This is a genomic window from Kribbella pratensis, assembly GCF_004365355.1.
Lineage (GTDB): Bacteria > Actinomycetota > Actinomycetes > Propionibacteriales > Kribbellaceae > Kribbella.
Genome location: NZ_SODP01000001.1, coordinates 1,780,524 through 1,836,514, shown reverse-complemented (window position 1 = coordinate 1,836,514; position 55,991 = coordinate 1,780,524). Strand labels below are relative to the sequence as shown.

Annotated in this window: 54 protein-coding genes (2 of these 54 cut by a window edge); 33 read left to right on the top strand and 21 right to left on the bottom strand. The window is 69.1% G+C overall.

Annotated features, from left to right (window positions below; translation table 11 throughout):
- Together EV653_RS08640 and EV653_RS08635 are read right to left on the bottom strand one after the other, a co-directional pair.
- On the bottom strand, nucleotides 1-832 hold the 5' portion of the coding sequence (locus tag EV653_RS08640; protein ID WP_134099844.1) for a Ppx/GppA phosphatase family protein. Its footprint begins 185 nt before the window's first position; the window shows 832 of its 1,017 coding nt (coding positions 1-832); the start codon lies at nucleotides 830-832; its stop codon lies off the left edge, out of view.
- Between the two features lie 47 nt (nucleotides 833-879).
- Nucleotides 880-1,221, bottom strand: a complete 342-nt coding sequence (locus EV653_RS08635; protein WP_134099841.1) for a TraR/DksA family transcriptional regulator — start codon at nucleotides 1,219-1,221, stop codon at nucleotides 880-882.
- 157 nt (nucleotides 1,222-1,378) lie between these two features.
- Between EV653_RS08635 and EV653_RS08630 the strand changes: the two genes are divergently transcribed.
- Both EV653_RS08630 and EV653_RS08625 read left to right on the top strand, forming a co-directional pair.
- Nucleotides 1,379-2,257 carry an SDR family oxidoreductase gene (locus EV653_RS08630; RefSeq protein ID WP_134099838.1) on the top strand — a complete coding sequence of 293 codons (879 nt, stop codon included), beginning with the start codon at nucleotides 1,379-1,381 and terminating at the stop codon, nucleotides 2,255-2,257.
- Between the two features lie 51 nt (nucleotides 2,258-2,308).
- Nucleotides 2,309-2,662: a hypothetical protein gene (locus tag EV653_RS08625; RefSeq protein WP_134099835.1), complete on the top strand. Its 354-nt coding sequence runs from the start codon at nucleotides 2,309-2,311 to the stop codon at nucleotides 2,660-2,662.
- A gap of 57 nt (nucleotides 2,663-2,719) precedes the next feature.
- Here the strand turns inward: EV653_RS08625 and EV653_RS08620 are convergent, their stop codons facing one another.
- Nucleotides 2,720-4,507, bottom strand: coding sequence for a thiamine pyrophosphate-requiring protein (locus EV653_RS08620; RefSeq protein WP_134099832.1), 1,788 nt, complete (start codon nucleotides 4,505-4,507; stop codon nucleotides 2,720-2,722).
- A 127-nt stretch (nucleotides 4,508-4,634) separates the two neighbouring features.
- Here EV653_RS08620 and EV653_RS08615 point away from each other — a divergent pair, with 127 nt between their 5' ends.
- From EV653_RS08615 to EV653_RS08595, 4 genes are all read left to right on the top strand, one after another.
- The gene (locus tag EV653_RS08615) at nucleotides 4,635-5,627 is read left to right on the top strand and encodes an SDR family oxidoreductase (protein WP_202871511.1); all 993 of its coding nucleotides are present in this window, start codon (nucleotides 4,635-4,637) and stop codon (nucleotides 5,625-5,627) included.
- 87 nt (nucleotides 5,628-5,714) lie between these two features.
- Nucleotides 5,715-6,692: a TIGR03557 family F420-dependent LLM class oxidoreductase gene (locus EV653_RS08610; protein ID WP_134099829.1), complete on the top strand. Its 978-nt coding sequence runs from the start codon at nucleotides 5,715-5,717 to the stop codon at nucleotides 6,690-6,692.
- Nucleotides 6,685-7,140: an SRPBCC family protein gene (locus EV653_RS08605; RefSeq protein WP_134099826.1), complete on the top strand. Its 456-nt coding sequence runs from the start codon at nucleotides 6,685-6,687 to the stop codon at nucleotides 7,138-7,140. The genes EV653_RS08610 and EV653_RS08605 overlap by 8 nt, the downstream gene beginning before the upstream one ends.
- A gap of 193 nt (nucleotides 7,141-7,333) precedes the next feature.
- The gene (locus EV653_RS08595) at nucleotides 7,334-9,502 is read left to right on the top strand and encodes a DEAD/DEAH box helicase (protein ID WP_238159632.1); all 2,169 of its coding nucleotides are present in this window, start codon (nucleotides 7,334-7,336) and stop codon (nucleotides 9,500-9,502) included.
- 1 nt (nucleotide 9,503) lies between these two features.
- Here EV653_RS08595 and EV653_RS08590 read toward each other — a convergent pair whose 3' ends face one another.
- Together EV653_RS08590 and EV653_RS08585 are read right to left on the bottom strand one after the other, a co-directional pair.
- Complete coding sequence (locus EV653_RS08590; RefSeq protein ID WP_134099823.1) at nucleotides 9,504-10,118, bottom strand: DUF1684 domain-containing protein; 615 nt, start codon at nucleotides 10,116-10,118, stop codon at nucleotides 9,504-9,506.
- A gap of 11 nt (nucleotides 10,119-10,129) precedes the next feature.
- Nucleotides 10,130-10,810, bottom strand: coding sequence for a transglycosylase SLT domain-containing protein (locus tag EV653_RS08585; RefSeq protein WP_202871510.1), 681 nt, complete (start codon nucleotides 10,808-10,810; stop codon nucleotides 10,130-10,132).
- A gap of 170 nt (nucleotides 10,811-10,980) precedes the next feature.
- Here EV653_RS08585 and EV653_RS08580 point away from each other — a divergent pair, with 170 nt between their 5' ends.
- Nucleotides 10,981-11,670: a GAF and ANTAR domain-containing protein gene (locus tag EV653_RS08580; protein WP_134099820.1), complete on the top strand. Its 690-nt coding sequence runs from the start codon at nucleotides 10,981-10,983 to the stop codon at nucleotides 11,668-11,670.
- Nucleotides 11,671-11,678: 8 nt separating this feature from the next.
- Here EV653_RS08580 and EV653_RS08575 read toward each other — a convergent pair whose 3' ends face one another.
- Complete coding sequence (locus EV653_RS08575) at nucleotides 11,679-12,614, bottom strand: AraC family transcriptional regulator (RefSeq protein WP_134099817.1); 936 nt, start codon at nucleotides 12,612-12,614, stop codon at nucleotides 11,679-11,681.
- A gap of 96 nt (nucleotides 12,615-12,710) precedes the next feature.
- Complete coding sequence (locus EV653_RS08570) at nucleotides 12,711-14,120, bottom strand: alkaline phosphatase (RefSeq protein WP_134099814.1); 1,410 nt, start codon at nucleotides 14,118-14,120, stop codon at nucleotides 12,711-12,713.
- A gap of 156 nt (nucleotides 14,121-14,276) precedes the next feature.
- On the opposite strand from EV653_RS08570, the gene EV653_RS08565 reads away from it, so the two are divergent.
- A complete protein-coding gene (locus EV653_RS08565; RefSeq protein ID WP_134099811.1) occupies nucleotides 14,277-14,924 on the top strand; it encodes a VOC family protein in 648 nt (215 codons plus the stop codon).
- On the opposite strand, the gene EV653_RS08560 is transcribed toward EV653_RS08565, so the two are convergent.
- The gene (locus EV653_RS08560) at nucleotides 14,921-15,499 is read right to left on the bottom strand and encodes an HD domain-containing protein (RefSeq protein WP_134099808.1); all 579 of its coding nucleotides are present in this window, start codon (nucleotides 15,497-15,499) and stop codon (nucleotides 14,921-14,923) included. The two genes, EV653_RS08565 and EV653_RS08560, sit on opposite strands and share 4 nt — an antisense overlap.
- A gap of 50 nt (nucleotides 15,500-15,549) precedes the next feature.
- Here EV653_RS08560 and EV653_RS08555 point away from each other — a divergent pair, with 50 nt between their 5' ends.
- The 6 genes from EV653_RS08555 to EV653_RS08530 all read left to right on the top strand — a co-directional run bounded on the left by EV653_RS08555 (nucleotide 15,550) and on the right by EV653_RS08530 (nucleotide 20,895).
- The gene (locus EV653_RS08555) at nucleotides 15,550-16,281 is read left to right on the top strand and encodes a class I SAM-dependent methyltransferase (RefSeq protein WP_134099805.1); all 732 of its coding nucleotides are present in this window, start codon (nucleotides 15,550-15,552) and stop codon (nucleotides 16,279-16,281) included.
- Nucleotides 16,282-16,361: 80 nt separating this feature from the next.
- Nucleotides 16,362-16,937, top strand: a complete 576-nt coding sequence (locus EV653_RS08550) for a dihydrofolate reductase family protein (RefSeq protein ID WP_134099802.1) — start codon at nucleotides 16,362-16,364, stop codon at nucleotides 16,935-16,937.
- 33 nt (nucleotides 16,938-16,970) lie between these two features.
- Nucleotides 16,971-18,080, top strand: coding sequence for a DUF6042 family protein (locus EV653_RS08545; protein ID WP_134099799.1), 1,110 nt, complete (start codon nucleotides 16,971-16,973; stop codon nucleotides 18,078-18,080).
- Complete coding sequence (locus EV653_RS41615; RefSeq protein ID WP_134099796.1) at nucleotides 18,070-18,723, top strand: DNA-3-methyladenine glycosylase family protein; 654 nt, start codon at nucleotides 18,070-18,072, stop codon at nucleotides 18,721-18,723. Before EV653_RS08545 ends, EV653_RS41615 begins: the two co-directional genes overlap by 11 nt.
- Before the next feature lie 7 nt (nucleotides 18,724-18,730).
- Entirely contained in the window at nucleotides 18,731-20,329 is a 1,599-nt protein-coding gene (locus EV653_RS08535) for a RecQ family ATP-dependent DNA helicase (RefSeq protein ID WP_202871509.1), read from the top strand.
- Nucleotides 20,326-20,895: a GNAT family N-acetyltransferase gene (locus EV653_RS08530; protein WP_134099791.1), complete on the top strand. Its 570-nt coding sequence runs from the start codon at nucleotides 20,326-20,328 to the stop codon at nucleotides 20,893-20,895. Before EV653_RS08535 ends, EV653_RS08530 begins: the two co-directional genes overlap by 4 nt.
- On the opposite strand, the gene EV653_RS08525 is transcribed toward EV653_RS08530, so the two are convergent.
- From EV653_RS08525 to EV653_RS08515, 3 genes are read right to left on the bottom strand one after another with little or no spacing between them, the layout of a single operon-like run.
- Nucleotides 20,885-22,468, bottom strand: a complete 1,584-nt coding sequence (locus EV653_RS08525) for an alpha-L-arabinofuranosidase C-terminal domain-containing protein (protein WP_238159631.1) — start codon at nucleotides 22,466-22,468, stop codon at nucleotides 20,885-20,887. The two genes, EV653_RS08530 and EV653_RS08525, sit on opposite strands and share 11 nt — an antisense overlap.
- Nucleotides 22,465-23,940 (bottom strand): sulfatase-like hydrolase/transferase, encoded by a 1,476-nt coding sequence (locus tag EV653_RS08520; RefSeq protein WP_238159630.1) that lies wholly within the window; start codon nucleotides 23,938-23,940, stop codon nucleotides 22,465-22,467. The genes EV653_RS08525 and EV653_RS08520 overlap by 4 nt, the downstream gene beginning before the upstream one ends.
- Complete coding sequence (locus EV653_RS08515; protein ID WP_134099788.1) at nucleotides 23,916-25,094, bottom strand: ROK family protein; 1,179 nt, start codon at nucleotides 25,092-25,094, stop codon at nucleotides 23,916-23,918. Before EV653_RS08515 ends, EV653_RS08520 begins: the two co-directional genes overlap by 25 nt.
- A 65-nt stretch (nucleotides 25,095-25,159) precedes the next feature.
- Between EV653_RS08515 and EV653_RS08510 the strand changes: the two genes are divergently transcribed.
- The gene (locus EV653_RS08510) at nucleotides 25,160-26,551 is read left to right on the top strand and encodes a sulfatase family protein (RefSeq protein ID WP_134099785.1); all 1,392 of its coding nucleotides are present in this window, start codon (nucleotides 25,160-25,162) and stop codon (nucleotides 26,549-26,551) included.
- 180 nt (nucleotides 26,552-26,731) lie between these two features.
- Nucleotides 26,732-27,469, top strand: coding sequence for a dienelactone hydrolase family protein (locus EV653_RS08505; RefSeq protein ID WP_134099782.1), 738 nt, complete (start codon nucleotides 26,732-26,734; stop codon nucleotides 27,467-27,469).
- Here EV653_RS08505 and EV653_RS08500 read toward each other — a convergent pair.
- Nucleotides 27,466-29,181 carry a cation:proton antiporter gene (locus EV653_RS08500; RefSeq protein WP_134099779.1) on the bottom strand — a complete coding sequence of 572 codons (1,716 nt, stop codon included), beginning with the start codon at nucleotides 29,179-29,181 and terminating at the stop codon, nucleotides 27,466-27,468. The genes EV653_RS08505 and EV653_RS08500 overlap by 4 nt on opposite strands.
- A gap of 126 nt (nucleotides 29,182-29,307) precedes the next feature.
- Between EV653_RS08500 and EV653_RS08495 the strand changes: the two genes are divergently transcribed.
- The 3 genes from EV653_RS08495 to EV653_RS08485 all read left to right on the top strand — a co-directional run bounded on the left by EV653_RS08495 (nucleotide 29,308) and on the right by EV653_RS08485 (nucleotide 31,186).
- Nucleotides 29,308-29,934: a VOC family protein gene (locus tag EV653_RS08495; protein WP_134099776.1), complete on the top strand. Its 627-nt coding sequence runs from the start codon at nucleotides 29,308-29,310 to the stop codon at nucleotides 29,932-29,934.
- A gap of 65 nt (nucleotides 29,935-29,999) precedes the next feature.
- A complete protein-coding gene (locus EV653_RS08490) occupies nucleotides 30,000-30,734 on the top strand; it encodes a helix-turn-helix transcriptional regulator (protein ID WP_134099774.1) in 735 nt (244 codons plus the stop codon).
- Nucleotides 30,735-30,796: 62 nt separating this feature from the next.
- Complete coding sequence (locus EV653_RS08485; protein ID WP_134099771.1) at nucleotides 30,797-31,186, top strand: VOC family protein; 390 nt, start codon at nucleotides 30,797-30,799, stop codon at nucleotides 31,184-31,186.
- Nucleotides 31,187-31,265: 79 nt separating this feature from the next.
- Here the strand turns inward: EV653_RS08485 and EV653_RS08480 are convergent, their stop codons facing one another.
- The gene (locus EV653_RS08480; protein ID WP_134099767.1) at nucleotides 31,266-32,015 is read right to left on the bottom strand and encodes an SDR family NAD(P)-dependent oxidoreductase; all 750 of its coding nucleotides are present in this window, start codon (nucleotides 32,013-32,015) and stop codon (nucleotides 31,266-31,268) included.
- A 91-nt stretch (nucleotides 32,016-32,106) separates the two neighbouring features.
- Between EV653_RS08480 and EV653_RS08475 the strand changes: the two genes are divergently transcribed.
- The 3 genes from EV653_RS08475 to EV653_RS08465 are packed head-to-tail and all read left to right on the top strand — an operon-like array spanning nucleotide 32,107 to nucleotide 35,984.
- Nucleotides 32,107-32,712, top strand: a complete 606-nt coding sequence (locus EV653_RS08475) for a TetR/AcrR family transcriptional regulator (protein ID WP_134099764.1) — start codon at nucleotides 32,107-32,109, stop codon at nucleotides 32,710-32,712.
- Nucleotides 32,713-32,724: 12 nt separating this feature from the next.
- Nucleotides 32,725-34,800 carry a phosphate acetyltransferase gene (gene pta, locus EV653_RS08470; protein WP_134099761.1) on the top strand — a complete coding sequence of 692 codons (2,076 nt, stop codon included), beginning with the start codon at nucleotides 32,725-32,727 and terminating at the stop codon, nucleotides 34,798-34,800.
- A complete protein-coding gene (locus EV653_RS08465; RefSeq protein ID WP_134099758.1) occupies nucleotides 34,797-35,984 on the top strand; it encodes an acetate/propionate family kinase in 1,188 nt (395 codons plus the stop codon). The genes pta and EV653_RS08465 overlap by 4 nt, the downstream gene beginning before the upstream one ends.
- Here the strand turns inward: EV653_RS08465 and EV653_RS08460 are convergent.
- The 4 genes from EV653_RS08460 to EV653_RS08445 form a co-directional block, all read right to left on the bottom strand.
- Complete coding sequence (locus tag EV653_RS08460; RefSeq protein WP_166679318.1) at nucleotides 35,981-36,799, bottom strand: ACT domain-containing protein; 819 nt, start codon at nucleotides 36,797-36,799, stop codon at nucleotides 35,981-35,983. The two genes, EV653_RS08465 and EV653_RS08460, sit on opposite strands and share 4 nt — an antisense overlap.
- Nucleotides 36,800-36,855: 56 nt before the next feature.
- Nucleotides 36,856-37,722 (bottom strand): P1 family peptidase, encoded by an 867-nt coding sequence (locus EV653_RS08455; RefSeq protein WP_134099755.1) that lies wholly within the window; start codon nucleotides 37,720-37,722, stop codon nucleotides 36,856-36,858.
- Nucleotides 37,723-37,747: 25 nt separating this feature from the next.
- Nucleotides 37,748-38,944, bottom strand: a complete 1,197-nt coding sequence (gene lhgO / locus EV653_RS08450) for an L-2-hydroxyglutarate oxidase (RefSeq protein ID WP_238159629.1) — start codon at nucleotides 38,942-38,944, stop codon at nucleotides 37,748-37,750.
- Nucleotides 38,945-39,186: 242 nt separating this feature from the next.
- Nucleotides 39,187-40,233, bottom strand: coding sequence for a substrate-binding domain-containing protein (locus EV653_RS08445; RefSeq protein WP_134099749.1), 1,047 nt, complete (start codon nucleotides 40,231-40,233; stop codon nucleotides 39,187-39,189).
- Between the two features lie 110 nt (nucleotides 40,234-40,343).
- Here EV653_RS08445 and EV653_RS08440 point away from each other — a divergent pair, with 110 nt between their 5' ends.
- From EV653_RS08440 to EV653_RS08420, 5 genes are all read left to right on the top strand, one after another.
- Nucleotides 40,344-40,739 carry a MarR family winged helix-turn-helix transcriptional regulator gene (locus EV653_RS08440; RefSeq protein WP_134099746.1) on the top strand — a complete coding sequence of 132 codons (396 nt, stop codon included), beginning with the start codon at nucleotides 40,344-40,346 and terminating at the stop codon, nucleotides 40,737-40,739.
- A 101-nt stretch (nucleotides 40,740-40,840) separates the two neighbouring features.
- Nucleotides 40,841-42,490: a purine-cytosine permease family protein gene (locus tag EV653_RS08435; protein WP_134099743.1), complete on the top strand. Its 1,650-nt coding sequence runs from the start codon at nucleotides 40,841-40,843 to the stop codon at nucleotides 42,488-42,490.
- 179 nt (nucleotides 42,491-42,669) lie between these two features.
- Nucleotides 42,670-42,972: an urease subunit gamma gene (locus EV653_RS08430; protein ID WP_134099741.1), complete on the top strand. Its 303-nt coding sequence runs from the start codon at nucleotides 42,670-42,672 to the stop codon at nucleotides 42,970-42,972.
- 11 nt (nucleotides 42,973-42,983) lie between these two features.
- Nucleotides 42,984-43,412, top strand: a complete 429-nt coding sequence (gene ureB / locus EV653_RS08425) for an urease subunit beta (protein WP_134099738.1) — start codon at nucleotides 42,984-42,986, stop codon at nucleotides 43,410-43,412.
- Nucleotides 43,405-45,108: an urease subunit alpha gene (locus EV653_RS08420; RefSeq protein WP_134099735.1), complete on the top strand. Its 1,704-nt coding sequence runs from the start codon at nucleotides 43,405-43,407 to the stop codon at nucleotides 45,106-45,108. Before ureB ends, EV653_RS08420 begins: the two co-directional genes overlap by 8 nt.
- On the opposite strand, the gene EV653_RS41030 is transcribed toward EV653_RS08420, so the two are convergent.
- A complete protein-coding gene (locus EV653_RS41030) occupies nucleotides 45,087-45,314 on the bottom strand; it encodes a hypothetical protein (protein ID WP_166679240.1) in 228 nt (75 codons plus the stop codon). The genes EV653_RS08420 and EV653_RS41030 overlap by 22 nt on opposite strands.
- Here EV653_RS41030 and EV653_RS08410 point away from each other — a divergent pair.
- The 4 genes from EV653_RS08410 (at nucleotide 45,303) to EV653_RS08395 (ending at nucleotide 50,373) form a co-directional block, all read left to right on the top strand.
- A complete protein-coding gene (locus tag EV653_RS08410; RefSeq protein ID WP_238159804.1) occupies nucleotides 45,303-46,160 on the top strand; it encodes an urease accessory protein UreF in 858 nt (285 codons plus the stop codon). The two genes, EV653_RS41030 and EV653_RS08410, sit on opposite strands and share 12 nt — an antisense overlap.
- On the top strand, nucleotides 46,153-46,860 hold the full coding sequence (gene ureG / locus EV653_RS08405) for an urease accessory protein UreG (RefSeq protein WP_134099732.1): 708 nt from the start codon (nucleotides 46,153-46,155) through the stop codon (nucleotides 46,858-46,860). Before EV653_RS08410 ends, ureG begins: the two co-directional genes overlap by 8 nt.
- A complete protein-coding gene (locus EV653_RS08400; RefSeq protein ID WP_134099729.1) occupies nucleotides 46,844-47,515 on the top strand; it encodes an urease accessory protein UreD in 672 nt (223 codons plus the stop codon). The genes ureG and EV653_RS08400 overlap by 17 nt, the downstream gene beginning before the upstream one ends.
- Before the next feature lie 98 nt (nucleotides 47,516-47,613).
- A complete protein-coding gene (locus tag EV653_RS08395; protein ID WP_134099727.1) occupies nucleotides 47,614-50,373 on the top strand; it encodes a helix-turn-helix transcriptional regulator in 2,760 nt (919 codons plus the stop codon).
- Here EV653_RS08395 and EV653_RS08390 read toward each other — a convergent pair.
- Both EV653_RS08390 and EV653_RS08385 read right to left on the bottom strand, forming a co-directional pair.
- Entirely contained in the window at nucleotides 50,370-51,107 is a 738-nt protein-coding gene (locus tag EV653_RS08390) for an SDR family oxidoreductase (protein ID WP_134099724.1), read from the bottom strand. The genes EV653_RS08395 and EV653_RS08390 overlap by 4 nt on opposite strands.
- Nucleotides 51,108-51,126: 19 nt before the next feature.
- Nucleotides 51,127-52,596, bottom strand: coding sequence for an MFS transporter (locus tag EV653_RS08385; RefSeq protein WP_166679317.1), 1,470 nt, complete (start codon nucleotides 52,594-52,596; stop codon nucleotides 51,127-51,129).
- Between the two features lie 155 nt (nucleotides 52,597-52,751).
- On the opposite strand from EV653_RS08385, the gene EV653_RS08380 reads away from it, so the two are divergent.
- Nucleotides 52,752-54,086: a dihydrolipoyl dehydrogenase family protein gene (locus tag EV653_RS08380; protein ID WP_134099718.1), complete on the top strand. Its 1,335-nt coding sequence runs from the start codon at nucleotides 52,752-52,754 to the stop codon at nucleotides 54,084-54,086.
- Between the two features lie 11 nt (nucleotides 54,087-54,097).
- Here EV653_RS08380 and EV653_RS08375 read toward each other — a convergent pair whose 3' ends face one another.
- Nucleotides 54,098-54,610 carry a DUF5134 domain-containing protein gene (locus EV653_RS08375; RefSeq protein WP_134099715.1) on the bottom strand — a complete coding sequence of 171 codons (513 nt, stop codon included), beginning with the start codon at nucleotides 54,608-54,610 and terminating at the stop codon, nucleotides 54,098-54,100.
- 113 nt (nucleotides 54,611-54,723) lie between these two features.
- Here EV653_RS08375 and EV653_RS08370 point away from each other — a divergent pair, with 113 nt between their 5' ends.
- Nucleotides 54,724-55,991, top strand: partial view of a cytochrome c oxidase assembly protein gene (locus EV653_RS08370; RefSeq protein WP_134099712.1) — the 5' portion only. 766 nt of this gene lie beyond the right edge of the window; only the first 1,268 of its 2,034 coding nucleotides appear in the window; the start codon lies at nucleotides 54,724-54,726; its stop codon lies beyond the right edge, outside the window.

Sequence of the window (55,991 nt, the reverse complement as noted above, 5' to 3'; positions counted from 1 at the left end):
CATGCGCGACGATCGCGCCGGCGAGGATCTGCCGGGCCCGAGCCTCGGAGATCCCGCGGAACCGGGCACGCTCGGCACTCGGCACCGCCGCCAGCCGCGGGATCCAGCTCGCCACGTCCGAGCGGCGAAGATGGCGCCGTTCGAACGGGCCGGTCCGTTGCGGCGGGGCGCCTGCCAGGCGGGCCAGTTGCTTGAAGGTCTTCGAGCTGGCGATCACGCGTTTCGGATCGCCTTCCCACCTGAGTCGGTCGGACACCTCGCGCAAGGTCGACCTGGTGTGGTGACGCAATTCCCGCAACTGGCGCTTGCTCGGCGGATCGTCAGGCAGAAACGCCCTGGTGAGCCGCCCGGCGCCGAGTGGGAGCGACACGGCCAGATCGGGTTGGGCGTCGCGGCCGAGGGCGATCTCCATTGATCCGCCACCGATGTCGAGGACGAGAAGCCGTCCCGCCGACCAGCCGTACCAGCGCCGTACGGCCAGATACGTGAGCCGGGCCTCGTCTTCCCCGGTGAGGAATCGCGGCTGGATGCCTGCCTCGTCGCGCAACCGCTGGGCGATCTCGCTACCGTTCGCTGCGTCCCGTACGGCGGACGTCGCGAAGGCGAACAGCCGGTCGACCTGCAACGTGCGCGCTGCCGCCACCGCCTCGCGGACGGCGGCGATCACCCGATCGGCCCCCTCCGCCGAGATCGAGCCGTCCGGCTCGATGGCTTCACCCAGTAGCGTCGCTTGCTTCACCGCGTGCGTTGGCAGCGGCGGAGCACCGGGCGACGCCTCGACCACCTGCAGCTGGGCCGAGTTCGACCCGACATCCAGAACACCGATTCTCACGATGTTGCTGTGCCCCGCAAGAAACCCGGGGAGGTAAGGGCTGAACCTCACCGCTCGACCCGGGAGCGCTCGCAGGGCAGGCACAGCCTGGTCGTAGGGATTGCTGTCAACCGGTGAGCGGGGATCTGGCCTCCGCAGATCTCACAGGTGCCGAATGTGCCACGGGTGAGGCGGAACTGTGCGGCGTCGATTTCCGCCAACGCACGGCGCGCACCGGCCCTCAACGCGGCGCGGACCTCATCGTGGGCCTTCGAGCAGGGCCCGTCCGCGTCGTACGACAGGCTGATGAGTTGCTCGAGCCTGAATTCCCGCTCTTGTTCGAGTTCGCGACGGAACCACGCCAGGTCCAGAGAGCGCTCCCCCAGCGGCGCCTGATCCGAAACGACCATTACCCGATCTCCTTGTCGTGCAGGGCGCACCGTCAGGTACCCGGGTCAGGGGTCGAGTAATACCTTGACCGCGCCGGGCGGCGACGCGCGTGCCGGCGGCGGACGGCGGGTACCGCGAGGACGACGTGATGACGACCGTGTCGACGAAAGGCAGAAGATGAGCAGCGATCCGACGACGAGGTACGCCCGGCCGGACGAGCAGGAGCCGCAGCAGCAAGAGCACCCTGGACACAGCGGCTCGATGAGCCCTGAGCCGGACTACGGCGAGAAGACGTACCGGGGCAGCGAGAAACTGGCCGGCAAGCGCGCGTTGATCACCGGTGGCGACTCCGGGATCGGGCGCGCCGTCGCGCTGGCGTTCGCGCGCGAGGGCGCGGACGTGATGATTTCTCACCTCGAGGCCGAGGAGCAGGACGCGCGGGAGACCTGCCGCCTCGTCCGGGAATCGGGCAGTACGGCGGCCGCGCTGGCAGGCGACATCCAGGACGAGCAGCACTGCCGTCGCCTCGTCGAGCAGTGTGTGCAGGAGCTCGGCGGACTCGACATCCTGGTCAACAACGCGGCGTACCAGATGTCGCAGGACGGGATCGCGAAAATCTCCACCGAGCAGTTCGACCGGGTGATGAAGACCAATGTCTACGCGATGTTCTGGCTCTGCAAAGCTGCCCTGCCGCATCTGAGCGAGGGGTCGGCGATCGTCAACACGACGTCGATCCAGGCGTACGAACCGTCGCCGAACCTCCTCGACTACGCCACCAGCAAGGCCGCGATCCTCAACTTCACCAAGGGGCTTGCGCAGGAGCTGGCGCCGAAGGGCATCCGGGTCAACTCCGTCGCACCCGGCCCCATCTGGACGCCGCTCATCCCGGCGACCATGCCCGCGGAGAAGGTCGGCGAGTTCGGCGCCGACACACCGCTGGGCCGCGCCGGTCAGCCGGCCGAGCTGGCGCCGCTGTACGTGTTCCTCGCCTCGGACGACTCGACGTACGTCACCGGCGAACGCATCGGCGCCACCGGTGGACGCCCGCTCCCCTGAGCGGTCGGCCCGCGGGTGGTTCGGCTCGCGGCCGGCGGGAACCGGAGCGGTATGACGGTGAAGCTGAACAAGAAGGCATTCGAGCACGCGAAGGACCTGGTCGGGAAAGGCCAGACGGTCAAGGACGAGCGGGACGACTGGAGCGAGCACGCCCCGACCGCGGCCGAGCAGAACGAGTACCTGGACAAGCACGGCTGGAGCGACTACAGCCTGTGGTTCCTGGGCGTGGACGACGAGATGGGCGAGGAGACGAAGGGCCACTACGAGTTCCCGTACGGCGACTTCCGCCGCGTCCACCGCTGCGGCGTGATCAGCGCCGAGTCACGCGCCGCGCAGTACAAGCACCCCGAGATCCAGGACGCCCTCGAAAAGATCCACGAACTCATCGACGGCGACCACGCCTGAGTAGATCGAGTCGGTCCGGCCGACGCCCGGACCGACTCGATCGTCAGGACCTGATCGTCAGGACTTGCCGGGCAGGAACTCCTGGACCTTCGACTTCACGCCTTCCTTGACCATGCTGACCCGGTCGCTGTCGCCGCGCACGATCGACTCCAGCGCCTTCTCCAGCTGGTCCCAGGTCGCATGCGGAGGGATCGGCGGTACGGCCGGGTCGGTGCGGAACTCGACCACACACGGCCGGTCCGAGCGCAGCGCCTCGTCCCAGGCCGGCGCGACCTCCTCCGGCTTCTCCGCCGTCACGCCGTGCAGCCCGAGCAGCCGCGCGTACCCGGCGTACGGGAACTCCGGCAGCTCCTGAGAAGGCAGGAACTGGGGCGAGCCGCCCATCGCCCGCAGTTCCCACGTCACCTGGTTCAGATCGTTGTTGTGCAGTACGGCGATCACGAGCCGCGGATCCGCCCACTCCTGCCAGTACTTCGCGATCGTGATCAGCTCGTTGATCCCGTTCATCTGCATCGCGCCGTCACCCACCAGCGCGTACGCCGGCCGGTCCGGCAGCCCGAACTTCGCGCCGATCACGTACGGCACGCCGGGCCCCATCGTCGCCAGTGTGCCGGACAACGATCCGCGCATGTCGTCGCGGAACTTGATGTGCCGCGCGTACCAGTTCGCGGCCGACCCCGAGTCCGCCGCCAGAACGGCGTTCGACGGCAGTCGCCCCGACAACTCGTGGAAGACCAGCTCCGGGTTGATCGGATCGGCCGACGTGTGCGCCCGCCGCTCCATGACCTCCCACCAGCGCGCGACGTTCGACTCGATCCCCGACCGCCACGACCGGTCGTTCTTGCGCTGGACCAGCGGGATCAGCTCGCGCAAGGTCCGGGCCGCATCGCCGACCAGGTTGACCTCGAACGGGTACCGCATCCCGATCATCGTCGGATCCAGGTCGATCTGGATCGCCCGCGCCTGGTCGAACGCCGGCAGGAATTGGCTGTACGGGAAGTTCGATCCGACCACCAGCAACGTGTCGCAGTCCATCATCATCTCGTACGACGGCCTGGTGCCGAGCAACCCGATCGAGCCGGTCACCCACGGCAGGTCGTCGCTGAGAACATCCTTGCCCAGCAGGGCTTTCGCGACACCGGCGCCGGTCATCTCGGCGAGCGCCGTGACCTCGTCGACCGCACCGCGCGCACCTTGACCGACGAGGATCGCGACCTTCTCCCCCGCGTTCAGGATCTCCGCGGCCCGGTCGAGCTGGTCGGCTGCCGGGACCGGCGCCGACCAGCTCAGGTCCAGGCTCGACGGCACCATCTTGAACGCGTGCGACGGCGCCGTGTACTCGAGCTCCTGCACGTCCGACGGGATGATCAGCGCGGTGACGGTACGCCGGGAAGCCGCGATCCGGATCGCCCGGTCGAGCACGTTCGGCAGTTGCTCCGGGACCATCACCGTCTCGATGTACTCCGACGCGACGTCCTTGAACAGCGTGTGCAGGTCGACCTCCTGCTGGTAGCTGCCGCCCATCGCGGTCCGGGCCGTCTGACCGACGATCGCCACCACCGGTACGTGGTCGAGCTTCGCGTCGTACAGCCCGTTCAGCAGGTGGATCGCGCCCGGGCCGCTGGTCGCCGTACAGACACCGACGCGGCCGGTGAACTTGGCATAGCCGACCGCCTCGAACGCTGCCATCTCCTCGTGCCGCGCCTGCACGAACTTCGGCTCGTTGCCCGCCTTCTCCCAGGCCGACAGCAGTCCGTTGATCCCGTCACCGGCGTACCCGAAGACATGGTCGACACCCCAGTCACGCAGGCGTTGAAGTACGTAGTCGCCAACTGTCGTGCTCATATCGATCCTCCCGAAGGCCGAGGCCATCCGCCGGTACCCGGGGCATACCTGAACAAACCGGGTTTCGGTCGCGCCGCCGTGGTCACCGGGGAGGAGCACTCCGCGCACGATCACAGAGGAGATTCAGGTGGGACAGGTCGTCGTAGTGACCGGGGCGAGCGGCGGGATCGGGCGGGCGAGCGCGGTCGCGTTCGCTCGCCGCGGGGCGAAGGTCGCGCTGCTGGCGCGCGGCGAGACGGGACTCGCGGCCGCCGTGGACGATGTCGAGCGAGCCGGCGGTACGGCGCTGCCGATCGAGGTCGACGTCGCCGACCACGAGCAGGTGGACCTTGCCGCCGCACGGGTCGAGAAGGAACTCGGCCCGATCGACGTCTGGGTGAACGTCGCCTTCAGTTCGGTTTTCGCGCCGTTCCTGGAGATCGAGCCGGAGGAGTTTCGGCGGACCACGGAAGTCACGTACCTCGGTTACGTGTATGGCACCCGCGCCGCGCTCACCCGGATGAAGCCGCGCGACCACGGCACGATCGTCCAGGTCGGATCGGCGCTGGCCTATCGCGGGATCCCGCTGCAGTCGGCGTACTGCGGCGCGAAACACGCGATCCAGGGCTTCCACGACTCCTTGCGCTGTGAACTGCTCCACGACAAGTCGAACGTGCACGTGACGATGGTGCAGATGCCGGCCGTGAACACGCCGCAGTTCTCCTGGGTGCTCTCACGTCTGCCCAAGCACCCGCAGCCGGTGCCGCCGATCTTCCAGCCCGAGGTCGCCGCGGACGCCGTCGTGTACGCCGCGGATCATCCGCGTCGGCGCGAGTACTGGGTCGGCGCCCCGACGGCTGCCACCCTGATCGCGAACAAATTCGCCGCCGGGCTCCTGGACCGCTACCTGGCCCGCACCGGGTACAAGGCACAGCAGACCGACGAGCCGGCCGAGAAGCCGGCGAACCTGTGGGCCCCCGCCGACGAAGACCGCGATTACGGCGCGCACGGCGTGTTCGACGACCGCTCGACCAACCGGAGCTACCAGGTCTGGGCCTCGCGTCACCGCGGCATGGTCGGCGGCGCCCTCGCTGCCGGCGCAGCCGCCGCGACCGTCTACCTCACTCGCAACCAGCGATAGTCCCGGACCCGCGGGGATAAGTCCGAGGGGTGATTGGAGACAGCGGCATCGGGCACTCGATGGGTAGCGAGTCATCGGAGGTGCGCCGTGAAGATCGGATATTTCCTCTCCAGCGAGGAGTACACACCCGCCGAGCTGATCGAGCAGGCCCGAATGGCCCAGGAGGCCGGGTTCGACGGGCTGTGGATCAGTGATCATTTCCATCCCTGGAACGACGAACAGGGCCAGAGCGCGTTCGTCTGGTCGACGATCGGCGCGATCTCGCAGGTGTCCGAGTTGCCGATCACGACGGCGGTGACGTGCCCGACGGTGCGGATCCATCCGGCCGTCATCGCCCAGGCGGCCGCGACCAGCGCCGTACTGATGAACGGCCGGTTCACGCTCGGGGTCGGGACCGGCGAGGCGCTGAACGAGCACGTGCTCGGATCCGTCTGGCCGACGATCGACGTACGGCTGGAGATGCTCGAGGAAGCGGTCGAGATCATGCGCCGGCTGTGGACCGAGGACGGGTTCGTCAGCCACCACGGCAAGCACTACACCGTCGACACCGCCCGGATCTACACCCGGCCGCAGCAGCCGCTGCCGATCTACATGTCCGGATTCGGGCCCGAGGCAACCGATGTCGCGGCACGGATCGCCGACGGCTACATCACCACGACCCCGGACCGGGAGCTGCTGCAGCGGTTCCGCGACAACGGCGGCGGCACCAAGCCGACCCAGGCCGGGTTCAAGGTCAGCTACGCACCGACCGAGGCCGAGGGTGTCGAACAGGCTCACCGGATCTGGGGCAACTCGGGTCTGCCCGGTGAACTCTCCCAGGTGCTCCCCTCGCCCCGGCACTTCGAGCAGGCCAGCCAGCTGGTGACCAAGGAGGCGACGGCCAAGTCCGTCGCCTGCGGCCCGAAGGCGGATGACCACGTCGACGCGTTCACGCCGTACGTCGAGGCGGGCTTCGACGAGGTGTACGTCGCGAACATGGGACCGCACACCGTCGACATGATGAACCTCTACCGCACCGAGATCCTCCCCGAACTCCGCCTCCGCAAGGAGCATCCTCATGAGTGACCACGAAGCGTGGACCACGATCGACGTCGCGCCGAACATCGTCTTCGACCGGCTGTCCGACCTCGACCGGCTTCCCGGTTACCTGCCGTGGCTGACCGAGCTCCACCCGATGTCGCCCCGCCCGGTGGAGGCCCAGGGCCCGGAGGTGCGACTGCCACACCAGGCCGTGCACCGGGAGGTCGACCTGACGGCCGGGGACTCGCACGAGGAGGGGTGGGTCGACGTCCTCGACGAGGACCGCATCCTGCGGTGGGGTACCGAAACGCAGAGTGACTATCACGGCGAACTGGTGGTCGACTTCGTCGCCGACGGCACGTCGAAGCTCACGGTCCGCCTCCGGACCAGCCACGACGACGGCGTCGACGCGAAGCTCGGGCAGGCGCTGACGGAGCTCAAGGCCGCCCTGGAGCAGGAGAGCAGGCACCCGGAGAGCGAGCCGGAAGCCTGATCGCGGAATCGGGTGGGGTCCCGGTAGCGCTCGGTGGTGCTGACAGAGGGTAGGATGGTTTCTCGATCGCACATTCAGGAGCGGTGAATTCTGAGCCGTGTTCCTGGGGGATCCTCTGGACGGCTCCGCGTGGCGTCTCGTCGGCGGGTTGATCTTCGCGCGGTCTGGCTTTCCGCCACGGCTCCGTCGTGGCATGACACAGGAGGAAACGTTGGCCCGACGAGGTCAGCGCCAGCCCGGCGCTACCCGTTCCGCTCCCCGTCGACGGCGTCGTGTCCGCGACGGCGAGTCAGACGGTCTGATCCAGGTCCTCGCACAGGCCGTGCGCGAGGTCGAAGGCGCGGTCACCCGCGGTGCGATCAAGCCGTCGACCCGGACGAAGTTCCAGGTCGTCGCCCTGCTGGTCCGCGAGGAGCGGGCCCGGGTGAACGGCGCGGAGTCCGCCACCGAGGCGTACCGCACCGAGCAGCTCCGGCGGCTCGACGGCATTGCCACGATCCTGGCGAAGACCGCCGCGATGGATCCGACGCTCCTCGGTCTGCTGGCCGAGGACGCAGTGATCTCTGAGGCCGCAGCCGCCCTCCGGCGGCAGATGCTTGAGGACGCCGGCATGGAGCTGCCCGAGGAGCCCGAGCCGGTGCAGCCGGTCGCTCCCCCGGAGACCCAGACCAGGCGAGTGGTGCCCCAGGCCGTCGTGTCCCGGCAGCTGGCCAACCCGTTCCTGGCCCCGGACTTCTCCAGCCCTCCGCCGCGCCCGGTCCATGCCAGTCGGCTGGCGGGCTGGGAGCTCATCGGGCCGCTGCTGCGATCGTTCGAGCACGCCGGTGCCGCGGCGAGCATGAAGCTGCCCGACCCGACCTCCCTCCAGCTGACCGGCGGCATCGACGCACTGCGACTGCGCGGTCTCGAGCTCATGCCGCACCAGGCCGGCGTGATCGCTGCCGCGGCCGCCGGGCATCGCACCTTCCTCCTCGCCGACGAGCCGGGTCTCGGCAAGACCGCCCAGGCCCTGCTCGCCGCCCAGGCTGCTGAGGCCTACCCGCTGCTCGCCGTCGTCCCGAACGTGGTGAAGACGAACTGGGCACGCGAGGCCAACCTGTGGACCCCACGCCGTACGCCGACCGTCATCCACGGCGACGGTGACACGATCGACGGCTTCGCCGACATCGTCGTGGTGAACTACGAGGTCCTCGACCGGCACGTCGGCTGGCTCGGCGACCTCGGCTTCCGCGGCATGGTCGTCGACGAGGCGCACTTCATCAAGAACAAGAAGTCACAGCGGTCACGCAACGTGCTCGAATTGTCGAACCGGATCCGCAACCGCACGGTCCGCCCGCTGCTGATGGCCCTCACCGGTACGCCGCTGATCAACTCGATCGAGGACTTCACCGCGATCTGGGAGTACCTCGGCTGGATCGACGAGAAGGCGCCGCGGGCCGAGCTGATGGAGAAGCTCGACGACACCGATCTGACTCCGGCCGACCCAGGCTTCTCGGCCGCCGCGCGGGCGAGCGTGATCGACATGGGTATCGTCCGCCGCCGCAAGGTGGACGTGGCCGCGGACATCCCGGCCCGCCGGATCGCCGACCTGCCGGTCGAGCTGGACGGCGCCGTCGGCCGCTCGATCCGCGCCGCCGAGCGTGAGCTCGCCGACCGGCTCGTCGCCCGCTACAACACCGCGCTCGAAACCCGCCGTTCCGGCATCGTCGTGGACGGGATCGACCACGACCTGGTCCGCCAGGTGGCCGGCTGGGAGCGCACCGAGATGGCGGCCAAGAAGACCGGCGAGAACGTGTTCAGCCTGTTCCGCCGGATCGGTCAGGCCAAGGCCGGCCTGGCCGCGGACTACGCGGCCCAGCTGGCACAGAACGTCGGCAAGGTGGTCTTCTTCGCCCGCCACATCGAGGTGATGGACGCCGCCGAGGAGCTGTTCGCCGAGCGCGGCATCCAGTTCTCGTCGATCCGCGGCGACCAGACCGCCCGGACCCGGCAGAAGAACATCGATGCGTTCGTGAAGGATCCCGAGGTGTCGATTGCGGTCTGCTCGCTGCTGACCGCGGGCGTCGGCCTGAACCTGCAGGTCGCCTCGAACGTCGTCCTCGCCGAGCTGTCCTGGACGAACGCCGAGCAGACGCAGGCGATCGACCGGGTGCACCGGATCGGGCAGGACGAGCCGGTCACCGCCTGGCGGATCATCGCCGCGCAGACGATCGACACCCGCATCGCCGACTTGATCGACGCCAAGGCCGGCCTGGCCGCCAAGGCGCTGGACGGGTCCGACGAGGAGGTGGGCGCCTCCGCCGACTTCCAGCTCGAGGCCCTCGCCGCCCTCCTCACCCAGGCCCTGGAAGCAGCTGCCTGATCTAGCCTGACAGCTCGCCCACCGGCAGTTCGACGTCGACCTTGTTGGTTGCCGGGGCGAGCGGGCAGGTCCATTCGGGGCTGTAGGCGCAGGACGGGTTGTACGCGAAGTTCAGGTCGACGACGAGCCGGCCGGCGCCCAGGTCGCCGCCCAGGTCCGCGCCCTTGACGGTGTCGATCAGGTAGCGGCCGCCGCCGTACGTCGACCGGCCGGCGAGCGCGTCCTTGAGCGGCACGAAAATGCCGCCGCCGTACGACTCGAGCCACCACACGTCCAGGTCCCCGACCGCCGGCAGGTGCAGGACGCCGATCAGCGAGAACGGGATCACGCCGTCCGTGGCCGACTCGAACTCCCACCGATCCCGTTTCACCTCCGTGTCGATCACCGCGTCGAACCGCAACTCCGGCCGGTACTCCCCCACCGGCGCGCCGCCGTACGCCGCACGTTCGTCCTCGGGCACCGGTGAAGCGGGATGATGCATGAGCAGGTCGTCCCGCCCGGCCCGCCACAGTGCGTGAGCCGCGGCCGGATCGCTTTCGGCGCGGACGGATTGGTAGAGCGCAAACACGCGCCGGCGCCAGTCGGCGACAGCCAGTGCGGGTGCTGCGAATTCCACGATGTCTCCAGTTAGCTCTTGAGGGCTTCGGCGGACTTCGCCCAATTGCCGTGCAGGCGGTCCAGGTACGACTGGGCTTGTGAGCCGGCCTTCCGGCCGCGGGCGAAGATCCGCATGTTGCCGCCGCCGGCGTTGTAGCCGAGGGCAAGCAATTCGTCCTTCGTGTAGAGGTCCGCGCGCTTGCTCGGCAGCCGTTTCGCCAGGTCGTGCAGGTGCCAGGCGGCGGCCTCGATCGCAAGCGCGGGGTTGTCCGGCAGCTCCTCCCACTTCCGCTTGGCGAAGTCGCGCCCGCGTTTGGTCTCGTCGAACGCCGGGCGGTGCATGTTGGCGATCCCGAACGCCGGGTCCGAGTCGACCTCGGCCCACTGGCGTTCGAACTTCGGGTCGTGCGGCTTGTAGTCCTCGTTGTACAAGATTGCCATCAGCAACTGTGGGTTGATCCCGGCCTGCTGCGCGTAACGACGGACCTCGGGAGCGAACCGGGCCGGGTCGTAGTCGTCGTACCACGGCTTCGTGCTGGTCGCGGTGGTCGTCGTGGTGGTCGTCGTGGTGGGCGTCGGCTTCGGCTTCGTGGCCGTCGGCTGGGTCTTCGGCGCGGAGGCGGTCTTGGTGCCGTTGTCCGAGCAGGCCGCCCACACCCCCACCAGAAGCACCCCGACCGCCACCCATGACCAGCGTTTCGCCACCTGCACGCCTCCAACTTAGCCGTACGGCGAAGTCCGGCTGTCCAAGGAACGCAACTTTTGCATCAACTCGGGCAGAACGGCGCTGGGCCGGGCATCAGGGCCGCATGATGTGTGGACGGCAGCCGGGTGGTCCGGAGGGGGGCCACCCTCTGCCGTCTCAGTGGAGGACGACGTAGATGACGCTGATCGACCCGACCCAGGAGAGCGCCGCCTCGGCGTTCGCCCATCTTGCGGTCGAGTTGCACGACGCCACCGGGGTCGAGGAGACCATCGACGCGGTCGTCCAGTTCGCTCTCCAAGCGCTCCGGTGCACGTACGCCGGCGTTGCCTTGACTGCCCGCGGCTCGCGGCCGGAGATCGCCGCGGTGACCGACCCGGTCGTCGCCGAGGTCTACGAACTCCAGCTCGGCAAGCAGAACGGGCCGCTGGTGACCGCGATGCGGGAACGGCGTCCGGTGCTGATCCGGGACACGCTCGCCGACGTTCGCTGGCCGGAGTGGGCCGCGAAGGTCGCGACCCTGGGCGTCCGCAGCGTTCTCGACGTACCGCTGGCCACCAGCCGGACGGTCGGCGTGCTCGGGCTGTACAGCCCGGATCCGGACGCGTTCGCGGCCGATGACGAAGCGGTCGCGCACATCCTGGCCCGGCACGCCTCGGTCGCGCTGGCATCCGCCCGCCATGAGGAGACCATGGCGCAGGCGATCGACGCCCGGAAGCTTGTCGGTCAGGCGATGGGCATCCTGATGGAACGCTTCGACATCGACGGCGACCGGGCCTTCGCCGTACTGAAGCGCTACTCGCAGGACACCAACACCAAGCTGCGGGACGTCGCGCAACAGCTCATCGACACCCGCAAGCTGCCGTAGCCGCCGACCTAGCGGGCCAGCGTGGTGCTCGGCAGTTCGCCGTACTGCTCGAGGTAGGCCGCTGCCATCCGGCCGTGGTGATGAAAGCCCCAACGGGCCGCGATCTCGGCGACGGTGCGCCCGGCCGGATCGGCGGCCAGCAACTCCGAACGGACCTCGGCCAACCGGAGCCGCCGAAGCTCGCCGAGCGGCGTCGTGCCGACGTGCCGCTGGAACGCTGTCTGCACGGCCCGGACGGTGACGCCGGCCGCGGCCGCGATGTCGCCGATCGTGATGGCCTGATCGAGGTTCAACTCCATGAAGGCCACCGCCCGCCGGACGGTGCTGGGTCGCGGGTCGGCGCTGTCGCGCTCGGCCGCCGCGGTGTTCGGGAAGGCGGCAAGCACGCTCGAGGCGAGCAGTTGCGAGACCGACGCGCGCACCAGCGGCGAGTCCTGTACGGCGGGATCGGACAGCTGATCACCCAGGTAGGCGATCGTCCTCGACAGCTGACGCGCCGCCGGGCGTGAGTACGGCCGGTGGGACAGCAGCCGGACCGGCGAATCGTCCTTCCGGCCTGCGCCCGCGACGCGGGTCAGCAGCGCCGGGTCGAACATCGTGATGCTGTACGACGACCGGCAGACCTTGCCGGAGAACGGTCGCTCCGGAGGGGCGAACGAGACCAGGTCCCCTGGGCGGAACTCGTCCTTCCAGCCGTCGGTGGCGTGGTTCTCGATGCTGCCGGAGACCACCTCGCACAGGCAGATCTTGCCGAGCGGGTCGGCGTCGTAGCTCATCTCGAAACCGATCTCGAGCCGGTCGATGCTGATCGAGTCCGCGGCGGCCCGGGAGATCCGGGTGCTCGCGTCCTTCGCGGTGCCGCCGATCTGCATCTTGGTGTAGGCCCGGTTGAGGAACTCCTCGGTCCTCGCCAGGTCCCGGCTCTCGAAGTGCAGGGAATCCATCGCCCCATACTGCACGGCACCACGGACACCGCACCACTCACGCGTGGCCTCCGTTTCGCTAAGAAACGAAGGCCACACGTTTGCTTCAAACGGGTGTTACCTGCCTTGAAGAACGTCGAACAGGTGCGTGTGGTCGTTGGTGCCGAGAACCGCGTCGGCACCCGGGCCGTTGGCCCAGACCGGGACGACCGCACCCGTGTGCTGCTGGCTCGGCGGCACGGCCACCGGGGCCTTGCCGTCGCCGCCGAAACCGGCGGTGCCGTAGGTCAGAGTCAGCGTCTGGCCGTCCTTGGTGGTCAGGTTGGTCGACCAGCCGGTCGGCAGACCCGAGCCGGAGGCGTCCTCGCCGACGATCTGGCTGGTGTGCGCGTGGTCCGCGGTCACGACGACCAGCGTGTCCGGGTGCGTCTTCTGGTAGTTCAGCGCGACGCCGATCGCCTTGTCGAACGCGACCGTCTCACCGATCTGGCCGCAGGCGTTGGTGGCGTGGTCCTGCTTGTCGATCGAGGCACCCTCGACCTGCAGGAAGAAGCCCTTCTTGTTCTCCAGCAGGCTGATCGCCTTCGACGTCATGTCCGACAGGCTCGGCTCATTGGACGGACGCTGGTTCTCCTTGCAGGACTGCGCCGCGTTGCCCTTGCCGAGGGAGGCGGTCGGGCCGCTCCACTCCAACGACATGTTGCTGCTGTTGAACAGGCCGAGCACCGGCTTGTCGTCGTTGACCGACTTCAGACCGGCGGCGTCGGTGACGTACTGAATGCCCTTCGCCTTGGCCTGGTCGACGACCGTCTTGCCGGCGTACGGACCGCCGGTGATCTTCTGCTCGAACCGGGCGCGGCCGCCGCCGAGCAGTACGTCGACCTTGTGGTCGACCTCCTGCTCCGCGATCGAGCCGAGGCCGCCGGCCGCCTTGGTCTCCTGGGGGCACGCGGTCATGTCGGCCGGGCCCTGGCACCCGCGCAGCGACATGTGCGAGGCGAGCACCGCCGGCGTGGCGTCGGTGATCTCGGCGGTGGAGACGTCGCCGACCTTCAGGCCGCGCTTCTGCGCCAGCTCCAGGACGGTCTGGTAGTTCGTGCCGGGGACGTTGTCGGCGCTGCTCGGACCCTGCGAGATCCGCTCGTCGATCGTCTTCTTGCCGGTCGCCCAGCTCGAGCCGGTGGAGGCCGAGTCGGGGTCGTAGTCCGGCTTGTACGGCGGCTTGGCGGCGGGCTTCACCGACCAGGTCGTGTCGAAGCCGGTGTAGCGGGCCCGGTCGACGTTGAGCTTGTTCTGGACGCCCTGGTAGTAGCGCGCCGCGGTGATCTCCTGGGTGCCCATACCGTCACCGAGGAAGAAGATCACGTTCTTCGGCCCGCGCTGGGGCTGGTGCGACGCCGACTCGGCAGCTGAGTCGTCGCCGCGAGCCGTGTCGAACGCCCCGCTGGCAGCGGCCGAGGCCATCCCTGCCGCAGCAATCACCGAGGCCGCCGCGAAGGCGGCCACGAATGCCTTTTTCCTGATCATTCCGGGCCTTTCTGGTAGGTCAAGACAGCTGGAACCTAGGGGTCGCCACCGGACGTGAGGTGGCCAGGACGTGACCACCAGATGACGCCACCCGGCGTACAGCTGAGAGAACGCTGAGTGGCGACGCGACCGGAAAGCGCTTGCTAGAGTGGCACCGTGATCTATGAGCTGAACCATGTCGGCGGCCCGGTGCGGGATCTCGAGGCGAGCTTGTCGTTCTACGACGGTCTCGGCGCGGAGGTGGTCGACCGGTTGTTCATGTCGAAGTCACGCGTTCACCGGGTGCATGTCCAGATCGCCACCGGCCTGGTCGAGCTGCTCCACCCCGAGCAGTCCGACCCGGAGGCGACGTACGGGCTCAACCATGTCGGCTTCATGACCGACAATCTCGACGGCGACTATGCGCGGCTGATCGCGCTCGGGTACGGCGAGATCTCGTCGCCCCGGGTCGCGGGCAGCGGTCAGGGCCGGCTCGCGTTCCTGTCCGATCCGAACGGCGTACGGGTCGAGCTGCTGCAGCGCTCGGAGGAGTTCCGGGTGCCGCCGATCACCGCCGGTCCGGTGCACGGTCTGTCGTACGTGGCTGTGGCCGCGCCCGATCTCGACGCGGCGATCGAGTTCTACGGCACGCACCTCGGCATGGGACGCATCGCCGACGACACGTTCCGGATCGGCGCCGACGCGGTCAAACTCGTGCCTGACGCCGCGTCCGCCATCGACCACCTCGGCCTGACCGCCGCGGAACCCGCTGCCGACACACAGGACCCCGACGGCAACCGCGTCGTGTTCCTCCCCGCCGCCTAACCGCGCGCGACCCGCTCGGCAGCCCGCTGGGCAGCCCGCTCGACGACCCGCTCGACGACCGGGCGCCACGACTCGAGCGGTGCGACCTCGAGTCCGACGACCTTCCCGGCATCGTCGGCCCGCCGCAACGCGACCGCCGCGGCGAACTCAGGATCGTGGCGGAAGGCCCGGACCTGGTCCTCCGACAGCGCGCCACCCTGAGCGACCAAGGTACGGCGACTCGACGCGGACAACCGCTCCGCGTGAACCGCGTCCGTCGCCACCAGGTACCGCTTCGCGACCACGTGCAGCTCCACCAGCCGCGCCACCCGCTCCCCCAGCAGACCTCGTACTGCGTCCGCGCCGTGCCGGCCATGACCTGCATCGTCGCCGGGCCGCAGCAGGTGACCGATGTCGTGCACGAGCCCCGCGACCTGGAGCTCCTCGTCGTCCGGGAAGTCGCGGCGCAGCAGCTCGGCGCACTGGCGGTCGTGATCGAGGATGTCGACCGGATCGCCGCTGCGGTCGGGCATGTCCCATGCGTCCTCGCAGTCCGCGAGCAGGTTCATCAGGTCATCGACGGTTCTGATCGACATGCCGTGGAGCGTAGGCAGCCGAGGTGAACGGCCGCCCTTAGCCTTGGGCAATGTTCGACTACGACGCGGAGATGCGGTTCTATCGCTCGCGGTTTCGCGATGCATGCGGCGTACGCGACGGGGATCGGGTGCTCGACGTCGGTTGCGGTGGTGGGCAGACCACGCGGGACGCGGCGGCGGATGCCGGGCGAGGCAGTGTGCTTGGTGTCGACGTATCGGAGCGGATGCTTGAGCACGCCCGTCGTCAGCCGGTGCCGAACGTCGACTACCTGCTGGCCGACGCTGCGACGTACGAGTTCGAGCCGGAGTCTTTCGACGTCTGTATCAGCCGGTTCGGCGTGATGTTCTTCGAGGACCTGGTTGGTGCGTTCACCAATCTGCGGCGGGCGTTGCGTCCGGGCGGCCGGCTGGTGGTGCTGGTCTGGCAGCCGCGGGCGGAGAACGAGTGGGCGCGGGTGATTCCGGAAGCCATCGGCGGGACGTTCCGCGACGAGTCGGCGTTCGCGCTCGGGGCGGAGGACGTGACGCGGGACATCCTCACATCTGCCGGGTTCGCTGCTCCGACCTTCACCGCAGTTCATGAGCCGCTGTTCTACGGGGCAGACGTCGAGGCGGCGTACGCGAATGTCCTCCGGCTCCGGGAGCCGCAGGCGCTCCTCGCGGAGCTCGACCCAGCCGCTGCCGAGCGTGCGGAGGCGGCCCTGCGGGCGATGCTCGCAGCGCACGACACGGGCGACGGCGTCCTCTTCGAGTCAGCGGCCTGGATCATCACGGCCGAGTGACGGGCGTCACATCATGACGTGTCGCATTCACCGGGCCTCGCTCGACGCACAGGCATAACCAACCGAACAAGGAGCATCTGATGCGTACTCTCATCACCACCGCGTTCATCTCTCTCGATGGTGTCGTCGAGGCTCCCGGCGGCGAGCCGGGCTACCGGAACTCCGGGTGGACGTTCAAGGACATCCCGTTCGACGAGGCGGCGTACGAGCTCAAGGGCACCGAGCAGGACGAGGCGACGGCACTGCTGCTCGGCCGGGTCAGCTACCAGTCGTTCGCGCCGGTCTGGCCGGGGATGACGGTCGAGTTCGCCGGCTACAACGCGATGCCGAAGTACGTCGTGTCGACCACGCTGCAGGACAGCGACCTGGTGACGAACTGGGGCGAGACCACCATCCTGCGCTCACTCGACGACGTCGCCGCACTCAAGGAGACCGAGGGCGGCCCGATCATCGTCAACGGCAGCGCCACCCTGAACCGCAACCTGTCCGACGCCGGCCTGATCGACCGCTACCACCTGCTGGTCTTCCCGGTCCTCCTCGGCGCCGGCAAACGCCTCTTCAGCGACGCCGACCGCGACAAGCTCCCCCTCACCCTCACCGACAGCGCCTCCTACCCCAACGGCATCCAGAAACTCGTCTACACCGTGAACCACTGACCGCTGTACTGACCCCTGTACTACGGTTCGGGGATGGGTGTTCTGGGGAGACGCGGGGACGACCACTACTTGCCCGACTCGGGCATCCTCGTGGTGCTGGACGTATGGGATTCGATGGACCACGAGGAGACGTCCGACAACGATGCGCATCCGGTCGGCTCGCTCGGTCGCTCGGGGCACGGATGGCTGTACGTCGCCGGCGGGGACGGCCCTTGCGTCGTACAACTGCAAGCGCACGACGACCCACCGGGTGACGAAGTCCCGGACGCGTGGACAGACGTCGTCGAGCTGCCGTACCGGAGTCCGTCCGGCGTCGTCGCGCTGAGCGACCTCATGAGCGGCCCTGGCGAAGACCACCTGAAGCTCGGTGATCCGGGCCTGTACCGCGTCCGACTGGCACACCGGCCGTTGCCGCCGACTCCCCTGCCGGACGACGAGGACGACCTCCAGCCGACCGACGTCTGGCACTTGGACTTCTGGCCGGTTGCCGGAGAGGTGGAGCCGCCGCGGTGGATTCGCCGGGCCAGGCCGCCGGTCTGGGCGCCGGATCCGGGCTGGGGTTCGGTGCTCGGGTTCCAGGAGATCGAGGTCGCGAACGTGATCGAGTGGTTCGGGAAGCCCGACGGTGTGAGCGCCGACGAGATCGACGCGTGGGGCGCCGATCACCATCGCGGCCCCGACTGGCTCGACCAGCCGCTCCGCCAGGGTCCTCCGTCCCGGCCGGACTGGCCGAGCCTCGGGGAGCTCGCCGGTCAGGTCGACGTACCCGAGCCAACCACCCGCCGCGAGCTGCTACCGCTCTACCTCGCACTCCACCTGATCAGCTTCGACGGCTTGCGCTACCGCGCGGTTGAGCACCCGCCATCCGCTGAGGACGTCGTCCAGCTCCCGGCGCAGGCAGTCACGTTCCTCAAGGCTTCCCGGGCGGTGAAGCAGTACACCGGCTATGCCGCCGACATCGTGTCAGTGGCGCTCTGGGGCGGCACCGAACAGACCGTCGCATCGCTCGCCGAGCGGACGTGCGCGTCGGAGGTCGAAGTACGAGCGACTCTCGAGTACGCCGAATCGCGCGGCCTGCTGCTGATCGACCGGACCGGCGACAACCTGTCCTTGACGGTACGGAGCCGGCGCCATGCCCGCTGAAACCCCGGAGGACTACTTGCGGCGGGTCGACTCCGTGCTTGGTCGGGTGATTGATGACGTGGTTGAGGCCGTCGGGGTGCCGTTGTCGGTGAGTCTGGATAGCGGGGTTCCGGATCTGCCGGCCGAGCATTACGGCGTGCTGGTGCGGGCGATCGTCGGGCAGAACATCTCGAATGTTGCCGCTCAGGCCATCTTCGGGCGCATTCTCGAGCGGTTCGGCGGGCGCACGCCGACACCGGAGGAGTTGCTGGCCGACGAACCGGACGCGCTGCGAACCGCCGTGGGGTTGTCGCATGCGAAGACTGCCTCGTTGCGATCGCTCGCGGAACATGTGATCTCGGGTGAACTGGAGCTGGAGCGGCTGCCGGACCTTCCGGATGACGAGGTGGTCGCTCAGCTCACCGCCATCAAGGGGATCGGGCGGTGGACGGCGGAGATCTTCCTGATCTTCCACCTGCTCCGGCCGGATGTGCTCGCGGTCGGCGACCTCGAGATCCGGCGGACGGTCGAGGCGGTATACAAGCTGCCGGAGCTGCCCAAGCCCGCCGAGGTCGAGAAGCTGGGGCAGGTGTGGCGGCCGCAGCGGACGCTGGCCGGGATGTACCTCTGGCGCTGGCGAGCGGTCCAGCGCGGCGAGGCATGATGTGACCGTGAGGGACATCGTCGCGCTCGCTCGCGAATGGCTGGGGTACGAGTCGCTGCGGCCGGGGCAGGAGGATGCCGTCCGGGCGGTGCTCGACGGGCGGGACACGTTGGCCGTGCTCGCCACCGGGACCGGCAAGACGGCGATCTATCAACTCGCGGGTCTGGCGCTCGGCGGGGTGACCGTGGTCGTGAGCCCACTGGTGGCGCTGCAGCGGGACCAGTTGCGGGCGTTGGCGAAGCATCCTGCCGGCGTCGAGGTCGCCGAGCTGAACGCGACCGATCGCGCCGGCGGCCATGCGGCTCGTGAGCTGCTCATGGACGGGCGGCCGGGGTTCGTGCTGATGTCGCCGGAGCAGCTGACGCATGCCGACATACTCGAACTGCTGGCGAAGTCACGGCCTCGGCTACTTGCGGTCGACGAGGCCCATCTGGTGAGCGAGTGGGGCGAGGACTTCCGGCCCGACTATCTCCGGCTGGCGGCCGCGATCAAAGCGATGGGACGGCCGCCGGTGCTCGCGCTGACCGCGACGGCTGCTCCGCCGGTCCGCAAGCAGATCGCGCATCGCCTGGAGATGGACGACCCGGCCGTCGTCGTCGGCGGCTTCGACCGGCCGAACCTCAACCTCGCCGTGTTCGCGTTCGCCGACGACGACACCAAGAACCGCCGGCTCCTCAGCCATGTCCGGTCGTCCCGAGGCCCGGGCATCGTGTACGTCGCCACACACCGCCACGCCGAGGAGCTCGCGTCCGATCTCAACACCGCGGGCGTGTCCGCGCACCCGTACCACGCCGGGCTGTCGGCCAAGCAGCGCCGCGAGGTCCAGGACACCTTTCTCGCCGGTGACTGCCGCGTCGTGGTGGCCACGATCGCGTTCGGGATGGGCATCGACAAGCCTGACATCCGCTGGGTCAGTCACGCCGAGGCGCCTGCCTCGATCGACGCGTACTACCAGGAGATCGGCCGCGCGGGCCGCGACGGCGAACCGGCCGACATCGAGCTGTTCTTCCGGCACGCCGACCTCGGCCTGAACCGCTTCTTCGCCTCCGGCGGCGTCACCGACGAGGACCTCGTCGCGGTCGCGACCGCCATCCACGAGCACCGGCCCGCGAACATCGCCGAGCTCACCGCCGCGACGCAGCTCAGTGCAGCTCGCGTCGAGCGTGCCCTCGGCCGGCTCACCGACGCCCGGGTCGTTGCCATCGGCCACCAGTTCCACCTGGCCCGCGGCGTCGACGTCGACAAGGCCGTCGCGGCGGCCTCGGCGGTCGAGCACGACCGGCGCGAGGTCGCCCGGTCCCGGGTCGAGATGATGTCGACGTACGCGGAGTACGGCGGCTGCCGGCGCGAGTGGCTGCTGAGCTACTTCGGCGAGCACTACGAGGGCCCGTGCGGCAACTGCGACAACGACCTGGCCGGCCGTACGGCGGCGCCGCCCGAGGAGGAGCCGTTCCCGATCGGCAGCCGCGTCAAGCACCGGACGTTCGGCGCCGGTCTGGTCGAGCACTACGACGGTACGACGATGACCGTCCTGTTCGACCGCGTCGGCTACAAGGAACTCCGTACTGCGTTCATGATCCACAACCAGCTGTTGGTGGCCGAATGATCGATGTCCGGCCGGCGACTGTCTTCGAGGACGTCCGCGCGGTCATCGGTCCCAAGTCGCCGACCTCCACGGTTTGCTTCTGCCTCAGCTACCGCATCCCGTCCAAGCTGAACAACACGCTGAAGGGCCAAGCGCGCGCCGACTACGTCGCGGAGCTCTGCAACGAGCGGCCCGCGCCCGGAGTCCTTGCGTACGACGGCGACATCCCAGTCGGCTGGGCCGCGATCGCACCGCGCGCGGCGACCACCTTCGCCCGCAACCGGAAGATCCCGCACGTCGACGACCTCCCGGTGTGGTCGCTCTGGTGCATCCGTGTCCGGCCAGGTCATCGCGGTCAGGGCATCTCCCACGCGCTGATCACGGGCGCCGTCGACTTCGCCCGTGCGAACGACGCCCCGGTCGTCGAGGCCTATCCCCTGGACAACGGCGACAGCAAGGTCGACCTGACGATGGCGTACGCCGGCATCCGCAAGAACTTCGAACGGGCCGGCTTCACCAAGTCCGCCGACACCACCTCCACCCTGGCCGGCCATCCCCGCGTCCTGATGCGCCTCGTCATCCACTGAGGGCGAACGACAGCAGCGTGATGCTGTGGGGCGGGAACTCGTAGGTCGGCTCCGGCAGATCCAGCACGCCGAGATTGCGGAGTACGACGGCGTCCGGGTTGCTGAGCGTGTTGGAGGCGAGCACATCATCCGCACTTAGCTGCTTGACGGTGGCCCGCAGCGGCAGGGTGTCCCGACGGCCGTCCAGGGTCAGGTCGGCGCGGATTGCTGTGTCCCGGTGGCGGTTGATGACGGCGAGCTGGAGTGCGCGGCCATCTGTGGTCGCGGAGACGTCCAGGTCGGGAACCGTCGCCGGGCGGGTGCGGAAGTCACCTCGGTGGTCGCGCTCGTCGCCCTGACGTACTGCGGCGAGCCGGCCGGACGAACGTACGTCGGCAGCGAGCGCGACCGGGCCGAGGTGGTTCTGGTACAGATCCCACACGTGGTATGTCGCCGCTCGCACGGCACCACCCGGCCGGGCGACGATCACGCCGTTGGCGTTGAGCAGGTTGACGGTGTTGGCCATCGTCACTGGGACCTCGCGACCGGCGGCGCGATGTAGCGCGTGGAAGACACCGGCGTAGAACAGCGCGTCGGCGAGGGTGCGCGGGCTCCAGCGGTTGACGCGATCCGCCGGGTACGTCGGCAGGCCGTCGACGTCACGCGCCACGGTCCCGCCGTCGTCCGAGGGGCGCGGGACGGGCCAGCTCGCGGGTTCGACGTGACGGATGTTCCACTCGTCCAGCGCGAGCCCGATCGGCCGTCGCGCCAAGTCCGCGACGAGGTCGGAGTACTCGACGATCCGCTGCTCGAAATAGAGCGACTGGGCAACGATCTCGTCGTACTCCGACGCGCCGTCGACCAGCTGGGTTGTCGCGCCGTAGAGGTGGAACGACAGGTAGTCGATCTGGTTGCCGACGGCACCCAGCACGGTCTCGGTCCATTGCTGGTCAAGGTTTCCGACGGCAACGAGCTTCAGGGTCGGGTCGACGGCTCGCATGAAGCGGGCGTGCTCGGCGGCGTCGGCGGCGTACGCGTCGGCGGTCCGGTGGCCCATCTGCCAGTCGCCGTACACTTCGTTGCCCAGGCCCCAGCACTTGACGCCGTATGGCTCACGCCCACGCTTGCGGGTGTACTCCGTGTCGCCACCGTAGTTCGTGTACTCGACCCAGCGCACAGCCTCGTCGACATCGCGGCAGCTGTGGGCAAGGTACGGCTCGGTGCCGACCTCAGCGCACCAGGTCAGGAACTCGTCGGTGCCGAAGTGGTTGTCCTCCTCCGAGCCCCACGCCAGCTCGAGCCGCCGCGGGCGCGCCGCGCGCGGACCGATCCCGTCCTCCCAGTGGTACGCCGATGTGAAGTTGCCGCCGGGCCAACGCACGACCGGGAGCCCGAGCTCCTGGCAGAGCTTGATCACGTCCGTCCGCAGACCGCTGCGGACGTCGTCCCCGCCGTACGCCAGTGGCGAGCCCTCATCGAAGACGCCGCCCTGGATGTTGCCGAAGAAGGCCGACTCCAGGAAATGGCCGTAGATCATCGGATCGATCGAGTGGCGCTGGTCGCGGCGGATGTTGATCTCGGCGGGCCGGGTCACGGGCGAGCTGCCTCCTGATCGAGAGCGCTGAGCGCGGTGTCGTAGCTCTTGCCGCCGACCTCGAACATCGACGTCATCCAGTGGTAGAAGTTGTCGCCGCGGTCCCGGAGTACGTCGTACAGGCGGGTCGTCAGCTCACGGCGTACTGCGGCGAGTTCGGGATGCTGGTACCGGTTGTGGAGCTCGTCCGGATCGGTGGACAGGTCGTAGAGCTCGTTGACGTCGGCCGGGTTGACGACGAGCTTGTAGCGGTCGGTGCGGATCATCCGCTGCGGGTACGGGAAGTGGTGGCCGTGGAATTCGGCGACGACCTCCGTCGGCCAATCGTGCGGCCGCTCGCCTTTGATCAAGGGCAGCAGCGAGCGCCCTTGGTAGTGCTCCGGCGCTTCGACGTCGGCCAACTCGAGGAACGTCGGCGTCAGGTCGGTCAGGGTCGCGAAAGAGTCCTCCACGCGTCCGGCCGGCAGACCAGGGACTTTGGCGATCAGCGGGACGCGATAGATGTCGTCGTACATCGCCGGGCCTTTGTCGTGCAGGCGATGCGCGCCGGTGAATTCACCGTGGTCGGCGGTGAACAGTACGGCGGTCTCGTCGGTGAGGCCGAGTTCGTCGACGAGTGCGAGGATGCGGCCGATCTGCTCGTCGATGAGCGTGACGTAGCCCCAGTACGCCGCGACGAGTTCACGCCACCGGTCCGGGCCGATGCTGTCGTAGGTCCAGTGCGACGAGTAATGCTGCTGGACGCGCGGTTTGCCGGCGAACGTCTCGGCTACGGAGGCGGGGAGCTCAACGCCGGCGGCGTCGTACCGGAAGTAGTAGGCCTCGGGCAGCAGGTACGGGAGGTGGGGGCCGAACCAGTTGCAGGTGAGGTAGAACGGGCGGCCGTCGGCGGCGAAGCGCCGGAGTTGCTCGATGGTGCGCTCGGCGAGGAAATACTCGAACGTCGCCTCCACGGGCTGCTCCAGGAGGCCGGCGAGAAGGTTGCCCGGTTCACCGTTGGCGAAGGTGCCGCGGACCGGGTTGCGGACGCTGAACTGCGGATACCCGCGCTCGGCCAGGTAGCTGAGGTAGTCGGGATGATCGACGGCGTTGCCCCAGCCGGGGTAGTGCTCGCCGTCGTAGCCGAAATCGCGCGGGCCTTTGTCCTTGCCGACGTGCCACTTGCCGACGTGGCCCACTTGATAGCCGGCGAGGTAGTGGGAGAAGACGGGGAAGGTGTCGTCGAGTTCTTCGCGGTAGCCGACGTTGCGTTCGTAGTTCGCGAGCAGGGTGTGCCGATACGGGAGTACGCCGGTTTGCAGGGTGGCGCGGGCCGGCGTACAGATCGCCGTCGGAGTGAAGCCGTTGGTGAAGCGGGTGCCGGACGCAGCGAGGGCGTCGAGGTTCGGGGTCTCGCAGATTTGGTTGCCATAGCACCCTAATGTGTCAACGCGGTGCTGGTCGGTCATCAGGAACAGGATGTTCTTCGCCACTCGGCCTCCTCGGGTGGGTTGGTCAGCACGAGAGCGATCCCGCCGCGGGCGGCCGCGTCGTACCCGAGCTGTGCTTGCGTGACACGCAGGGTGCGGTGGACCTGTGTGTGGGTGTACTCGCGAAGCGCCTTACGCAGCGGCCGGAACAGGTGCTCACCGGCGGCAGTCAGCTCACCTCCGACGACAACCACCTCCGGGTTGACCGCGTTGCAGGCCGCCGCCAGCACCTCGCCCGTCCGGGTCGCGATGGTTGTGATTGCGTGGGGACTGAGGCTGTCGAAGCCGCCGTACTCGTCGACCAGGTTCGCGAGGTACAGCTCGAGACATCCGCGACCGCCACACGAGCAGCGCGGTCCGTCCCGATCGACGCTGATATGCCCCAACTCCCCCGCCGCTCCCCCGGCCCCGGCCAGCAGCCGCCCACCGAGCACCAGCCCGCCGCCGACTCCGTACGAGAGCCGCAGATAAAGCACGCTCTCCACCCCGGCCCCAGCACCCCAGGTAGCCTCCGCCAGCGCAGCCAGCCGAGTGTTGTTGTCCACAGACACACGTACGCCGAACCGCTCGGCCAGCGCGCCCCGCACGAGCCCGCTCCGGCCCGGCGAGGGCCCACGAGCCGACCTGACCGACAGCTCGGGCGCGACCGGGCCCACGATGCCTACTCCGAGTCCGGCGAGCCCGATCAGCGAGATCTCGTGGCGCGCGGTCAACTCATCGACAAGGTCGATCGCGAGCTGCACCCGACGCGCCCACGACGTGCGCTCCGCACACGCGATCCCATCGGACGCGACGATCTCGTGCGCAACGTTCGCAATCGTCACCTGCACCCGCCGATGCCCCAGATCCATCCCCACCGCAAGCCCACCACCGGGATTCAACGTCAGCACCGAAACCGGCCGCCCGCGAACGCCGGCACCCGACCGGCGCACCGCACCGGGGGTGCCGGCGACCGCCTCCTCCGCCGCGCCCCGCTCTGTGACCATCTGCCTGGCGAGGAGCGTCTGGACTATGGAGGACAGCGTCGCCCGGGACAGCCCCGTCTGCTCGGCCAACTGAGCTCGGGTCAGAGGGCCTTGCGTGCGCAATGCGGTGATGACGCGCTCCTCGTGCGTCTCCCGCAGGAGCCGCAGCGGTCCTCGCGATTCACTGCCCACGACACCCGACTCTCGCCGGTGTGGCACATTTTTGTCAACAGTCCGAATTTAATAGACTGACGCGTATGCCGCCCAACGTCCTGCTCATCTGCACCGACCAGCAGCGGTTCTCCGCGCTTGGTGCCTACGGCAACAACGAGATCGAGACCCCCAACCTCGATCGCCTGGCCGCCCAGGGCGTGCTGTTCGAGAACTGCTACGTGCAGAGCCCCGTCTGCGCCCCGTCCCGCGCGAGCCTGATGACCGGCCGGTACGTCCACGCTCACGGCCTCTGGGCGAACGGCGTCGGCCTCCCCGACCACGCGCGGCTGTTCAGCAAGGACCTGGCCGACGCCGGCTACGACTGCGGCCTCGTCGGCAAGTTCCACCTCAACGCCTGCTTCGGCGGGCGGTCCGAGAAACGCCTTGACGACGGCTTCCGCGTCTTCCGCTGGGCGCACGACCCGTACCCGGGCTCCTCGGAGAACCAGTACCACCGGTGGCTCCACACCCTCCGCCCCGATCTAGCAGGCAGGGACGTCGACTACGACACCCTCCCGACCGACCTGCACTACAGCCGGTGGATCGGCAACCAGACCATCGACTTCCTCACCCACTCCCGCGATCGCGCCAAGCCCTTCCTGTTCATCGCGAACTTCTTCGACCCCCACCACGGCTTCGGCGCCCCCGACGACTACGTACGCCGCTACCGCGCGAAGCAACTCACCCGTCCCATCCCCGACGACCTCGCGAGCAAGCCGCCCATCCAGACCGAGGCCTCGAAGGCGTCATACGCCGGACATGCGCGCGGCTACACGTCGTACTCCCCCGAAGAGCTGCAAGAGGTCAAGGCCGCGTACTACGCGATGGTCACACTCGTGGACGACGAGGTCGGCCGCATCCTCGACGCCCTGGACGCGGAGGGGCTCAGCGACGACACGCTCGTGATCTTCACCAGCGATCACGGTGAGATGCTCGGCGACCACCGGCTGATGCTCAAAGGCCCGATGATGTACGAGCAGGCGGTCCGCGTCCCGCTCATCCTCCGCTGGCCCTCCCGGCTGGAGCCCGGCACCCGCTGCGCCGAGCTGGTCCAATGGATCGATCTCGCCCCGACCATCCTCACCGCCGCCGGCCTGCAGCCTCGGGGTCAGGGTCAGGATCTGTTGCCCTTGGCCACTAATCGGTCGAGCGGTCGCGGCTGGGCGCTGAGCGAGTACCGCAACAGCGGCCACCCGTACGATCCACCCGTCCACCTCACGATGCTTCGCCGGGACCAGTGGAAGCTCGTCGTCCAGCACGCGACCTCCCGCGAGCGCACCGGCGAGCTGTACGACCTGATCGCCGACCCCGACGAGCAGCAGAACCTCTGGGACGATCCCCTGCACCGCGACATCCGCACCGACCTGCAGGAGTTCCTCCTCGACGTCCTGGTCGCCACCGAGGACCGCACCCAGGAACGCGTCGCCGACTGGTAATTCGATGGCGACGGCACCCGCCGGAGCTGTACCGTTCCCGGCGAACGTGACTTCACAGAGGAGGTGAGCACCATGCGCGAGGTATCGAGATGGGCGCTCCCTCTCACCGTCACGGAGCGGCGACCGAAGTAGGTGTCGCCCGGAGCGCCGACACGCAGGCACTCCTGGAAAGGCACGATCATGACTACTTCTTTGCAGTTCATCAGCACCGCCACCACGAACGGCGTCCTCGAGCGCGAGTTCATCCTCGGCGACGTCCACGGCATGCTCTGGTCGCCGGTAGCTGTCGACCAGGCTCCGCTAGTCCTGCTCGGCCACGGCGGTGGACGCGACAGCAAGGCGGCCCCGATGGTCGGCCGGGCCCGGATGCTCACCGCAGCCGGGTTCCACGCGGTCTCCATCGACGCCCCCGGCCACGGCGACCGGCCGCGGACGGCGCTCGACGAGCGCGAGACCGTCGCGATGCAGCACGCGATGGAGATCGGCGAACCGGTCGGGCCGATCGTCGTCCCCTACAACCTCCACCTCGCCGAGCGCGCCGTACCCGAATGGCAGGCGACCCTGGACGCGCTCGAGCAGCTCCCCGGGATCAAGGGCCCGTTCGGGTACTTCGGGCTCAACATGGGCACCGCGATCGGCATACCGCTGGTGGCCACGGATCCGCGGATCACCGCGGCGGTGTTCGGCGTCTTCTGGTACGACGAGACGCTCGCCGAGCACGCCCGCCGGATCACGGTGCCGGTCGAGTTCGCGCTGCAATGGGACGACCAGCACATCCCGCGCCAGTCCGCGATGGCGTTGTTCGACGCGTTCGCGTCACCGCAGAAGAGCCTCCACGCGAACGCCGGGGCCCACAAAGAGGTCCCCCGCTTCGAGGTCGACAGCATGGTCCGGTTCTTCACCCGGCACCTGCTCTAGGCGGTCGTGAAGCGCTGCTCGACGGCGTCGAGGAAGCCTTCGACCTGGCGGTAGGTGTCCGAGCTGTAGACGCCGATGCTGCGTTCGGTCCCGAGGGCTTCGCGCATCGCGTCCAGGTAGCGGTTCTGGATGATCGTCATCTGGTCGCGATGGTCCGGCTTGGTCTCCAGGAGCTGCCGGCTCCCGGAGACCAGCCGGGGCACGATCCGGTCTTTGAGTGTGCTGACCACGACGGGATCGAGCGGCTCGCCGTCGACGGTCTGCTGATCGAGCGGGCCGACGGCGTCGATCGCGGCCTCGCCGATCTGCCGCATCAGCGCCTGGACGGAGTCGCGCTTGTCCTCGGCGCTCTCCGAACTGAACCGCATCCGCGCGATCACCACGGGCAGCGACAGCCCGAACAGCACCAGCGTGATCAGCGCGACGACGAACGCGGCGAGGACGACGGTCGCGCGATGCGGCGTACCGGCCGGGATGGTCTGGGCGGCTGCAACGGTGACGACACCACGCATGCCGGCCCAGGCCAGCACGACCAGGCCGCGGCCGGTGATCGGCTCCCGCTCCTCGAAGTCCACGTCCGCCTGGCTGCGCGCGAGCCGCTTGCGGGCCCAGGCGAGACGGTTCTCCTCGCGCTCCCCCGTCGGCTCCATCGAGTCCAGATGTTCCTCCATCTCGCTCAGCCTGGCCCGGAGCTGCTCGTTGCGCTTGCCGGAGCCGATGCGCCCGATCAGCGCCGGCCACGCCAGCCCGACGAACCGCAGTACGACCAGCAGGCCGAGCACGAGCAGGACGAGCCCGGCGATCTCGCCCACGGTCGTCTCCGCACGAGCGTCGTCGACGAGTTGCGGCAGCTCGTAACCCATCGCGAGGAAGACTCCGCTCTCCAGGATGAAGCTGATCGTCGTCCAGGTCGTCGCCTGCGTCTGGCGGTCGCGGGCGCTGAACTTCCGGCTGCCGAGTGCTCCGGTCAGTAGACCGGCGATGACGACCGCGAGTACGCCGGATGCGTGCAACTCCTCGGCCGGGAAGTACGCGAGGAACGGTACGGCGAACGAGATCGTCGTGTTCAGCACCGGATCGTCGAGCCGTTGCCGAAGCCGCGCCGTGAGCACGCCGACAACCAGCCCGATCACGATCGCGCCCACAACCGCCCAGGCGAAGTCGAGGACGGTGTGGCCGAGGCTGAAGTGCGTCGTGACGGCGAGCGCGGCGACCGCCGTACGCAGCACGACGAGCGCCGACGCGTCGTTGACGAGGCTCTCACCCTCGAGCACGGTCATCAGGCGTGGCGGCAGTCCGACCCGGTGCCCGATCGCGGTCGCCGCGACCGCGTCGGTCGGGCTCACCACGGCGCCGAGCGCGGTCGCCAGCGCGAACGAGATGCTCGGGAACAGCGCGTGGACCAGGGCCCCGATCACCAGCGCCGACGCGATCACCATCACAACCGACAACCACGAGATCAGACCGAAGTTCCGCCGTACGTCGAGAACCGGCAGCTGGACCGCCGACGCGTACAGCAGCGGTGGCAGCACGCCCGCCAGGATGATCTCCGGCTCGATGTGGATCTCCGGCGTACCCGGTAGGTAGCTCGCCCCGATCCCCAACGCGACCAGCAGCAACGGCGCCGCGACCCCCGTTCGCCGCGCGAACACCGACGCCGCGATCATGATCGCAAGCCCGCCACCGGCAATCAGAACGAACTGATGGTCCACGCGACGGCAGTCTAGGTCCCGCGACCGGCCCGCCAGGGTAATGACCAGGGATTCTCACTGGTGTCAATGCGGGTCGGGAGCGGCAGATTAGGCGTCAACCAACCGAGAACATCTCTGGAGGAAGTCATGAGCAGCACCGACCTGAAGCTCGAGGCCGTCGTCATCCCGGTTGCGGACACCGACCGGTCCAAGGAGTTCTACACCGGGCTCGGCTGGCGGCTCGACGCCGACTTCGCGTTCGACAACGGCTTCCGCGTCGTCCAGTTCACGCCGCCGGGCTCGCCGGCCTCGGTCCAGTTCGGCACGAACATCACCTCGGCCACCCCCGGCACGGCGCAGGGGCTCTACCTGGTCGTCACCGACGTCCAGGCGGCGCGGTCCGAGCTGCTCTCGCACGGCGCCAAGGTCAGCGAGGTCTTCCACCCCGGCGCGCCGGGTGCGCAGTTCGAGGTCACCGACGGGAGCGGACGGGTGGACGGGCGGGCGGACGAGGACGCCAGCTACAGCTCGTTCGCGACGTTCAGCGACCCCGACGGCAACACCTGGCTGCTGCAGGAGGTCACGACGCGGCTGCCCGGCCGGGTCGAGGAGACGACGTACATGAAGGTCGAGGACCTCGAGGCCGCCCTGAAGCGCGCAGCCGCCGCGCACGGCGAGCACGAGGCCCGCACCGGTCAGGCCGACGAGAACTGGCCCGCCTGGTACGCCGCCTACATGTTCGCCGAAGGCACCGGCACCGAGCTTCCGCAGTAGCCCCGCGCAGGAACCGGCCCGGAACCGAGACCGGAACTGTCCATGGAGGTCCTTAGCCTGCCCGTATGAACCGGATCGATCGGCTGTACGCCCTCGCCGAGGAACTACGGGCAGCAGGGCCGAGGGGGCGTACGGCGCGGCAGCTGGCGGCCCGTTTCGAGGTCAGTGTCAGGACGATCGAGCGCGATCTGAGCGCGCTCGGTCAGGCCGGCGTGCCGCTGGCGACGAAGCAGGGCCGCACCGGCGGGTACAGCGTGGACCGGTCGATGAGTCTGCCGCCGCTCAACTTCACCGCCCGGGAGGCGATGGCTGTCGCGGTCGCCCTGAGCGGCAGCGACCACGTGCTGTTCTCCCGCGACTCCCGGACGGCGCTGCAGAAGATCGTCGCCGCGATGCCGAAGCAGGCCCTCGACGAAGCGCGGGCGGCTGCCGCGAAGGTCCGGCTGCTGGTCCGGCCGACGCCCGATCCGGACGGCGACGTCGCCGAGCAGATCTGGCGCGCCGTCCGCGACAACCAGGTACTGCGGATCTTCTACACCAATGGCGACGGTGTGGAAACCGTCCGCGAGGTCGAGCCTCAACACTGGGTCGTCGGTCCGAAGGGCTCCTACCTGACGGCCTGGTGCCATCTGCGCCGGGAGGACCGGGTCTTCCGGATGGACCGCATCACGAAGGCCGAGCGTACGCCGATCCTGCCGCACCGGCCGCAGGCGACCGGCGATCTGCATGTCGACGGCTTCGAGACCAAACTGCCGGCCGTTGCGTTGCATCCCGAGGATCTTTTTCCAACTCCGACATAGGGCTGTCGCGAACCGCTGAAACCGTGGGCTCTACCGAAACAGTTCGACGAAGGAGAGATCCCATGACGAATCCCGCAGCCGGCACGCTGGCCTGGTTCGAGGTCGCGAGCGACGACCCGGACGGTGCGCAGAAGTTCTACGGCAGCCTGTTCGACTGGACGTTCGAGTCGTCCGGCAGCCTCACCTCGGGCGGCCTGGACTACCGCAACATCACCGCCTCCGGCGCACAGCAGCCGATGGGCGGCATCTTCGGCACGGGCGGCCAACTGCCCAACCACGCCGTCTTCTACATCCTTGTCACCGACCTCGAAGCCACCTGCGCCCAGGCAGAACAGCTCGGCGGCACGCTCATCAGCAAGAACACCGACCCCGCCCCCGGCACCCCGGCCTTCGCCTACCTCCGGGACCCGTCCGGCAACCAGTTCGGCATCTTCACGCCACCCGCCTCCTAGCCCGTCAGGAGGAAGTTGGGGAGGATCTTCTACCCGAATCCGGAGAAGATCCTCCCCAACCGTGCTCGTCCGGAAGGTGTCAGACCGCGAGGCGGCCGCCGTCGACCGGGAGGGTCGCGCCGTGGATCAGCGAGGCTTCGTCGGAGGCCAGGAAGACGATGCCGGCGGCAACTTCCTCCGGGCGGCCCACCCGCTGCAGCGGCGTCGTCCCGGCCAGATCGTTGAGGTTCTCACCCATCCCGGCAGTGCCCTCGGTGCGCGTCGGTCCGGGGCTGACGGCGTTCACCCGGACACCGGCTGCGCCGAACTCCGCCGCCCAGGACCTGGTCAGCAGTTCCACGGCCGCCTTGCTCGAGCCGTACGCCGCCATGCCGGCCATCCCGAAGTACGCGACCATCGTGGTGACGTTCACGATCGCGCCGGACCCCCGGGCCGCCATCAACGGAGCGAGCTCGGCGACCAGGTAGAACGGCGCGCGCACGTTCACGGCGTACACCGCGTCGAAGTCGCTGTCCGCCGTCTCGGCCGTCGGCCCGAACGGGAAGATCCCGGCGTTGTTGATCAGTACGTCGACGTGCCCGCCGCCGAGCTCGATCGCCTGCTTCGCCAGCGACCGCACCTCGTCGAGCCGGGCCAGATCGGCCCGGACGAAGTCCGCCGTACCGCCGTCGGCCCGGATCTCCTCGACCGCCTTCGTCCCGCGCGCGACGTCCCGCCCACTGATCACGACGTGTGCGCCACGCCGGGCGAGCTGGTCGGCCACCGCCCGGCCGATCCCGCTGTTACCACCGGTCACGAGCGCGGTCCGGCCGGCGAAGTCCTGCGTCATATCCGTTCCCCATCCAGTTAGTTGGAGTGATTGCTCCAATAGTTCGCCGGAGAAATTGGAGTATCAACTCCAAAATCGCTACGGTGGGGGCATGACGACCCAGCGGCTGACCAGGAAGGGCCAGGCAACCCGCGACCGGATCGTTTCGGCCGCGGCCCGGCTGATGATCGAGCAGGGCGTCGCCCGCACCACGATCGAGGACATTCAGGCCGCCGCCGGCGTCAGCCCGTCGCAGCTCTACCACTACTTCCCCGGCAAGGACGCGCTGGTGTCGGCGGTCATCGAGCAGCAGACCGCGCAGGTCCTGGAGATCCAGCACAGCGGGCTGGGCAGCCTCGACAGCATCGACTCGCTGACGAACTGGCGGGATCTGATGGTCGGCATCCTCACCGATGTGCAGTGCGCCGGCGGCTGCCCGCTCGGATCGCTGGCCAGCGATCTGTCGGAGAGCGACCCGGTCGCCCGGATCCAGCTCGCCGGGGCGTTCGAGCAGTGGGAGGGGCTGATCCGCGACGGCCTCGTCCAGATGCGGGACCGGGGCGAGCTCGCCGCGGACGCGGACCCGGCCGAGCTCGCCGTGGCGATGCTGGCCGCCGTGCAGGGCGGTCTGCTGCTGAGCCAGGTACGCCGTGATCCCGCTCCACTGCGGATCGCCGTCGACACGATGATCGACCATCTGCACGCCTTGACCCGTTAGTAGGGTTCACCCATGGGCAGCAGCGTGTACGTCGCATCGGTCGAGGGCACGACCGGGAAGTCGACGGTGGCTCTCGGAGTGCTTCAACAGCTGTCGCGACGGGTCGGGCGGGTGGCTGTGTTCCGGCCGATCGTCCGCGCCGACACCGCGACCCACGGCGGTCGCGACTACGTGCTCGACCTCCTGATCTCGCAGGATGCGGTCATGCACTCGTACGACGACGGCGTCGGGGTCACGTACGAAGAGGTGCACAACGACCCGGACGCCGCGCTCGACACGATCGTGCAGCGGTACCACGCGGTCGCCGAGCACGCTGATGCGGTGCTCGTCGTCGGCAGCGACTACACCGACGTCGGCACGCCGACCGAGTTCTCGTTCAATGCCAAGATCGCGGCCAACCTGGGCGCGCCGGTTCTGCTGGTGCTCAACGGCTTCACCCGTACGCCGCACGACGTACGCACGATCGCCGACCTGGCCGCGGCCGAGCTCGCCGCGAATCACGGCTCGCTGTTCGCGGTCATCGTCAACCGCGCGAGCGACGGCGGACCGCTGGTCGCCGCGCTGGACGGTGTCGGCGCACCGGTGTTCGCGATCCCGGAGGAGCCGCTGCTCAACCAGCCGCTGGTCGCCGACCTGTTGGCTCCGATCGACGGCCGGCTGGTGAGCGGTGACCCGCAGCTGCTGAACCGCGAGGTCACCGGCCTGATGATCGCCGGCATGACGATGCCGAACGTGCTCGACCGGTTGTTCGAGGGCGCCGCGGTCGTGACGGCTGGCGACCGGCCGGAGGTCGTTCTCGGCGTACTGATGGCGCATGCGTCGCGCAACTTCCCGCAGATCTCGACCGTCATCCTCAACGGTGGATTCGAGCTGCCGCCGCAGGTGCAACGCCTGATCGAGGGCCTCGGTGTCACGCTGCCGATCATCGAGACCGACCTCGGCACGCAGGCCGTCTCGACCAAGCTCACCGCGGTTCGCGGCCGTCTGACCAAGGATGCGCCGCGCAAGATCGACACCGCGCTCGCTCTCTTCGACCAGTACGTCGACGGGCAGGCTCTGCTCGACCAGCTCGCGCTCGCGCGGAGCAGTGCGGTGACGCCGCTGATGTTCGAGCATCAGCTGGTCGATCGCGCCGTGTCCGACCGCCGGCACATCGTGCTGCCGGAGGGCGAGGAGGAGCGGATCCTTCGCGCCGCCGACGTCCTGCTGCGACGCGGTGTCGCCGACCTCACGCTGCTCGGCGATCCGACCACGATCAGCGCGAAGGCCGCGTCACTCGGCGTGGACGTGTCCGCGGCGACCGTCGTCCATCCGGAGCACAGTGAGCTGACCGAGCGGTTCGCGGCCGAGTACCACCGGCTGCGGCAGCATCGCGGCGTCGACCTCGACCGGGCGCGGGAGCTGGTCCGGGACGTGTCGTACTTCGGCACGATGATGGTCCAGCTGGGACTCGCGGACGGGATGGTCTCGGGCGCCCTGCACACCACCGCGCACACGATCCGGCCGGCGCTCGAGGTGGTCAAGACCGTGCCGGATACGTCGGTCGTCTCGTCGGTGTTCTTCATGTGCCTGCAGGACCGAGTGCTCGTGTACGGCGACTGCGCGGTGAACCCGGATCCGAACGCCGAGCAGCTGGCGGACATCGCGATCTCGTCGGCGGAGACCGCGGTCGCGTTCGGGGTCGATGCGCGGGTCGCGATGCTCTCGTACTCCACCGGCAGCTCCGGCACCGGGACCGACGTCGAAAAGGTGTCGAAGGCAACCAACATCGTCCGCGAACGGATGCCGCGGCTGCCGGTCGAGGGACCGATCCAGTACGACGCCGCCATCGACAGCGCCGTGGCCCGCACCAAGCTGCCGGACTCCCCCGTCGCCGGCCGCGCGACGGTGTTCATCTTCCCGGACCTCAACACCGGCAACAACACGTACAAGGCGGTGCAGCGCTCGGCCAACGCGGTCGCGGTAGGCCCGGTCCTGCAAGGGCTGCGCAAACCGGTCAACGACCTGTCACGAGGGGCAACTGTGCGGGACATCATCAACACGGTCGCGATCACCGCGATCCAGGCCCAGCAGGGCGGCGCGAAGTGACCGAGCACGTGTTGGTCATCAACGCCGGATCGTCCTCGCTCAAGTACAGCCTCGTCGACTCGGCCTCGGGTGAGGCCGCCGCGACGGGCCTCGTGGAGCAGATCGGCGAGGACAGCAGCCATCACGTGCACCACGGGCCGAAGGGTGAGTGGAACGACGATCAGCCGATCGCCAACCACGAGGCCGCGCTCGAGGCCGCCGTACGGGCGTTCGAGACGCAAGGGCCCGCGCTTGCCGACGTGGACATCGTCGCGGTCGGGCATCGGGTCGTGCATGGCGGCGATCGGTTCGCGGCGCCGGCGCTCATCGACGACGAGCTGATCGCGGCGGTGACGGAGCTCGTCCCGCTCGCTCCGCTGCATAATCCGGCCAACCTCGAGGGCATCAAGGTCGCGCGTCGGCTACTGCCGGATCTGCCGCATGTCGCCGTGTTCGACACCGCGTTCCACCAGACGCTGCCGCCGCACGCCTACACATATGCGGTGCCTTATGAGTGGCAGGAGAAGTACGGCGTCCGCCGGTACGGATTCCACGGTACGTCGCACGCGTTCGTCTCGGCCGAGGCCGCGCGGCTGCTCGGTCGCTCGCCTGACGAGATCAACGTGATCGTGCTGCACCTGGGCAACGGTTGCTCCGCCGCGGCGATCCGCGGTGGGCAGTCGGTGGACACGTCGATGGGCCTCACGCCACTGGAAGGTCTCGTGATGGGCACCCGCTCGGGCGACGTCGATCCGGCGATCCACGGACTCCTCGCCCGGGTCGCGGGACGATCCGCCGAGGAGACCGACTACACGTTGAACTCAGAGTCCGGCCTCAAGGGTCTGACCGGCGTGAACGACTTCCGCGAGATCTCCCGGCGACGAGCAGCTGGGGACGAGCGGGCTCAACTGGCGTTCGACATCTACTGCCGGCGGATCAAGAAGTACATCGGCGCGTACTACGCCGTCCTGGGGACCGTCGACGCGATCGTCTTCACTGCCGGCGTCGGCCAGCACTCCGCCGAAGTCCGGGCCGCCGCGGTTGGCGGATTGGACGCCTTCGGAATCCACCTCGACGCCGATCGCAACGCCCGCTCGGAAACCTTCGCGTCTACCGACGACAGCCCGGTCGCTGTTCTCGTCATCCCCACCAACGAGGAATGGCAGATCGCCCGCGAAGCCCTGACCGTCGTACGCCAGAGTTAGCGTCCCGCCGGGGCGATGGTGAGGGCTGCTTCGGCGAGCTCGGCGAGCCGGTGTGCGCGGGCGGACTCGGCCGGGGTGAAGGGCTCGCCCGGCCGATGGAAGGCGAACAGGCCCGTCCAGGGCGAGGGCACCTTCAGGATGTCGCCGGGCAGTTGGCCCGCCAACGTGGCCCGGTCCGTCACGAGCCGAGCGCCGAGCAGTTCGGCGACCACGTGCGGAAGTTCGGCCGGGTCCGCGACGACCCGCGCCGACAGGCTCAGCGCCCTGGTCTGGCCGTCGACGAGCGCCAACGCGGTCGTCGGCCAGACGTGGGTACTGCGACCGCCACCCGCCTCGACGGCCGATTCCAGGTCCGCGGCGGTGATCGCATCCGGCGTCGCGACGACCAACTCGTCTCGAACTCCGTCGTCGATCGGATGGACGTGCAGGCCGAGGATGTTGGCGTCCAGGTCCGCGAGCCGGCGAGTGACGCTCTCCAGCGAACCCGCCCGATCGTCGAGCGTCACCCGGATCCGCCACAACGTGCCGATCCCCTGTCGCGGCAGCGCCTTCGGCGCATGCAGCCACGACCGGAGCAACCGCATCGTCGACGGCTCGACCACCCAGATCACCAAAGCGGTCGTCACACTCGCCAGCACCGCAACCGACACCACGTACGGCGGATGCGCGGCAAGCACCACCGCATGCAACGCCAACTCGACCGGAGCAACCGCGACGAGCTTCGCCAATGTCAACCGCAGCCGCCGGGGATGAGGCAGCCGCCCACACACGTCACAGGCTGTCCCGCCGGTGAGCGTCGTACGCAACGAATCCATACGACACAGCGTTACTGACGAACGTTGCCCCGCTGTTGCCCCGGTGTGACGTTTTCTCAGCCCGCGACGCTGCGTACGGCGTCGGTGACACAGGCGAGGGCCAGCAGCCGAACGATGTCGATGTGAGCCTCGACCTGGCCGGTCGAAGCCGCAACGAATCCGTCGCCGTCGAACTGGGTGTGAGGTGGAGTGATCGCCCGGGCCAGGCCGTCATGCGCGCCCTGGGCAACGACCCGGCAGCCGACCTTGTCGAGGCGGGCGTTGGTGACCACGATCCCGATCGTCGTGTGCGCCCGGCTCTCGCTGAACTCGAACGGCTGCGCCAGCACCCGGACGGCATCGAACGACACGCTCGCCCTGCCGTCGTCGACGTCGCCGAAGGCGTTCACCACGGCCAGGCAGGCCACGACGAGCTCGCCGAGCCGGTGTTCGGCGTACCCGAGCCCACCGGGCCGCCGACCGTCCGGCCCGCGCCAATGACCGACGTACGCCCCGGTCCCCGCTCCGACCTGCCCCTGCAGGACCTGCTCACCCTTGCATGCCTGGGCCGCCGCATAACCGGCGTCACCATCGGGCGCCGCCGACGGATCTCCGGCGGTCAGATCGAAGAGCGCCAAGGTCGGCACGATCGGTACTGCGCCCGCGGGCGTCTGCACGCCGCGACCGAGTTCGCGGTAGTACCGCATGACACCGTCCGCGGCCGCCAGGCCGAACGCCGATCCGCCGGTCAGTACGACGCCGTCGATCGTGCTGACCGCCTTGCCCGGCTCGAGCAGCTCCAGCTCCCGAGACGCCGGCGCGCCGCCACGCGCCTCGTACGACGCGACCGTTCCCTCCGGTAGATCAATCACCGTGCAGCCGGTGCGGCCGTCGAAGTCGCTCCAATGCCCGACCCGGACCCCGGGTATCGCGAACGTCGCCACGACACCAACGTCGCATACCAGGCGGTCAGGCGCGGTCGGCGGACAGTTCCTCGGCGATGCGGTTGCCGATGACCAGGCAGGCGGTCGCGGCGGGTGAGGGTGCGTTGAGGACGTGCAGGGCGCGGCCGTCGCGGAGGAACAGGAAGTCGTCGACGAGTTTGCCCTCACGGGTGACGGCCTGGGCGCGGACGCCGGCGCCGGAGCGGCGTACGTCCTTGACCTCCAGCTCGGGGAGCATGCGGCGGGCCTCCCGAACCAGGGCGCGGCCGGTGAGCGAGCGGACGATCTCCTTCGCGCCGGTCCGCGCGTACCGGCGGGCCAGGCGCCACGTACCTCGGTACGCAGCTGCCTCCCAGACGTCCTTCGGAGCGATCTTCGACCAGCTGTAGCCTTCGCGCGACAGTGCGGGTACCGCGTTGGGGCCGACGTGGACGCCTCCGTCAATACCGCGGGTCAGGTGAACGCCGAGGAAGGGCAGGTCGGGGTCGGGCACCGGATAGACCAGGCCCTTCACCAGGAAGTCGCGCTCCGGAACGATCTCGCTGAACTCGCCGCGGAACGGCAGGATGCGCACCCCCGGCTCGAGCCCGGACGCACGCGCGAGCCGGTCGCTGTGCAAGCCGGCGCACACGGCGACACGCTCGGCCTCGATCACCTCGTCCGTCGTCCGCACTCGCGCGATGGAGCCCGCATTCTCGACCGAGGTCACCGAGATTCCGGTGCGAATCTCTCCGCCCGCGGCCTTGACGTCCTCAGCGAGCGCGGCGGCAACCAGTTTGAAGTCCACGCGGCCGGTGGAGTCGACGGCCAGGGCGCCCTTGACGCGGAGGTGCGGTTCACGTTCGGCCACCTCGTCGAGGGTCAGCCGGCGGACCGGTACGCCGTTCTCCTGGCCGATGCCGAACAGCCGATCGAGCTGCGGTAACTCGGCCTCGGACGTGGCCACGACGAGCTTGCCGGGGACATCGAGCGGGATCCCCTTCTCCTCGCAGTACTCCTTCAGCGCCGCCCCACCGGCCACGGCGAACCGCGCCTTGAGCGAGCCGGGCCGGTAGTACAGGCCGGAGTGCACGACGCCGGAGTTGTGCCCGGTCTGATGCGCGCCGACCGACGGCTCCTTCTCCAGCACGACAACCGGCGTACCAGGATCACGCTGCTGCAGGGCACGCGCCACCGCCAGCCCGACAATCCCCCCACCAACCACCACCGCTGATCTCGTCACGCTGTAAAGAGGTCCTTCCGGTCGCCAGAAATACATCCATCGGATGACAGCCAGTCCGCGGCAAGCCAGCGAGTGCCATCGAAGCGTCCAGCCCGATCTACTGGTATCGCCCGTTCCAGTTTGGTGGGTGCACCCACCAAAGCGGGGGTTAGCCACCCTGAATATGGTTGGCCAACCCCCAGTTTGGTGGGTGCACCCACCAAACGCCGGGCGCAGGGTCGGCCGAGGCCCCGGCTTCGAGGTTAGTGCGTGTGGGCGATCTGTTCCTCGATGCGGAACTGCAGGCCGTCGGCGGCGGCGAGGTACACGTCCTGGTCGACGAGGTTGCCGTCGAGGCGGAGTAAGCCGCGAGGGCTGTCGTAGAAGTGGTCGGTGGGGAGTGCCGCGGACATTTCGATGGAGCCGCTGATCTCGCCGAGGCGAGCCAGGAAGCGGATGGCCTCGTAGCAGGATTCGCCGACCGCGTTGAGCGCGGGCGCGAACGGGCCGAAGCGGGTGTAGTACTGCTGGGCGAACTCGCTGCTCTCCACCGTCGACAGACCGTCGAAGTACGCAGCAGCCGCGTAAACACCATGGTTCGCGCCCGGCCCGGCTCCAAGCAGCGTGTTCTCCTCGATCGCCGTGCTGAGGCGGAGCAGGTCCTCACTCAGCCCGGCGCGGGCGAACTGACGGTTGAAATGAACCGCGTCCTGACCCATCAGCAGCATGATCACGCCGTCGGCTTTTGTTGCCTTGAGCCCGTTGATCACCTCCGTGAAGTCAGAAGTGCCGAGGGCAACATAAGCCGACTCGACGATGTCCAACGCTTCCTGCGCAACGGATCCGGTCACCCGCGGATACACGTAGTCGTTGCCGACGACAACCCATCGCCGGGCGCCGTGATGTTCACGGAGCCAGCGCGCTGCCGGCAACAACTGGTTGACCGGACGCTCGCCGAGCATGAACACCCCGGGCGTGTCGTCGCCGCCTTCGTGCATCGCGGCGAACGCATACACGACCCGCCCACCGATCCGTCGCGTCAGCGCCACGCGTACTGCGGAGATGTGCCAGCCGGCCACCGCCTCGACCCGCCCGGAATCGACCAGCCGCCCGACCTCCTCGGCGACCACCTCAGGGGAACGACCGGCATCGACCTGCACCAGCTCGACCCGGCGTCCGGCGATGCCGTTACGCGCGTTCAACTGCTCGACAGCCAGCTGACCGCACGCGAGACACGATGGCCCGTAGATCCCGGTCGGACCCTGCAGCGGCACCACGAAAGCGATCGGCAGTACGTCGGAACGCCGCACGATCACCTCCTCGTCGCCGTACGGGCGAAACCTCAGTGTGAACGAATCGGAGGCGGAACTTCGAGCGAACAGCTATATTTCCCAGCACCTGAACCGACGAGGGGGTGCGGATGGCGTCGAGCCTGCTCCTGCTGCTGAAGCGGGTCGAGCGGGAGATCGAGCTCGGTCTGGCTCCGCTGCTCGACGAGTTCGGGCTGACGATCGAGCAGTGGCGGATCATGGCCGCGCTGCACGAGGAGCCCGGTCAGCCGATGTCGCTGCTCGCGGAGTCCGCCGTACTGCCGGCCGCGAGCCTGACCCGGCACGTCGACAAGCTGGTCGAACGCGGACTCGTGCTGCGCCGCGTGCATCCGGACGACAAGCGCCGGATCGTCACCGCCCTCTCCCCCGTCGGCGCGACCGTCGCCGACCGCCTCGGCACCGCGCAGCACGCCCTCGAGGCCGAGCTCCCAGATTACTTCCAGATGGAAATACACGAACGTAGCGGATCGGCAACACACAGGTAACACGGCGTTCCTAGGTTCCTTCCATTCGGGTGCATCCCCGCCGGCAGCGTCGCCGGTACGCCGGAGCACCGCTCGCCCGAAGGTGCCGCAGGAGTTCCGCCATGACTGTTGAACCCTCGCTCGACCCCGCGCTCGATCAGGGCAGCCCCGCTGCGCCGAGTCAGAACACCGCGACGCGCGAGACCCTGGAGGACTACACGCTCCGGTTCGCGCCGCGCAGCTACCGCAAGTGGTCCACCGGTGTGGTCGCCGTCTCGGCGCTCGGCGGGATCGCGTACCTTGCCGACTTCGCGATCGGCGCGAACATCGGCATCTCGTACGGGACGACCAACGCGCTGTGGGGTATCGCGATCTTCGCGGTGGTCATCTTCGCGACCGGTCTGCCACTGGCGTACTACGCCGCGCGCTACAACATCGACCTCGACCTGATCACGCGCGGCAGCGGCTTCGGGTACTACGGCTCGGTCGTGACGAACGTGATCTTCGCGTCGTTCACGTTCATCTTCTTCGCGCTCGAAGGCTCGATCATGGCGCAGGGCCTGCACCTCGGGCTGCATGTGCCGCTCTGGCTCGGGTACGCCGTGTCCACCCTCGTGATCTTCCCGCTGGTGATCTACGGGATGAAGGTGTTGTCGACGCTGCAGGTGTGGACGACGCCGCTCTGGCTGATCCTGATGGTGCTGCCTTTCGGCTATCTGGTTGTCTCGCACCCGTCCTCGGTGTCGACGTTCTTCGACTACGGTCCGGACGCCGACTTCGGATCGATGCTGCTCGCGGCCGGTGTCTGTCTGTCGCTGATCGCGCAGATCGCGGAGCAGATCGACTACCTGCGGTTCATGCCGCCGAAGACCCCCGAGAACTCCCGCCGCTGGTGGACGGCCGTACTGCTCGCCGGCCCCGGCTGGGTGATCTTCGGCGCGCTCAAGCAGATCATCGGGCTGTTCCTTGCCGTCTACATCATCGCCCGCGTCGACGGCGGCACCGCGATCGCGAACCAGCCGGTGCACCAGTTCCTGGAGATCTACCGCGACTTCCTGCCGGGATGGCTGGCGATGACGCTGGCCGTCGTACTCGTCGTCATCAGCCAGGTCAAGATCAACGTGACCAACGCGTACTCCGGTTCGCTCGCCTGGACGAACTCGTACACGCGGCTGACCCGGCACTACCCCGGCCGGCTGGTGTTCCTCGGGTTCAACCTGGTGATCGCGCTGGTGCTGATGGAGGCGAACATGTTCGACTTCCTCAACACCATCCTCGGCTTCTACGCGAACTGCGGGATGGCGTGGATCGTGGTCGTTGCCTCCGACATCGTCTTCAACAAGTACCTGCTGAAGCTGTCCCCGAAGGCGCCTGAATTCCGCCGCGGCATGCTGTACGCCGTCAACCCGGTCGGCTTCGTCTCGATGGCGGCGGCCGCGGGCGTCTCGATCCTGGTCTTCTTCGGCGGCCTCGGCGACACGATCAAGCCGTACTCACCACTGGTCGCGATCGGCCTGGCCCTGGTCCTGCCACCCGTCCTCGCGATCATCACCCGCGGCAAGTACTACCTCCGCCGTTTGGACGACGGCCTGGACCTGCCCATGTACGACGAACACGGCAACCCGTCCGGCGAAGTACTCACCTGCCACGTCTGCCGCCAGGACTACGAACGCCCCGACATGACCGCCTGCCAAACCCACGCCGCCGCCGTCTGCTCCCTATGCCTGAGCACGGACAAGGTCTCCGACCACGTCCTACCCGCCCACTCCTGATCCATGCAGCGCCTCGCGGCCTGCCATGATGCAGGTTGGGGAGGATTTCACCCCCGATTCGGTGCAAGATCCTCCCCAACCTGCACCCGAATGTCTCAGCAGGCCAGTGCCGAGCTCTGAAGGGAGCCAAGCGGCGGTTGATCTCGCCTTGACGACGGGCGACCCCGCAACCTCACACCATGAACTTCACTCCAGCTGATGTTGAGAAGCTGCTGCTCTCCGTGGCCGGCATGGTTGCTCGTGACCGGCTGGCGCGGGGGGTGCTGCTGAACCACCCGGAGGCGGTGGCGTTGCTGAGCACCTGGGTGATCGAGCGGGCACGTGAGGGTGCTCGCGTCTCCGAGCTGATGGAGAGCGGACGCCTGGTGCTTACTCGGGATCAGGTGATGCCCGGGGTCGCGGAGCTCCTGCATGACGTGCAGGTCGAGGCGACGTTCCCGGACGGCCGGAAGCTCGTGACTATCCACAACCCCATCATCTGAAGGCAGATTCCATGGCTGACGCCGATAGACTTAGCACGGAAGGACAGGGGGCGGCGGGGCGCTCGGTCGCACCTGGTGCACTTCGTGTCGCGCCCGGCACGATCCGACTGAACGCCGACCGCACGGACGCTGAGCGTCAGCGGCTGGTGATCGTGAACACCGGCGACCGGCCAATCCAGATCGGGTCGCATCTGCACCTGCCCGATGCCAACGCGTCGCTCGCCTTCGACCGGGAGGCCGCACAAGGGTTCCGGCTCGACATACCGTCCGGGACGTCGCAGCGGTTCGAGCCCGGCGCCTCCCGCGAGGTGGACTTGGTGGCGCTGAGGGGCAACCGCCGGGTGCCGGGGATCCAGCTGAAGCCGGCCGGCGCCGACAGCCTCGGCGGGGTAGATCGTCTCGGCGAGGTAGACCGTCTCGGCGAGGTGGATCGTGGTTGAGATTTCGCGGGCGGCGTACGCGGCGTTGTACGGACCTACTGTCGGGGATCAGGTTCGGTTGGCTGATACCGACTTGTGGGTGGAGGTTGAGCAGGACTTCACCGTCGGCGGCGAGGAGGTGGTGTTCGGGGGCGGGAAGTCGATCCGGGAGTCGATGGCGCAGGGTACGGCGACGCGGGCCGATGGTGCGCCGGACACGGTGATCACGAACGTGCTCGTCGTGGACTGGTGGGGCATCGTGCGCGCCGACGTCGGGATCCGCGACGGCCGCATCGTCGCGCTGGGTCGTGCCGGGAATCCGGACATCGCGGACGGCGTACACCCCGACCTCCGCATCGGCCCGTCCACCGACGTGATCGCCGGCGAGGGTCGCATCCTCACCGCCGGCGCGATCGACTCGCACGTCCACCTGCTCTCCCCGTCGCAACTGCACGAGGCTCTCGCGACCGGGATCACCACGATCGTCGGCGGCGGGACCGGGCCGAGCGAGGGTTCCAAGGCGACGACAGTCACGCCCGGCGCGTGGCACCTTGAGCAGATACATCGCGCGCTGGATGCCGTACCGCTCAACATCCTGCTGCTGGGCAAGGGGAACACGGTCAGCGCGGAGGCCCTCGCGGAGCAGGCTCTCGCGGGGGCGGCCGGCTACAAGGTCCACGAGGACTGGGGCTCGACCCCGGCCGCGATCGACTCCGCACTGCGCGCCGCGGACGAGTGGGGCCTGCAGGTCGCGCTGCATGCGGACAGCCTCAACGAGGCCGGGTACGTCGAGTCGACGCTCGGCGCGATCGCGGGCCGGTCGATCCACGCGTTCCACGTCGAGGGCGCGGGCGGTGGTCACGCGCCGGACATCCTCTCGATCGCGGCGTACCCGCATGTCATTCCCGGATCAACCAACCCGACCCTGCCGCACACCGTGAACACGGTCGCCGAGCACCTCGACATGCTGATGGTCTGTCACCACCTCAGCCCGGACGTGCCGGAGGACCTCGCGTTCGCGGAGTCGCGGATCCGGGCCACCACGATCGCGGCCGAGGACATCCTGCACGACCTCGGCGCGCTCTCGATCACCTCGTCGGACGCGCAGGCGATGGGCCGGATCGGCGAGGTGATCACCCGCACCTGGCAGGTCGCGCACGTGATGAAGCACCGCCGCGGCGCGCTCGCCGGCGAGCTTCCCGCCGACAACGAGCGGGTACGCCGGTACGTCGCCAAGTACACGATCAACCCGGCTGTTGCCCACGGCATCGATCACGAGGTCGGCTCGGTGGAAGCCGGCAAGCTGGCCGATCTCACGCTCTGGGATCCGCGGTACTTCGGGGTCCGCCCGAGCCTGGTGATCAAGGGCGGCGCGATCGCGTGGGCGGCGCTCGGCGACCCGAACGCGTCGATCCCGACGCCGCAGCCGGTGCTGATGCGGCCGGCGTTCGGGGACGCGATCGGTGCGGATCTGTCGTATACGTTCGTGTCGCCCGCGGCGCTGGAGGACGGGCTGGCTGAACGGCTGCAGTTGCGCCGGCGGCTGCTCGGCGTACGGCCGACACGCGAGATCGGCAAGGCGGACATGAAGAACAACAGCGCGCTGCCGAGCATCGAGATCGACCCGGAGACCTTCGCCATCGAGGTCGACGGAGAGCTGGTGGAGCCGTCGCCGGCGGAGGTGCTTCCGCTCGCTCAGTTGTACGCGATGTTCTGATGGGTACGCCGGAGTTGGTCGCGCTGATGCTCGCCGACGGACGCCTGCCGACCGGCGGCCACACCCAGTCGGCCGGCCTCGAGCCCGCCGTACGCGCCGGGCTGGGCGCCGACGGCAAGCAACTGCACGAGGTCCCGGCCTACGCCCGCGACCGCCTCCGCACAGTCACCCGCGTAGACGCGGCCGTCGCGGTCGTGGCCCGCCACGTCGTCCTCACCACCCCCAAACCAGCGAGTCGTGCGGATTGGTCGACACCCCCTTCGCCGAATCGTGAAACCTGGTCGCCAAATCACAACCCCAACTCACGACTCGACGCCGACGGGCTCGAGGCGGCCGAGCCGCCGGGCGGAAGGCCGGGGCGACTGGGACGGTCCGACGAGCTGGGCGCCCCGGGCGGGCCGGTTCGACTGGGCGGGCCGCACGGACTGGGCGCCCCGGGCGGGCCGGTTCGACTGGGCGGGCCGCACGGACTGGGCGGCCTGGGTGGGCCGGTTCGACTGGGCGGGCCGCACGAGCTAGGCGCCCCGGGCGGGCCGGTTCGACTGGGCGGGCCGGACGGGCTGGGCGCCACGGGCGCGCCGGGCTCGCCGGGTGGGCTTGGTGGGTTGGGGGTCGTGGAGAGGGCTTGGGCTGGGCGGACGTCTTCGCATGTGGTGCGGGGGGTGGTTCGGCGGCAGGGGCGGTTGTTGGTGCGGCTTGCGGGGCGGGTTTGGCCGGGGGTTATGGAGTACCTGCCGGCGGATGGCGAGATCGCTCGGCCCGTTGCGCTTGGGGTGGTGGCGGCGGTGACTGGCTTGTCCGCGGAGCAGCTGGCTCGGGTTGTGGCGTACGACGATGCACAGACCGTCGTGTCCGCGTCGATGAAGCTGTTGCCGGTGGACCCCGCCGAGGCCGCGACCTGGCTGGCCGCCCTCCACGACGACATCGAAGAGCTCGTCGCCGAGGTCGCGCCGCTGACCGACGTCGACAAGATCCCCGCCTACGCCGCTCCGCTGATCGACATCCACGCGCAGAAGCACGTGACCGAGAGAATGAGGTTGTTCCATGCCTAAGACCCGCTCCTTCCGGCTGGGTGTCGCCGGCCCGGTCGGCACCGGCAAGAGCTCGCTGATCGCGACGATCTGCCGCGAACTCGCCGACGAGCTCCGCCTGGGCGTGATCACCAACGACATCTACACCGACGAGGACGCCCGCCTGCTGCGCTCCGCCGGCGTACTCGATCCGGACCGGATCCGCGCTGTCGAGACCGGCGCCTGCCCGCACACCGCGATCCGCGACGACGTCACCCCGAACCTGATCGCGGTCGAGGATCTCGAGCGCGACTTCGCCCCGCTGGACGTCGTCCTCGTCGAGTCCGGCGGCGACAACCTGACCGCGACCTTCTCCCCCGCGCTCGTCGACGCGCAGATCTTCGTCCTCGATGTCGCCGGCGGCGGTGACGTCGCGCGTAAGGGCGGACCGGGGATCGCCCGGGCGGATCTGCTCGTCGTCAACAAGACCGACCTCGCGCCGTACGTCGAGGTGGATGTCGAGCAGATGGTGAAGGACGCCGAGGCGGCCCGCGACGGGAAAACCGTCCTCGCGCTCTCCCGGAAAGATCCAGCCTCGGTCGCCAGGCTCAAGGAATGGGTCCGAAACATGACGGCCCACGTAAGCACCGGCGATCACACCCCGGTCGACCCCGGTCCGATGGCGCCGCACTCTCATATCGGCGAGGACGGCAGCGTGATCACTCATGTCCACACGCATTGACGTCACCGCCGACCCGGTCCGGGACCGCTGCCTGCTGACGACCGACCACCTGTCGCCCCGGCGACTGCACGGTCCGCCCGGAGTGGTCCGCGTCGCGCTCGTCGCGGCGGGTGCGCTCCTGCTCGCGGGCGACGAAGTACGCATCGAGGTCGCCGTCTCCGGTCCCACCAGGCTCGAGATCGTAGAGACGGCCGGCACCGTCGCCTACGCGATGCGCGGCGGCTCCGCCCGTTGGGACGTCGACATCCGCCTCACCGACGGCGCCAGCCTCCAGTGGTACGCCGAGCCGTTCGTCGTCTCCGCCGGCGCCGACGTCACCCGTACGACGACCGCACGCCTCGAGACCGGCTGCACCGCCCAGCTGCGCGAGTCCCTCGTCCTCGGACGGTACGGCGAGGTCGGCGGCACACTCCGTACGGCGACCCGCGCCTGGCTCGACGACGGCCTCCTCCTCGCCGAAGACCTCGACCTGTCCCCCGAGACTCGCGGCGGCTGGGCGATCCTCGGGCCGGCCCGTTGCCTCGATACCGTCACCACCCTCGGCTTCCGCCTCCCGGACACGCCGCACACGCTCCAGCTCGAAGGATCCGGCTCGATCGCCCGGCAACTGCTGCACGAGCAACACGAGAGCGATCTGGTCCAGACGCCTGTGTGATGGTCAGCGGGGCTCCGCGGACTTAGTCTGGATCGGTTCGGCAACTGCGGCGTTCCGGAAGTTCGTCGTGGTCTCACCGCTGGGAGGGCGGACGGACGGTGGAGCATGGCGGCGGAGCAGAGGCGGGACGACCCCAACCGACGGCGCTGCTCGGGCGCCGGACCGAACGCGCCGTACTCGACCAGCTACTCGCCGATGTCCGTAACGGCGGCAGCCAGGTGCTCGTCGTCCGCGGAGAGGCCGGGGTCGGGAAGAGCGCGCTGCTGAACTACGCCACCGACTCCGCGCCGGATCTGCGGCTGCTGCGTGCGGTCGGCGTCCAGTCGGAGATGGAGCTGGTGTTCGCTGCTCTGCACCAGCTGTGTATGCCCCTGCTCGACCGGATGAAGCGGATCCCCGAGCCGCAGCGGCGAGCGCTCGCGACGGTCTTCGGACTTGCTCCCGGGCCTGCGCCGGATCGGTTCATGGTCGGGCTCGCCGTACTCAGTCTGATCTCCGATCTCGCCGCCGAGCAGCCGGTGCTGGTCGTCGTCGACGACGCGCAGTGGCTCGACTCCGCGACCGCTCAAACGCTCGGGTTCGTCGCCCGGCGGATCGGGAACGAGGCGGTCGGTCTGCTGTTCGGCGCGCGTGAAGTCGGGGTGGAGCTGAACGGTCTCCCGGACCTGGCGGTCGACGGGCTGCCGGACGACGAGGCGCGCCCATTGCTGGGTTCGGCGGTCGAGTTCCTGCTGGACGCTCCGATCCGGGACCGCATCGTGGCCGAGACCGGTGGCAACCCGCTGGCGTTGCTGCAGTTGCCTCGGGGGCTGACGGCGACCCAGTTGGCGGCCGGGTTCGGTCTGCTGGGCGGGCAGGAGTTGCCGGGGCGGATCGAGCAGAGCTTCCTGCGGCAGGCCGATGCGCTGCCGCCGCCGACGCGGCAGCTGCTGCTGGTCGCCGCGGCCGAGCCCGTGGGCGATCCGGTTCTGGTACGCCGGGCCGCCGATCAGCTCGGGATCGATGCTGCGTTCGCGGAGATCGACGGGCTGTTGAGCCTGGGTGAGCGGGTGACGTTCCGCCATCCGCTGGTGCGGTCGGCCTTGTACGGTTCGGCGTCGGTGACGGAGCGTCGCGCCGTACATCTGGCGCTGGCCGGGGCTACGGATTCGGTCGCTGATCCTGATCGGCGGGCCTGGCATCTGGCTGCGGCCGCGACCGGGCCGGACGAGGCGGTTGCCGTGGAGCTGGAGCGGTCCGCTGATCGGGCGCAGGCGCGCGGTGGGTTCGCGGCGGCCGCGGCGTTCCTGCAGCGGGCGGTCGCGCTGACGCGTGATCCGGTACGCCGTACCGAGCGCGCACTCGCCGGAGCACAGGCGAGCCTGCAGGCCGGCGCGTTCCGGACGGCCTGGGAGCTACTCGCGACGGCGGAGGCAGGCCAGCTCGACGACCTCGGTCGCGCCCGGATCGACCTGCTCCGCGCCGAGGCGGCCTTCGCCCAGCAACGCGGCCGCGACGCCCCGGGCCTTCTGCTGCGCGCCGCCCGTACGCTCGAGCCCCTCGACGCCCGCCTGGCCCGTGACACATACCTCGACGCCTGGAGCGCCGCGCTCTTCGCAGGCCAATTGGCGGCAGGCACCGGCCTCCGCGAGGTCTCCCAAGCCGCGATGGCAGCGCCGCGCCCCGACGCGCCCGAGCGCAGTTCTGATGTGTTGCTGGATGGGTTCGCGTTGTTGTTCGCGACCGGGCGCGAAGCGGCGGTGCCGTTGCTCAAGCAGGCTGCCGGCGCGTTCGGCGACGGGGAGGTCTCGGCCGAGGAGATTCTGCGCTGGGGGTGGCTGGCTACGGCTGCGGCCGCGACTGCGTGGGACATCGAAGCCTGCCTGGCGGCATCCGTCCGGCAGGTGGAGACAGCGCGACGCGCCGGGGCGCTCGCCGTACTCGCGGTCGGCGTCAACGTGCTCGGGCAGGTGTTCGCGATGGCGGGCGACTTCGCCGAAGCGACCTCGCTCCGCGCCGAGGCGGACGCCGTACGCGAGGCCACCGGCACCCACATCGGACCGTACGGCGCGCTCGTGCTGAGCGCGTTGCAAGGACGCCCGGACGACGCGTTCCCGCTGATCGACGACACCATCGCGCGGACGACGGCCGAGGGTCAGGGCACGGCGGCGCAGTACGCGCGCTGGGCGAAAGCCGTCGTCCTGAACGGACTCGGTCACCACGACGAAGCGTTGCCCTGGGCAACTCTTGCCGCCGAGGACACACCGGAACTGTTCGTGTCCTCCTGGGCGCTCAGCGAACAGATCGAAGCCGCCGTACACAGCGGGCACCTCGACGAGGCGGCCGCCGCCCTCGCCCGCCTGCAGGAGAAGACACGCGGCACCGACGAGCCCTGGGGACTCGGCCTCGAAGCACGCGCCCGCGGGCTGGTCCACAAGTCGGAGGAGGCGTATTCGGAGGCGATCGAGCACCTGCACGGCACCCGGCTGCGCCCGGATCTGGCCCGCACCCACCTGCTGTACGGCGAATGGCTGCGTCGGCAGACGCGGCGCGGCGACGCCCGGACCGAGCTGCGGACGGCGTACGAGATGTTCTCCGAGATCGGCATGACCGCCTTCGCCGACCGGGCCCGCCGCGAGTTGCAGGCGACCGGCGAGACGGTACGCCGACGCGCGGCCGCCTCGACCGCGGGCGACGAGCTGACCCCGCAGGAACGCCAGATCGCCCTGCTCGTCCGCGACGGCCTCTCCAACCCCGAAGTCGGCACCCGCCTGTTCCTCAGCCCCCGCACCGTCGAGTGGCACCTCCGGAAGATCTTCGACAAGCTCTCGATCAGCTCCCGCCGCCAACTCCGAGACGCACTACCCGAGGCCGGCTAGCCCGGGATCAGCTGCTGTCCCCCGTCGACGTCGTACGTCGCGCCGGTCAGGGCCGTATTCGTCATCAGGTGGACGACCAGCGCCGCCACGTCCTCGGGGCCGACGACTCTCCCGATCGGCAACGTGGCCCGCAGCTGCGCGCGACGCTCTTCGAGCTGGTCTCCGAGCAGCCGCGCCGACAGCGGCGTGTCGACGAAGCCGGCGGCGACGGTGTTCACCCGGATCGGAGCGATCTCGACGGCCGCGTTCGCCACGATCGCGGATTGCGCGGCCGTCGCGATGGCAGCGAGCATCAGCCCGACTCCCGGCCGCCGCGCGCCCGTACCGCTGATGAACGTCAGCGACCCGCCGGCACGAACCCTGCCGATGCACAACCGCGCGAGCCGCAGCGAGCCGATCAGATGCTGGTTGATGAACCGCTCCGCCTCTCCCAGATCGAGCTCGGCGAGCGGCGCGTAGAACGGACCGCTCCCGCCCATCAGGATGTGGTCGAGCTGCTCGGGCAGCTCGCCGAACACCCGCTCGACGTCCGCCGAATCATCCAGGTCGACAGTCAGCGCACTCTCGGCACCGACCTCGACGGCCGCCTTCTCGAGCCGCTCCCGATCACGTCCGGTGATGACGACCCGCGCCCCGTTCGCACGCGCCAGCCTCGCGGTCTCCAGCCCGATACCGGCACTCCCACCCATCACAACCACGACCTGCCCGGCGAGACTCGGTGTTGGCTCAGACATCGTGCTCTCCTAGTTCGAATCAGTTGGATACCGGTACGGCGCAACCGTGCACGCGAGGTGTCGCCGGAAGCTGAGCGGCGGACGGGCGACCACGGGCGACGAACACCATCGTGATCACCGCGGCGACGACGCTCAACGCTGCCATCACGAGCATGGCCGCCTGGTACCTGTTGGCCAACGGCCCGGCCAGCTCGTCCGAGCCGCCGACGCCCAGCAGCGCGGGGACGAGAGCGATCAGAACGACCCCGCCGACACGCGACGCGGCATCGTTGATCGCCGACGCCTCTCCCAGATCCGCGTCGTCGACAGCGGCCAGGACACCGGCTGTCAACGGAGCGACCGTCAACCCGATGCCGAGACCCCACAACAATGCGCCGGGCAGGATCGCCTGCACATAGCTCTGGCCGGGCTGCGCCGCCGACAGCCAGGCGAACCCACCGGCCACGATCAGGATGCCGATGGCCATCGGCCAACGCGTGCCGACCCTTGCGACCAGACCGCCGACGAACGGCGAGACCAGCAGGAACACAGCCGACTCCGGAATCAGCGCCGCACCCGCCTCGGTGGCGCTGTAACCCAGGCGCAGCTGACACTGCAGGACGACCAGGTAGCTGGCGGCTGACAACGCGCCGTAGAACAGCAGGGTCGCGGCGTTGATCGCGACGAACTGGCGGATCCGGAACAGCGCCGTCCGGAGCATGGGCGCCGCCTGTCTGTTCTCCACCGGAATCAGTGCGACCAGGCAGACCACGCCGACGACAGCCGACAGCAGGACCGGTGCACTGGCCCAGCCTGACGCCGGTCCAGCCGTCAACGCGTAGATCACGCCGCCCAGCCCGACCGCGGTGAGCAAAGCGCCCGCGACGTCGACCGACAGAGGACGTCGTTCACGCGCAACCTCGGGTACGCCGCGCAGTACCCACAGTCCGGCCGCGATCAACGGGACGTTCAGGAGGAACACGTACCGCCACGAGCCGTGGTCGATCAACCAGCCGCCGCCGTACGGGCCGAGCGTCGTACCGAGGGTCGACAGGCCGGCCCAGACGCCGATGCCCTTGGCCCGGTCGGCCGACTGAAGCGTCCCGTTCAGCAACGCAAGACTGCTCGGTACGACGAGCGCACCGCCGGCGCCTTGCACCACGCGCGCCGCGATCAGGGCGCCGCCGTTCGGGGCCGCCGCGCAGCACAGCGACGCGACCAGCATGACGATCAGACCGGCGACGAGAATGCGTCGCCAGCCGAAGTGGTCGGCGAGGGCGCCGGCCAGTAGGAGCAGCGACGCGACGGTGACGAGGTACCCGGTCAGCACCCATTGGAGCTCGCTCACACCGATCTCCAGGTCGCGGCCGATCGCCGGGATCGCGACGTTGATCATGTAGGCGTCGATGAACCCGACCATCGACGCCAGCACGGTCGCGGTGACCAGCAGAACGCCGGCTCTCCCCCGCAACGCGACCAGCCCCGAGCCGGCCACCGCAGGCTCACTCATCCGACCTCCCTGGCATGTCTGCTCCACGATCGAGCCGACGGGCCGCCTTGCGCCACTGTTCCGCTCCCTGGTCGCACCAGACCAGGGACACTCCCTGGCCCGCGCACGGCGTACTCCGCGCGAGCCTGGATCCATCCGAAGGGAGCCCGAATCTGATGGGTGAGTACGACGTGATCGTCCTCGGAGCCGGTGCTCCGGGAGAACACTGCGCGGCGGCGTTGACCAAGGGCGGTGCCAGCGTTGCGATCGTCGAGCGCGAACTGCTCGGTGGCGAGTGCTCCTATTGGGCCTGCATCCCGTCGAAGACCCTGTTGCGGCCCGGCGAGGCACTGGCCGAGGTTCGCGACGTTCCCGGGGCGCGGGAGGCCGTCACCGGATCGCTCGACACACACGCCGCCCTCGGCTGGCGTGACTTCATGGTGTCGAACTACGACGACGCCGGCGCGGTGTCGTGGGCCAAGAGCGTCGGCCTGGAAGTTATGCGCGGACACGGTCGTCTGGCAGGGCCGCATACCGTCGCGGTGGACGACCGGACCCACACGGCCGAGCACATCGTGATCGCGTGCGGTGCCGATCCGGTGATCCCGCCTGTCCCGGGGCTGCGTGAGCTGCCCGGGGTGTGGACGAACCGGGACGTGACCGGGCTGGTCGACGTACCCGACCGGCTGCTCGTCCTCGGCGGCGGGGCTACCGGTGTCGAGATGAGTCAGGCGCTGGCGCGGATGGGATCAACCGTGACCCTGATCGAGCTCGACGACCACCTGATGCCTCGTGAGCCGCGGGCGGTCGGCGAGGCGATCGCGGTCGCGCTGACGGCCGACAAGGTCGACGTACGGACGGGTACCGGTGCGGAGCGCGCGCGCCTCGACGGGGCGACGTACGTACTCGAGCTGAGCGACGGGAGCCAGGTCGAGGGCGACCACGTCCTGGTCGCGACAGGTCGACGTCCGCGGGTCGACAACATCGGGCTGGAGACCGTCGGCATCGTCGCGAATCCGCGCGGTATCGCGGTCGACGACAGGCTCTCGGCCGGACCCAACCTCTGGGCGATCGGTGACGTCACGGGGCTGTGGCAACTGACCCACGTCGGTGAATACCAGGGCCGTGTTGCCGCGAGCAACATTCTCGGCAAGCCGCGGACTGCGGACTACCGAGCGGTGCCGCGCGTCGTCTACAGCTACCCGCAGGCCGCGTCCGTAGGTGACGCCGAGGGACCGTACACGAGCACGATCCAGTTGTCGGGCGTGCCGCGCACGGCGACGTACCTGCGCTCGTACGACACGCAGCCCGGTTTCCTCACCCTGGTCTCCGACGGATCCGTCATCACCGGCGCCTACGCGGTCGGCCCTGAAGCCGGCGAATGGCTCCAGCAAGCAACCCTCGCCATCCGCGCGAGGATCCCGATCCCCGTCCTCCTCGACGTCATCCAGCCCTTCCCCACCTTCTCCGAATCCTTCCTCCAAGCCCTCCGCCAACTAGCCAACGAGTGAGCTTCGCCGCCTCAGAGGGCTGGTGTCATCAGGGCGAGCATGGTGGCCATGCCGGCGCAGGACAGGCCATGGCAGCCGCAGAGGGCTCGGTGGCCAGGGGTGCGGGCGGCGTGGACGAGCCACCAGATGGCGGTGATGACGAGGAGGCCGACGGCGGACCAGCTGAGCAGCGTGGTCCAGGCTTCGCCGGACATCAGGCGGGGCATCGCGGCCAGCATCCACACCATGCCGAGGTTCATGCCGGCATGAGCCATCGCACCGGCGCGCTCGGGGATGGTGTCCAAGCCGGACAGCTGGTAGAAGAAGACGACCGCCAGCCCGCTGAACACCGCCATCTGCGCCCACTGGCCGGTCGCCGCCATCGGCCACCACAGCATCACGAGCATGGCCGGGCTCATCAAGGCATGGCTCACGTCGACGACGGTCTCGATCCCCTGCCAGCGCCTCGTGCTCAGCCGCCAAACGCCGTACAGACCCGTCGCAGCGAAGACCGCGGTCAGGACAATCGTCCAGGCTCCAGTCACCACGCCCCTCTAACTCCAGCCGTCGCAAAGAAGTTCCGCTGCCGGGAACTGTTCCCACAACTCGCTCGTATTCACCAGTTGGGGGTTGTGGCAACCAATCGATCAGGAGTGACGTGGGTACGACGCGCCACCGGCGGTGGCTGATCGGGTACGTCGTCCTGCTGGGCGTACTCGTTCTGGCCGCATCGCTGGTCACCACCGCACTGATGGGCTCGGCGAGCTATCTGCCGATCGCCCGCGACTACCCCGGCCGGCTGACCGGGCTCGTCACGACCTTCGTCCGTGCGGTGGCCGACCTCTCCTCGCTGGTGACGGTCGGCGCCCTCACGTCGGCGCTCGTCGCGGGCAAGGCGCGACCAGTGCGCGAGTCCGGTTCGCGCCGGCAGTTGGAGATCGCGGAGTGGTTCGAGCCGATCGTCGTACGCCGGGCTGCCGCCGTCTGGGTGATCAGCTCCGGCCTCCTGATCGCATTCGACTCGGCCGACTCGAACGGCCTGTCGCTCGGCCGGATCGCCAGCCCGAGCGCGCTCTGGTTCGCGATGTTCTCCGGCGACTTCGGGCGGGCCTGGATGATCACCTGCCTGGCCGCGATCGTGGTCCTGGTCACGAGCGTGGTGACCGTGCGCTGGGTCGCGTACCTGATCGCGCTCTGGGCCGCGCTCGCCGGCTCGCTCGCCCCGGTCGTCGTCGGCCAGGTCCTGGTCGGCCCGCGGCACGACTTCGCCGGCGATTCCGCCGTCTACCAGACAGTCGTCGCGCAACTGCTGCTCGGGCTGGCCGTCGTACAGACGCTCAGGCTCGCCACCGGCCGCCGGAACCGTGCCCTCGACCGCGCTCACTGGCGCAGCGTCGCGATGGTCGGTGCCGCAGTGCTGATCGTGACCGAGGCCGTTCTGCTGTGGTTCAAGCTGGCCGGCTCGTCGCCCTTCGCCTCGGCCACCGGCTGGCTCACGCTGGCCCGGTTGGCGGCTCTGGCGCTGGTTGCCGTCGGCCTGTACTCCGTTGCCGGCAGCAAACTTCCGCTCGGCGCTGTCCTCCTCACCACTGGCACGGCGGCCTTCGTTGCCTGCGGCATCGCGATGACCCGGATTCCCCCACCCCAGTTCTTCGTGCCGACGTCGATCAGTCAGATCTTCTTCGGTTTCGACCTCAGCAAGCCGCCGGCGTTCGCGACGCTGGTCAGCCAGTGGCGTCCGAACCTGCTCTTCGTGGCCGCAGCCGTCGCTGCCATCACCGCCTACCTCGCCGGCGTGATGAGACTCCGCCGCCGTGGTGAGTCGTGGCCGGTCGGCCGGACCATCGCCTGGACGCTCGGCTGGGTGCTGATCGTCGTGGTGACCAGCTCGGGCCTCGGGAAGTACTCCGGCGCAAGCTTCGCGGT

What these genes read in the sequence shown, in the direction of transcription:
- EV653_RS08635 (WP_134099841.1), bottom strand. Translation starts at nt 1,221, where the DNA reads ATGGTCGTTTCGGATCAGGCGCCGCTGGGGGAGCGCTCTCTGGACCTG.
- EV653_RS08630 (WP_134099838.1), top strand. Translation starts at nt 1,379, where the DNA reads ATGAGCAGCGATCCGACGACGAGGTACGCCCGGCCGGACGAGCAGGAG.
- EV653_RS08625 (WP_134099835.1), top strand. Translation starts at nt 2,309, where the DNA reads ATGACGGTGAAGCTGAACAAGAAGGCATTCGAGCACGCGAAGGACCTG.
- EV653_RS08620 (WP_134099832.1), bottom strand. Translation starts at nt 4,507, where the DNA reads ATGAGCACGACAGTTGGCGACTACGTACTTCAACGCCTGCGTGACTGG.
- EV653_RS08605 (WP_134099826.1), top strand. Translation starts at nt 6,685, where the DNA reads ATGAGTGACCACGAAGCGTGGACCACGATCGACGTCGCGCCGAACATC.
- EV653_RS08595 (WP_238159632.1), top strand. Translation starts at nt 7,334, where the DNA reads ATGACACAGGAGGAAACGTTGGCCCGACGAGGTCAGCGCCAGCCCGGC.
- EV653_RS08580 (WP_134099820.1), top strand. Translation starts at nt 10,981, where the DNA reads ATGACGCTGATCGACCCGACCCAGGAGAGCGCCGCCTCGGCGTTCGCC.
- EV653_RS08575 (WP_134099817.1), bottom strand. Translation starts at nt 12,614, where the DNA reads ATGGATTCCCTGCACTTCGAGAGCCGGGACCTGGCGAGGACCGAGGAG.
- EV653_RS08570 (WP_134099814.1), bottom strand. Translation starts at nt 14,120, where the DNA reads ATGATCAGGAAAAAGGCATTCGTGGCCGCCTTCGCGGCGGCCTCGGTG.
- EV653_RS08560 (WP_134099808.1), bottom strand. Translation starts at nt 15,499, where the DNA reads ATGTCGATCAGAACCGTCGATGACCTGATGAACCTGCTCGCGGACTGC.
- EV653_RS08555 (WP_134099805.1), top strand. Translation starts at nt 15,550, where the DNA reads ATGTTCGACTACGACGCGGAGATGCGGTTCTATCGCTCGCGGTTTCGC.
- EV653_RS08550 (WP_134099802.1), top strand. Translation starts at nt 16,362, where the DNA reads ATGCGTACTCTCATCACCACCGCGTTCATCTCTCTCGATGGTGTCGTC.
- EV653_RS08545 (WP_134099799.1), top strand. Translation starts at nt 16,971, where the DNA reads ATGGGTGTTCTGGGGAGACGCGGGGACGACCACTACTTGCCCGACTCG.
- EV653_RS41615 (WP_134099796.1), top strand. Translation starts at nt 18,070, where the DNA reads ATGCCCGCTGAAACCCCGGAGGACTACTTGCGGCGGGTCGACTCCGTG.
- EV653_RS08530 (WP_134099791.1), top strand. Translation starts at nt 20,326, where the DNA reads ATGATCGATGTCCGGCCGGCGACTGTCTTCGAGGACGTCCGCGCGGTC.
- EV653_RS08510 (WP_134099785.1), top strand. Translation starts at nt 25,160, where the DNA reads ATGCCGCCCAACGTCCTGCTCATCTGCACCGACCAGCAGCGGTTCTCC.
- EV653_RS08505 (WP_134099782.1), top strand. Translation starts at nt 26,732, where the DNA reads ATGACTACTTCTTTGCAGTTCATCAGCACCGCCACCACGAACGGCGTC.
- EV653_RS08495 (WP_134099776.1), top strand. Translation starts at nt 29,308, where the DNA reads ATGAGCAGCACCGACCTGAAGCTCGAGGCCGTCGTCATCCCGGTTGCG.
- EV653_RS08490 (WP_134099774.1), top strand. Translation starts at nt 30,000, where the DNA reads ATGAACCGGATCGATCGGCTGTACGCCCTCGCCGAGGAACTACGGGCA.
- EV653_RS08485 (WP_134099771.1), top strand. Translation starts at nt 30,797, where the DNA reads ATGACGAATCCCGCAGCCGGCACGCTGGCCTGGTTCGAGGTCGCGAGC.
- EV653_RS08480 (WP_134099767.1), bottom strand. Translation starts at nt 32,015, where the DNA reads ATGACGCAGGACTTCGCCGGCCGGACCGCGCTCGTGACCGGTGGTAAC.
- EV653_RS08475 (WP_134099764.1), top strand. Translation starts at nt 32,107, where the DNA reads ATGACGACCCAGCGGCTGACCAGGAAGGGCCAGGCAACCCGCGACCGG.
- pta (WP_134099761.1), top strand. Translation starts at nt 32,725, where the DNA reads ATGGGCAGCAGCGTGTACGTCGCATCGGTCGAGGGCACGACCGGGAAG.
- EV653_RS08460 (WP_166679318.1), bottom strand. Translation starts at nt 36,799, where the DNA reads ATGGATTCGTTGCGTACGACGCTCACCGGCGGGACAGCCTGTGACGTG.
- EV653_RS08440 (WP_134099746.1), top strand. Translation starts at nt 40,344, where the DNA reads ATGGCGTCGAGCCTGCTCCTGCTGCTGAAGCGGGTCGAGCGGGAGATC.
- EV653_RS08435 (WP_134099743.1), top strand. Translation starts at nt 40,841, where the DNA reads ATGACTGTTGAACCCTCGCTCGACCCCGCGCTCGATCAGGGCAGCCCC.
- EV653_RS08430 (WP_134099741.1), top strand. Translation starts at nt 42,670, where the DNA reads ATGAACTTCACTCCAGCTGATGTTGAGAAGCTGCTGCTCTCCGTGGCC.
- ureB (WP_134099738.1), top strand. Translation starts at nt 42,984, where the DNA reads ATGGCTGACGCCGATAGACTTAGCACGGAAGGACAGGGGGCGGCGGGG.
- ureG (WP_134099732.1), top strand. Translation starts at nt 46,153, where the DNA reads ATGCCTAAGACCCGCTCCTTCCGGCTGGGTGTCGCCGGCCCGGTCGGC.
- EV653_RS08400 (WP_134099729.1), top strand. Translation starts at nt 46,844, where the DNA reads ATGTCCACACGCATTGACGTCACCGCCGACCCGGTCCGGGACCGCTGC.
- EV653_RS08390 (WP_134099724.1), bottom strand. Translation starts at nt 51,107, where the DNA reads ATGTCTGAGCCAACACCGAGTCTCGCCGGGCAGGTCGTGGTTGTGATG.
- EV653_RS08385 (WP_166679317.1), bottom strand. Translation starts at nt 52,596, where the DNA reads ATGAGTGAGCCTGCGGTGGCCGGCTCGGGGCTGGTCGCGTTGCGGGGG.
- EV653_RS08380 (WP_134099718.1), top strand. Translation starts at nt 52,752, where the DNA reads ATGGGTGAGTACGACGTGATCGTCCTCGGAGCCGGTGCTCCGGGAGAA.